Raw genomic sequence first — 52,945 nt, 5'->3', positions numbered from 1 at the left:
GTGGACAGGTCAATGCTCTCAAGGGTCTCACGGCGGAAGGCACGGTAGCCGGCGGTAATGTCGCGCACCGACAGACCAAGCATTGTGCGCGAGTACAAGCTACCGGCGCGTGAGAGCAGCTTGCGATGGAACGGCCAGTTGACAACTGAGCCGCCCGGAACCCATCGGGAGCCAATTACAAGATGAGCACCGGGGACTGCATCGAGCAACGAGGGAAGCTGCTCCGGCTGATGCGATCCGTCGGCATCCATCTCGACGAGAACGTCGTATTCACGGTCAAGCGCCCACCGGAAACCGGCGATGTAAGCGGCACCGAGACCCTCCTTGCCCTGCCGATGCAGGACATGAACGGCTGAATCGTTCGCTGCTATCGCGTCCGCCAGCTCCCCTGTGCCGTCAGGACTGTTGTCGTCCACCACGAGAACGTCGGAGTGCGGTACGGCTGCCCGGAGCCGGTCAAGAGTCAGGGGAAGTGATTGGCGCTCGTTGTAGGTGGGAATGATCGTAACAACGCGCACTCAAGAACCTTTCGATGGGGCAGGTGCGCAGGCGCGCAGCAGCTCGGTGAACCGGGACGGGCTTCCCAGTATAGGCAGATGCCAACTGCACGCCTCATCCGCCGACTTCCCGCGCGGCTCCAGGGCCGCGAAGCTTGAAGGCACTGCCCAGGATGGGAAGGGCCAGCGACTTGGATGGGAAGGGCCAACGATGGGCTCGCGGGTAGGCTTGCACGCCTTCGGGCCAGCAGTGATCAATTGATCGGCGCTGTTTTCTACTGACGTGCAAACCTACCCGTTTGTGAGTACCAAGCCTTCCACCGCGCGAAAGAGCCTAACATCCACGTCTTTCGTCCCCTTTGGCGTCGCAGTATGCGGTGGCTCGGTCAGGTCTATCCGGAATGCCAGAGTACGACCCGTAGATCTAACAGCTTACGGGCTGTGGAGGAGGTGTCAACAGCGTCCTGACGTGCGGTTTTAGGTATTCGTGCAGGTCAGCGGAGCGCCCGGTGGGCCGCCGGGGTTGATCAGATCGGGACCGAGGTTACCGATGGGTAAGGCTGTCGTCAGCGAAGAGCTGGACCCCCTTGTGCATGGTCTGCAGGCATCGTGGCTCGTTCGCGGAATCGAGAGCGGGAAGCAACGGGGTTCCGGCGCGCGGATCCGTGCTCCAGGACTGGACCCGACTGTCCGGCGTCTGGACCATCAACTCATCGACCTCCCACACCGCATAGGACGCGGGCGCTCCTGGAACGAGCTGACCGAGGAGCGGATTCTCCGCGCCTACTGCACGCCAGCCTGCTCGCGTATGCGCAAGAAATGCCGCCCGGGCGGAAATCCGCTCCTCGGGGCTGGCATGCGCGATGCACGCACGGACGGACTGCCAGGGAGACATGCGGGTGACGGGAGAGTCAGAACCAAGGCACACCGGCACCCCCTGGCTCAGTAGGCTGCCCACCCTGTTCATCGGCGTGTACCTGTCCGGGCCCAGGCGCTGTTCGTACAGCCCGCCAGGTGCACCCCACAGCGCGTCGAATCCCGGCTGGGCGCTCACAATTGTTCCGAAATGGGCCAGTTTCTGAATAGCATTATCATCGGCCATTTCGACGTGCTCCAGCCGGTGCCGCGAAGCCCGGACCTTTTCGACCCCGTGGATGACTGCGGTCTTCTCCAGTCCGGCGATCACAGTGTCCAGTCCTTCGTCGCCGATAACGTGGAAGCCCGCCTGCAATCCTGCCGAGGTTGCTGCTGAGAGGTGGGCGGCGACGTCGTCCTCGTGCATGAAAGTGCTTCCGCAGCTGTGCGGCGCATCAGCGTACGGAACCCTCATGCGGGCAGTGTGCGAGCCGATGGAGCCGTCGACGTTGAGGTCGCCGCCGAGGCCCAGGATGCGACCGTCGAAGCCCTGGAGGATGCCGAGCAGCTCCTCCTCGGAGGTGGCCCTTTGCCCCCAGTAGGCGAGAACTTCCGGGTATGCACCGTCGCGTTCGAGCAACGCCAGGACGTCCTCGCGCGGGGCGATATGCGGAGCAGCCATCTCGACGACTGCAACGATCCCGTGCGCGGCCGCGTGATCGAGTGCCGCGCGCTGAAGCTTGTCCCTTTCACCGATGCTCAGATTCCGCACCGCAGACCGGACTGCGAAGTGGGCGTCCCGTACAACGAAACCGTCGTCCCACCCATCGTGGTCCTGCAGGGAGAGCCGCCCGGCCAAAGACGCGGAGACGACAGCGGAGTGCACATCAGCGCGGACGAGGTAGACATCCCGGCCGCCGGACGCATTCTCGAGCTCTGCCGCCGTGGGCGGCCGGCGCTCAGACCACCGCGACTCGTCCCACCCGTTGCCTAGAATCGTTCCGGTAGTATCAGCGGCTGCGCCGGCTACCAGCTCCAATAGTTCGGCAAGACTATTCACCGCGGTAAGGTCGAGCGAGGTGAGCGCCAATCCCGTCTCGGTGGTGTGCACATGGGAGTCGACAAAGCCGGGGGCAATGAGCGCGCCCTGTAGGTCGATCACGTCCATGCTGCTGTCAGCCAGCGCGGCCGCCGCGTGCTCGGATCCGACCCACGCCACCGTGTCGCCCGTAACCAGCATGGCGGTGGCGAAGGGATCGGCGGCGCTGTAGACGGAGCCGTTGCGGTACAGGACGGGCTTGGGATCTTGTGCTGGCACAGGTACGACTTTCGGGTTGGGAGTGTTCATTCCGTCACGGCAGAGTATGCGACTACGCCGCGCCGGATGAGGTCGATCGAGTTGATGCAGAGGCGGCGGAAGCCGGGAGGCAGGTCGGGCACCTTTGCGAGCTGGTCGATGAGATCGATAATCTGCTTCGCCCAGCGCACGAAATCGCCGGCCGCGAGATCGGTTCCCTGCAACGCGCTCTGCAGCCCTTTTCCGCGAGCCCATTTATAGATCGGCCACATCAGGCCGAAGTCCGGTTCACTCGTAACAGTGAGGCGGTACTGCTCCTCAAGGTCGGTCAAGCGGGACCATTGCCGGATCACGACATCAACGGACGTCTCCAGCGAGACGGACGGCATGCGTGGACGCAGACCGCGCTCCTCCCGCTTGGCCTGGTACACGAGCGCCGACGCAAGGGCGGCAAGCTCGGCGGCATCAAGGTCATTGAAGGCACCGTTCTCGAGGGACAGTGCGATCAGGAGATCCTTTTCACCGTAGATCCGACGAAGCTTCTGGCCGGCTGGAGTAATCGCGAGGCCCTGCTCTTCGTGTTCCTGCAGATAGCCGTAGCTGAGCAGAACCTCGGATACCCGGTCGAACGTCTTCGCGATGGTGTTTGTGCGGCCCTGGATCTGCTGGGCTATCCGGTCCGTCTCCCGCCGCAGCTTCCACCACCGTTCAGCCCAGCGGGCATGGTTTTCGCGGTCGCTGCAACCATGACAGGGGTGGGCGCGGAGTCGACGGCGCAGGTCGGCAATGGCCTTCTCCTGCCGCTCGCTTCCGACGGTCTGAAATTCGACCGGTGTCCTTGAGGTGGGTGGACGCCGATCGTTGAGCGAGTTCCGAAGGGACGCGGCGAGATCGCGGCGGTCCTTCGGCTTGCGGGCATCGAACTGCTTGGGTACCCGCAGACGCGACAGGACCTCGACCGGACCATCGAGATCCTGCACCGACAGCCGCCGGACGTGCTTCTCGAGGGTCAGAACGGTCGGACGCGGATCGCGCGCCGTGTCCCCCGCGAGAACGACCGCGTAGCCGGCTACCCGCCCCGCGGGAATATCGACGACATCGCCGGGCCGAAGCGCTTCCAATGACGCCGCGGCCGCGCTGCGCCGGTTCCTGGCGCCGGCCTTCGAGGCCGCAGCCTCGAGGTCGGACAGCTCTCGCCGGATCGCCGAGTACTCCGGGAAATCGCCCAGGTGGCAAGTCATCGCGTCTGCATACCCCTTGAGGGATTCTTCACGCGTGCGCACCTGACGCGCGAGCCCCACGACGGAGCGATCTGCCTGGAATTGGGCGAACGAGGTTTCCAGAATCTCGCGGGTCCGGTGCTGCCCGAACTGCGAGATGAGGTTGATGCTCATGTTGTAGGTGGGACGGAAGCTGGAATTGAGCGGGTACGTACGGCGGGAAGCCAGACCGGCGACCGCGCCCGGGTCCGTGCCGGGCTGCCACAGAACGACGGCGTGACCCTCCACATCGATTCCGCGTCGCCCTGCCCGTCCGGTGAGCTGTGTGTACTCCCCCGCCGTGATGTTCACGTGGGCTTCCCCGTTGAACTTGTCGAGCTTCTCGAGGACCACCGACCGGGCGGGCATATTGACGCCGAGCGCCAGCGTCTCTGTTGCGAAGACTGCCTTGACGAGGCCCTCCTCGAAGAGTTTCTCCACCACTTCCTTGAAGGTGGGAAGCATTCCGGCGTGGTGCGCCGCGAACCCCCGGATGAGACCCTCCCGCCAGGACCAGAAGCCGAGAACTTCAAGGTCTTCCTCGGGAATATCGAGGGTTGCTTCCTCGATACGGTCACTGATGATGCCGCGCTCGTATTCCGTCGTCAGCCATAATCCGGCGTCCAGACACTGGGTGACTGCACCCTCACAGCCGTTGCGAGAGAAGATGAAGGTGATCGCCGGCAGGAGGCCTTCCCGATCCAATGCGGCGATTACCTGCGGGCGGCTCGCTCTCCGCACGGCAGTCTGCGGTTGCTGGTACCGGCTTTGGCCATTGCGTCCTCGCTTGGGGCCGGAGCCCCAACGAGCCCTCTGGTTAAGCCGCGTTTCGGTGGTCGCGAGATCAAGCAGTTCCGGGTTGACAGCGAACTTTTCTTCGGCGCCGCTTGACGAACCTTCAGCTGCTGCTTCATCGAAGGCCACTTCACCGGCGAACAGGTCAAGCAGTTGCTGGCCAACCATCACGTGCTGCCAGAGCGGAACGGGCCGGTGCTCTGAGACCACAACATCGGTGTCCCCCCGCACGGTATGGAGCCACGCACCGAACTCCTCGGCGTTGGAGACCGTCGCGCTCAGGGAAACCACCTTGACCTCGGTGGGCAGATGAATAATCACTTCTTCCCATACGGCACCCCTGAACCGGTCAGCTAGATAGTGCACCTCGTCCATGACGACGTAGCCCAGACCCGCGAGTGTGTCGGAGTCCGCGTACAGCATGTTGCGGAGAACTTCCGTGGTCATGACGACGACGGGGGCTTCGGGATTGATGCTGGTATCTCCGGTCAACAGACCGACCTGGTCAGCGCCGTGGACAGCGGCCAGCTCAGCGTACTTCTGATTGCTGAGTGCCTTGATGGGTGTGGTGTAGAAGGCCTTCAGATGATCGCTGAGCGCCATGAAGATGGCGAATTCACCGACGACGGTCTTCCCTGCACCGGTGGGCGCCGCGACCAGCACTCCCCTGCCGGCCTCAAGGGATGTGCAGGCTTCCCGCTGGAACTCGTCGAGGTCGAAACCGAGGGTTTGCTCGAACTGGTGGAGTCGGGTTCTCGCGTATCGATTGCGTGCCTGCGCTGCCTGATACCGCTCGGCTGGGGAGGTCATGGATCAAGCCTAGACTCTCGGAAGGTCAGGCTACTGCAACCGCGCAGGGCTTAGAGGTCGTCGATGCTCGATGCCCTGTCGGCATTCGCCTCTATGTCAGCCTCGCGGGCTGCGTTTCGCTTGTCGCGGCGCTTGTCATTCATGAGGCAGAGTGCGATTGCCACAAAGAAAAGCAACAGCAGCGGCACGGCCAGATAGAACATGCTCATGGCATCGCCGCCCGGCGCAGCCATTGCTGCGAAGAGGCAGATGAGGAAGACAGTGATGCGCCAGGACTTCAGAACCTGCTTGCCCTTGATGATGCCGACGAGATTGAGTCCGAAGAGCACCACCGGGAGGAGGAAGGCTATGCCGAACGCGAGCATGAGCCGCAGAAGGAAGGTTATGTACACCGGAACGGTGATGAGGTTTGCAAAGCCTTCAGGGGTGAAATCGGTCAACACCCGTACTGCGCTTGGAAGTATCAACCAAGCCAGCCCCAGACCGGCAATGAACAGCGGAACGGCGACGGCGATGAAACCGAGGGCTATGCGGCGCTCTTTCACCTTCAGCCCGGGCGTGATGAAAGCCCATAACTGATACAGCCAGACGGGACTGGCAATGACGAGGCCGAGAAACACCGAGATCTGGATCATCAGATCGAATGGCGACCCAACGCCGTCGAAATTCAGCGCCGCATTGCGGCCCTCGATCTCGTTGATGTCACGAACCGGCTTGGACATTGCCTCAAGCACCGGGTTGTAGATGAAGAACCCGACGACGGTGCCCACCACCACGGCAATCGCGGACTTGAACAGCCTATTGCGCGCCTCGATGAGGTGTTCCTTGAGCGCCATGCGCCCTTCAGGATTGGCTTTGCGCCCTTTCACCCGCGCCATAGCGCTCAGTTGGAGGACGGAGTGTTACCCGGGCCCGAGGAACGGGTGGTCCCATGGTGAGGATCGCGGGAGTGCGAGGTGTCGTCGTGGCGCGGCTGGTTCACCACGCGTCCCTCGACCGGAGATCCGTCTGGATCGTCCGACCCGTTCTCTTCCTTCATCTGCCGGACTTCCGACTTGAAGATCCTCAGCGACTGTCCGACGCTGCGAGCCAGACCCGGCAGTTTGGGGGCACCAAACAGGAGGATCGCGATGACGATGATGATAAGTATGTGCCAACCCTGAATCTGCATGGCGATTGTCCTCTCGGTGATTCTGGTTCAAGTCTAGGTCATAGGTGCGGTAAATCACGCAGGCGCTGGGGCTGGCCTCGAAGGGACCGCCGTCGTACTCTGCGCTCAAGCCGCTGCCACTGCCGGAGCCGTGCTGCACGGGAGTTTTCAGCACGCACAGCGGCGGGAGTTTCGAAGATGGCGAGGGGTATAGGGCGGGAGCCGGATTCCAGGTGCGTAACGGAGTCAGGCGAAAGCAGCTCGGACGCCCGCCCCAGCTCGTCCATCACACCGGTGAAGCCGCGGAAGATCCGCCATGCGAGGAAACCCAGAAAGATCAGTGCCAGCGCGGCAAGGGCCAGCCACAAGAGAATCCACGTCCACCATTCCATGTTCCAAGTCTAGTTGGAGCCGTGCTGCCCGTAGACGTTCAGGGCAGCATCCACGAAGCTGAGCGCATTCTTCCGAGCATCCCCGGGCATCACCACCGTGCATTCACCCCCGAGGCTGGCTACCAGGCTGGGAAGCCGTCCGGTTGTATTGAGGCGGATCTCCGCGGCAAGCCTGCCGTCATTGGTCTCGGCGGTCCGTACAGCGGAATATGACTGGGCAATCCACCGGGCACCGGCGCCAAGTACTAGAACCACCGTTTGATCAGCAGTGGACGGGTCAAAGATGACAGGGGGTGACTCGGCCTCGGCTGTGGCGGGCAGGTCGGTCACATCGACCTGCTGCATGCGGTCCAACCGGAAGTTTCGCCGTCCGCGGGCACGGTGACACCAGGCGTCCAGATACCAGATGTCGTCATGCAGGAAGGCCCTGAGGGGCTCCACATTCCTTTCGGTCACCTCGTCGCGGGCAGGCACGACGTACCGCAGGTGAAGTTGTTTGCGTTGCTCGATTCCGGCACGCACCGTCGCGAGGACGGGAGCTACTTCATCCTCTGTAACTCGGGCGGCGATGGACTCATTCATTCGTGCGGCGTCTCCTGCCCCGCTGCGCAGCTTCTCGCTCGCGGACCGGACCGCGGAGTCATCGGGAAGCCCCGGCAGGTTGATGAGTGTGTCGAGGCCCACCAGGAGGGCGCACACCTCGTCCAGTCCGAAACGGATAGGGTCACCGAGCGACTGTGGATCAGTGATGTGAATCCGGTCGTCGTCGAGGTGGATGTCGATCAGGCCGTCCGGATAGAAACGTGGACCGCTCACAAAGAGCAGTTCGACGTCCCGGATGAGCTGGGACGGTGAGACACCGAAGGCACGGGCAGCCTCGGCCACTTCCACTCCCGGATGATTGAGGAGATATGGAACGAGGTCGAGCAGTCGTAGTAGCCGGTCCTCCGTTGATACGGCATGGCTCACCGCGGACCGGGGCGGTGCGTCTTCACTGAAGGAGAACGTCGGCGGCGCTTCCCTGAGCGCCCGGGCAGCACTCTCCAGCCGGCGCAGGACTTCCGCCACGAGTGGCTGCGGGGACAGAGCCTGCGCGTTCTGTCCGAACGACGCAATCTCCCCAGCTGCCGTTGCTTGATCTGTATAGGTGTATTCGAGTGTGTCCCACCCGTCACCCCGCTCAGTTGTCGTAGCGCCCGGACGAGCCCGGAGAATATGACAGGTTCCCGTCCTGACTGCGACCGTGGCGTGCAGGCCTGTCTGTCCTGCGGCGAGGGTGGCGAGGGAAGCGGACATGGAGAATTCCGGAGGTACCGTGTAGCTCCCAGGCTGCACGGCGGGCGGCGTCGTCATGCGCGTTAGGCGGAACCAGCGCTCTGCCTGACGATCAACGTCGAATCCGACGAGGTACCAGTGCCCGAACCTACTTCCCATGCCCCATGGCTGTACTGTGCGTTCCCGCTCCTCGCCTGTGCTTGCCGCACGATATCCAAACCGGATCACCCGACGTCCGCTCGTAGCCTGCCAGAGCTCATCCCAGAACGGTTCATTCGTGCGGATCCGTGCATCGATAGGGGAAGCGGGCACAGGCTCCGCATCCACTCCCCTGCCCTGCAGCTTCCGTAGCGCGCGGGAGGCGGCTGATCCGAGTGAGGCCTCTTCCCACATTCCTGCAGCAATAGTCAGTGCTGCTGATTCTGCAGCCGTGAAGCTCATGCCCGGGAGACGGTAGTCTTCGGCATCTATCCGGTAACGGGTTGACGTGTTGTCATTTTCGAACAGTGAGTCTTCAGTGAACGACTCAAGCGGGATGCCCTGTTCACGGAGCGTCGCCTTGTCCCGGTCGAACAGCTTCTCACGCGCTGCCGGCGTGGAAGCCTGTTCGTACTGCTCAATCTCGCGAAACAACTCCTCCTTCGTCCAGCCCCGCCGGGTAGACAGGAGCAGCATCACCAGGGTGAGCAGACGCTCTGTTCGTTTCGCTGACACGGTGGCAAGAATACCCTTCTCGACGGGACCCAACGACGACGAAGGGCGGGCAAGCATCCCGAATGAGAGTTGCTGCCCGCCCCTGGCCTTTGATGGTGTTAGCGAACGCCCATCAGGTCCACGACGAAGATGAGGGATTCGCCCGGCGCGATCGCCGAGCCGGCACCGCGGTCACCGTAGGCAAGGTGCGGCGGAATCTCGAGGCGGCGCCGACCGCCGACCTTCATACCGGGAATTCCCTGGTCCCAACCCTGGATGACCTGCCCGACGCCGATGCGGAAATCCAGCGGCGTACCGCGGTTCCAGGAGGAGTCAAACTCCTCCCCGGTTGAGAAGGCTACCCCGACGTAGTGGGCGGAGACAGTGTCCCCGGCCTGGGCCTCCCGGCCGGTGCCCTCAATGAGGTCCCTGATGACAAGGTCCTCGGGCAGGTCGTCTCCGGGGAAGTCAACCTCAGGTTTGGTGCGGTCGTATTCGCGCTGTCCGAACGACATGGCGGCTCCTTTACTACTGTGCGGCTACTTTTTCAACGATCTCTACATAGAAGGCCAGCGGTCCGGCCGGTCCCTGCTGGGGCTGGTCACCGTAAGCCATCTCGGACGGAATCACCAACAGAACCTTCGAACCGGCCTTCAACCCCGACAGTCCCTGGGTCCAGCCGGGGATGACACCGCTGAGCGGGAACTCCGAGGGCTCGCCGCGTTCGAAACTCGAATCGAACTGCTCACCCTGCCATGACCACCCGGTGTAATTGGCGGCGATGGTGTCAGCTTCCGTGATCTCTTCGCCGGTACCCTCTTCGATGACCTTGACCACGAGGTCAGCCGGAGCCTCATTCTCCGGGAACTCGATCGATGGCACGCCTTCGCCGTCGAGTGTCACAGTGGGAAGCTGACCAGCTTCCTCGAGCTCGGCGACTTCCTCGGAAGAGAGCTTCTTCGGCGGGTTCTCTGCACTGATCACCTGCAGAACGAGAAGAACTTTCTGCGACTGGGGCTGTTCCTCAACCGCGGGGATGGCGAAGGCAATCTGGGAACCCACCGTGGATCCAAGCATTACTTCATAGAGGGACGGGTACACCTCTTGGAGCTCTTCATCGAGCGGCAACGTTTGCGGGGCGCCTGCCTCGTACGAATCCTGAATTCGGCTGCCGTCCTCAGGATTCAGGGAGAGGACGTGAACTTTCACGTTCTGGCCGACCTCGATGACGGCGCCGTCACCTTCGGTCACGGTACGGGCCCCCTGCTCTGTGATGTCGAGCGGAGCGTCGAACTCAACCTCTGGAGCGGCGTCGGGCCCGGCATCTGTGACCTCGATGGATTCGAGTGTCTCGGCAGCGCCTGCCGTCTTGCCGGCGTCTTCAAAGTCCGCCGGGGTACTTGCGCCGCCGCAGCCGGTCAGGAACAGCATCGCGGGCAGCAGGAATGCTAATACTTTTCTCACAGTATTTCTTTCAAGTGGGATGGAGAACGCGGTTCCGCGGTCCCGCCGGTCGTCCTTTCGGCACCGGACTTACCTACCCTAACGGGTTGGGCAGCAAACTTTCTCCCGTGCCGGTTGACGCAGGGATGCTTACAAATGCTCGAGAAGCGCTGTCACGCGCTCGTCCTCGGACGCGAATGGATCCTTGCAGAGGATCGTCTGCTGTGCCCGATCGTTGAGCTTCAGGTGCACCCAGTCGACGGTGAAATCCCGGTTTGCTTCCTTCGCGCGGCGAACAAACTCGCCCCGCAAACGGGCACGGGTGGACTGAGGTGGAACGTCAACTGCGGCCTTGATCTCGACGTCATCGACCACGCGCTCCGTCTCTCCGCGGGCCTGCAGCATGAAGAACAGACCGCGTGTCCGGGAGATGTCGTGGTACGTAAGGTCCAGTTGGGCAACCCTCGCAGAATCCAGGTCCAAATTATTGCGTTCCATGTAGCGGTCAATCAGCTTCTTTTTGATTGCCCAGTCAATCTCCCGATCGATCAGGGCGTGGTTGTCCGTCTCCACTGCGCGCAAGGCTCGCTCCCAGAGTTCAAGTACGCGTGGAAGGTGGGGCGTGTGCGCGCCTTCAGCCTGCACGAACGCCCGGGCGCGGCTGAGGTACTCATGCTGGATATCGAGGGCAGATACTCGTCGGCCGTTAGCCAGTTTCAGCGGCTGGCGGCCGGTGAGGTCGTGCGAGATTTCCCGGATGCTCCGGATGGGATTCTCGAGACGGAAGTCCCGCATGATGACGCCGGCCTCGATCATGCGGAGAATGAGGTCAACTGACGCTACCTTCAGCAAAGTCGTTGTCTCGGACATGTTCGAGTCCCCGGCGATGACGTGGAGCCGCCGGTAGAACTCCGCATCAGCGTGCGGTTCATCGCGGGTGTTGATGATGGGCCGGGACCGGGTTGTAGCTGACGAAACCCCTTCCCAAATGTGGTCTGCCCGCTGGGAAAAGGCGTAAAGGGAACCGGACTGGGTCTTCAGCACCTTCCCCGCCCCGACCAGCAACTGCCGGGTGACGAGGAACGGAATCAGAATGTCGGACAGGCGGGAGAATTCCAGCTTGCGCGGGATGAGGTAGTTCTCATGGGAGCCGTAGGAGTTACCTGCGGAATCCGTGTTGTTCTTGAAGAGATAGACCCGGCCGTCATATCCCTCCTGACCGAGCTTGCGCTGGGCTTCGGCGATCAGGTCCTCGAGGATGAGTTCGCCCGCACGATCATGCGCTATCAGCTGCGCAACGTCGTCGCACTCGGCCGTGGCGTACTCCGGATGAGAACCGACATCCAGGTAGAGACGGGAACCATTGGTGAGGAAGACATTCGATGACCTCCCCCAGCTCACCACCTTTCGAAAAAGGTAACGGGCAACTTCCTCGGGCGAGAGCGGCCGAGAATTGGGACCGGAGTAGGCGATCCCGAATTCCGTCTCGATCCCATAGATCCGGCGGTCCATTACAGGGACACTCGTTCATTGCTCAGCATGTCGTCCACATCCTGGGCCGGTATGCGACGGAAGGCCCGGACGGTACCGCGAGCGGTGAGCGGGTCTCGGTCCAGCACCGCCACCTCGAGAGTCCTCGAACTCAGCTGTGCCCGCGGCTCCGCGGAGGTTCCGCCGTCGTGCCGGAGGGAGTCAACAGCAGCACGGATAGTTTCGGCGAAGTCCTGCTCGGCGCTCCAGCGGCCCTTCAGCGCATCAACCACCGCATCCGCCTGGCCGCCCATCACGATGAATCCTGACTCATCGGCGATGGAGCCGTCGAAGGTCAACCGATAGATGTGATCCTGGCCGATGGTGTGTCCGACCTCAGCGACCGCAAGTTCCACCTCAAACGGTTTACTCTCAGCAGTGAAGACCGCTCCGAGGCTCTGCGCATAGACACTGGCCAGTCCACGAGCCGTGACGTCTTCGCGGTCGTAGGAGTAACCCCTGACGTCCGCATACCGCACCCCGGCCTGTCGGAGGCTCTCGAACTCGTTGTACTTCCCCACGGCGGCGAAGGCGATGCGGTCGTAGATTTCGCCCAACTTGTGCAATGAAGGTGAGGGATTCTCGGCAACCAATGCAATGCCATCCCTGCAGGTCAAAACGATGACGGAGCGTCCGCGTGCGATACCCTTTCGCGCAAAATCGGCGCGGTCCTTCATCAGTTGTTCGGGCGAAACATAGAACTGTTGGGTCATGGCTAGGCCTCCCGCCCTGATACCGACCGTGACGCGATAATCTCCTCCGCCGCCTCTGCGAGGCTCCGCTCGGGGATGCGCCGGGCACCCGCACTGTTCACGGTGTAGACCACCGGCCAGAGCTGGCGCACGACGTCGGGGCCCCCCGTCGCCGAATCGTCGTCGGCCGCGTCATACAGCGACTCCACCGCCACTTTCACGGCAGCATCCTCTCCAAGGTTCGGCTTCCAGAGCTTCTTGAGCGCGCCGCGCGCGAAAACCGAACCGGAACCGACCGAATGATGTTCCTGCTCCTCGTAACGTCCGCCGGTGACGTCATAGGAGAAAAGCCGACCGACCCGGCGAGTGGTGTCGAACCCCGCGAAGAGAGGAACAACCGCCAGGCCCTGAAGGGCAAGCGGAAGGTTCGCCCGGATCATGGCAGCGAGCCGGTTGGCTTTCCCATCAAGGCTCATCCGCATGCCCTCGATTTTCTCGTAGTGTTCCAGCTCAACCTGGAACAGACGCGTAATGTCCAAAGCAATGCCGGCGCTGCCCGCAATCCCAAGCACCGAGAACGTGTCCGCGGGGAAAACCTTCTCTATATGGCGGCTGGCGATGATGTTTCCCATTGTCGCCCGCCTGTCACCGGCCATGAGCACACCACCGGCATAGGTCAGTGAAACGATTGTGGTGGCATGGGGAGCCAGGTCCACGCCAGCTCCGGCATGATTCGCTGCATTGCGGGCAGAGGGTAGTGCGGCGGGATTCTGTGCGGCGATGTAGTCGGAGAAAGAGGTGGATGCGGCCCGGCCTATGGCTGAGGCCGCGTCTTCCGGCAGCATGCGTTACTGTCCGCCCTTCTGCACGAATCCACGGACGAATTCCTCCGCATTCGACTCAAGCACACCGTCGATTTCATCGAGCAGATCATCGACACCTTCGGTCTGGCTGTTGTCCTGCGACTGGTCCGCTGCCGGTGCCGGTGCTCGGTCGGGCGTGACCTCGTCCTGCTCCTCGGGGCGCGATCCGGTGTTCCGCTGGTCCTGTGTTGCCATGATGAGAGCCCTTCTCTTCGACCGTTTATCGGCTACTTCTATGGTGCCATGCTGGGTTCAGGACCGCCCTGAAGGCGGGATACAAATTCCTCAGCCGTCCGCGAACCGGCGAACAGCGATTCGGTCAGTTCCGCTGTTCCGCGGAGGGGTTCCCTGGTCTGGATGCGCTGCAGCCTGCGCTGCGAAGGCAGTTCGAAGATGATGGAGTCCCAACTCGCACCGACGACCTCATTGGGGAAGGAGGAGATACACCGTCCACGGAAGTAGGCACGCGTATCCCGCGGAGGATCGGAGACGGCCGCGACGACGTCGTCGTTGCTCACCAACTTCTCCATCGCGCCTCTGGCGGCCAGCCTGTAATAGATGCCCTTGTCCGGTCGAAGGTCCGCGTACTGCAAGTCGATAAGGGCCAGTCGCGGATCATTCCACTGGAGGGAATCCCGGTCCCGGTACGCCTGCAGCACTTTGAGTTTCGCGATCCAGTCGACCTGGCGCGCAGCCTCCATCGGCTCCCTGCGGAGCGTGGCGATCAGGGACTCCCAACGGCTGAGAACGTCCATGGTTTGCTTATCCCCGCCGCCCTGCGCACGCACTGCACCTGCGCCCGCTTCGAGGTACATCTCCTGAATGTCCACGGCCGTCACCCTACGGCCGTCGGCCAGCGTGACAAGATGCCGCAACGAGGGATCGTGGCTGACTGCCTGGAGCTCGCGGACGGGATCGGCGATCTCCGGGACGGGCACGAGGTCATTCTCTATCAGACCGAGGATCAGCGAGGTGGTACCCAGCTTCAGATAGTTGGACACCTCGCTCAGGTTCGCATCCCCGATGATTACGTGCAGGCGGCGATACTTCTCGGCTACCGCGTGGGGCTCGTCCCGGGTGTTGATGATTGGCCGCCGCACTGTTGTCTCGAGGCCGACTTCATTCTCAAAGAAGTCAGCCCGTTGGCTCAGCTGGAAGCCGGGCTGCTGGTTTACAGCGCCGATACCGATCCGACCCGCGCCGCAGATCACTTGCCGCGTGACGAAAAACGGGATCAGGGCGGCCGCGATCCTGCCGAATGGAACGTGTCGCGGCACGAGGTAGTTCTCGTGTGACCCGTAGGAGACGCTCTTGCTGTCGGTGTTGTTTTTGTACAGGATCACCGGCGAGAAGCCGGGCGTTGCCGCAATACGTGCCATTGCCCGCTGGACAACTACGTCCCCTGCGCGGTCCCATCGCACGGCGTCCAGCGGGCTCGTCACTTCGGGGCTCGAGTATTCCGGGTGCGCATGGTCAACGTAGAGCCTTGCCCCGTTCCCAAGGACAAGGTTCATCAGCACCGCGGCGTCCTCGGACGGTTCGCCGGATCCCTGATCAACAAGCGCTATCTGCTCCGCCGTCAGGACCGGCGGCTCATCCGTGAGCTGTGACGGGTCCGCGGCCGCGCGTCCCATCTGCCAACCCCGGGCATCGGACAGTGGGGCCTCGTCCGTGTAGTCCCAGCGGGTCCCGGCGAGGTTGCCCAGTCCTTCCCGCAGGGTCGCCGCATAGGCATTGACCACCTGCGTCGACAGGACGGTCGCGTTTGCGTCGGAGATACCCGGGGCAATGATTCCGTATTCGGTTTCCGTGCCCATGACCCGGTGAACAGTCAGTGGCGGCACATCGGTTGTTGGTGCAGGTTCGGGACGCTTTCCTGTCACAGATACTGCCCTGTGTTGGCTGCTGTCTCAATGGTCTTCCCGGGCTCCTGGCCGGCCTTGCCCTGCACGATCGTGCGGATGTAGGTGATCCGTTCGCCCTTCTTGCCGGAAATCCGAGCCCAATCGTCCGGATTGGTGGTGTTGGGCATGTCCTCGTGCTCACGAAACTCGTCGACAACTGCCTGAAGGAGGTGTTCGATACGCAGGCCCTTCTGGCCGTTCAGCAGGAGGTCTTTGATTGCACTCTTCTTGGCACGGTCCACAACGTTCTGGATCACTGCGCCGGAATTGAAGTCCTTGAAGTAGAGCATCTCAGTATCGCCATTGGCATACGTGACCTCAAGGTACTCATTGGACTTCTCGGTCGAGTACATCTTCTCCACCGTCAGCCGGATCATCGCCTGGATAGTCGCTGGGACGCTTCCGCCGTATTCAGCGAGGTCGTCCCGGTGGAGTGGCAGATCATCGGTGATGTATTTGGCGAAAATCTCCGCTGCGCCTTCCGCGTCGGGGCGGTGGATCTTGATTTTCACGTCAAGGCGCCCCGGCCGGAGAATGGCTGGATCGATCATGTCCTCACGGTTGGACGCACCGATCACGATGACGTTCTCGAGCTTTTCGACGCCGTCGATTTCACTGAGCAGCTGGGGCACGATGGTGGTCTCGACATCGGAGGAGACTCCGGTGCCGCGCGTCCGGAAAAGCGAGTCCATCTCGTCAAAGAAGACGACGACGGGCGATCCATCCGAGGCCTTTTCCCGGGCACGCGCAAAGATCAGCCGGATGTGCCGTTCCGTCTCACCGACATACTTGTCGAGCAGCTCTGGACCCTTGATGTTGAGGAAGTAACTCCGGGTTTCCTCTGAACCCGTGCGTTCAATGGCCCTGGCCGCCAGCGAGTTCGCTACAGCTTTGGCAATCAGGGTCTTACCGCACCCGGGTGGACCATAGAGAAGGATCCCCTTCGGCGCCTTCAGCCCGTGCTCGCGGTAGAGGTCGGGATGAAGGAACGGTAGCTCGACAGCATCGCGGATCTGCTCGATTTGCGGTCCGAGCCCTCCAATGTCCTCATAAGCGATGTCCGGCACTTCCTCGAGGACGAGGTTTTCGACTTCACTGCGCGCAATCTTCTCCAACGCGTAGCCGGTCCTGTTATCAACGGACAACGCGTCGCCGACGCGGATTTTCTGTTGCTGAAGCGGACCGCTCAGACGGACCACGCGCTCTTCATCGGCGCGGCCGATCACGAGGACCCTGTCCTTGCCGAGCAGCTCCTTGATCGTCACCAGTTCGCCGGCGCGTTCGAAGGCAAGTGCTGCGACGATCGTCAGGGATTCGTTGAGCAGCACCTCCTGCCCCGGCATGACCTGCTCCACGTTGACCAGTGGACTGATGGCGACCCTGAGTTTTCGTCCGGACTGGAAGATGTCTGCGCTGTCCTGCAGAGCCGCTTGTGCTCCGTTGCCGCCGACAGTCGAGCTGCGGGGGTTCACCTCGATGACCGTTGCGAAACTGAACGGCGCGGCGCCTTCCTTCTCGAGCGCTGTCTTCAGGCGAACGATCTCAGTGCGTGCGGTTTCGAGGGCCGAGACGAGCTTCGAGTTGTTCTGTGTGGCGGCTGCCAACTGCCGGTCGATGTGCCTGAGCTTGTCGCGCAGGACATTGATCTGGCGCTGGGCCATAGCAAGCTGCCCATCAGTGGGCGTGCGGGGCGATTCCGGGGCTGACTTGGGTGTTCCGGAGTCGTTGTGTGATGTATCCAACGCGATCGCCACCTTCACCGTTGTCTGTTGCGTTCCCTTTTGACCATAGCGCAGTGCAGAACGGATTAGGTCGAAAGTGATAACTTCGTCACTTTCGGCCGAGCCGGATTACTCGCCCTGGTCGGCCGACTCGGACTCGCGTCGAGCCTGGGCTTCCTCGGGTGGAAGTGACCCACGCTGGATAGTTGAACTGGCGTCGCGCGCCACGCGTCGAAGCCGCTTGTCCGACACTGCACGCTCACCCACGGCCTGGGGGGTCCACGCGTTCAGGTCTTCCTCGCTGAACCCTGTCTTCGATGGTCGACGCTTGGTGCTGATACCGGTCACGCCGTGCGCGAGGCGCCGGGTCGTGAGCAGGAACCCGGTGTGCGCCACCATCCGATGGTCAGGGCGGACCGCGAGGCCTTCAAGGTGCCAGCCGCGCACCATCGATTCCCACGCGTCCGGCTCGGTGAACCGTCCGTCGGCGCGAATCGCCTCGGCGGTACGCGACAGCTGTGTCACCGTAGCGACGTAGCTGATCCACACACCGCCGGGTGCCAGCACTGTGGCAACGGCGTCGAGGCATTCCCATGGCGCCAACATGTCGAGGACAACGCGGTCAACGGTTCCCGGCTTTTCGGCCTCAATGACCTGCTCCTGGAAGTCTCCGAGCGTGATCTGCCAGGCGGGGTGCGGGCCGCCGAAGATCGTCTCGACGTTCCCTTTCGCGATGTCCGCGAACTCTTCCCGACGCTCGAACGAGTGAAGGTAGCCGTTGTCACCGACGGCGCGCAGCAATGAGATGGAGAGCGCTCCGGAACCGACCCCAGCCTCGACGACGCGCGCACCTGGGAAGATGTCAGCCATCGTCACGATCTGGCCGGCGTCTTTGGGGTACACGACGGCCGCGCCGCGCGGCATCGACAGCACGAAGTCGGAGAGCAGCGGGCGAAGCGCCTGGTACTGCGCGCCGTTGGTGTTGGTAACGATGGTGCCTTCCGATGCTCCGATCAGCTGATCGTGGCTGAGGAACCCTTTGTGCGTGTGAAAGGCTCCGCCCGGGGTCAGGGTGATGGTATTCATCCGACCCTTTTCGTCCGTCAGCTGCACCCGTTCGCCGGGACGGAGCGGACCGCGGCGAGCTGCCGCTCCATGGGGCTGCTGCTCAGTCTCGATGTCGGTCGCCGTGCCGAACTGGCTGGTGTTCATGAGGTCCTCCGGTGGTTCTGCTGAGGCAGCCCGGAGGCGCCCGCGTGCTTGGGGTGTCAGTTAAAACCTGGGTGGGAGCGGCCGGTGATTGCCGCGATGACAACGGACTGGTGCAGCAACCCGGTCACTGTGCCCTGTCTGTCCGTGACGGCGTATTCACTGCCGGCGAGCCGGGCGAGATACTGCACCAGCTCCTGCCCTTCGGCGAATTCCGGGACATATGCTCCGGGGGCGAGGGCCCGGGCAACAGCGTTGGCAGGAGTGGTCTCTGCCTGGGAGTCGGGAACGGCCGTCAGCGCATCGCGATCAACTACCGCTTCCGGCAGCCCGTTCGGGCTGGTGAGAACGACGTCGACTCCCGGCCTGTCGGCGAGGAGACGCTTTACCTGTTGCACGGAGGTCCCGGCGAGTACGCCGACGGCAGGCTGCTTGAGCCTTCCCGCGCTGACTTCCGGTAGTCGCAGCCGCATCTTGGCATTGGCTATCGCGGAGCTGGCTCCCAGCCACAGAAAACCTCCCATGACGACGGCTACGATCACCGTGACGGGACTGGGCTGGCTACCAGTCAGAAGCGGAACCAGCACGACGACGGCGATCAGTCCGACGGCGATCAACCGCCCCGTCCAGCCGGCAGCCACGGTGCCCTTTTCCTGGCTTCCGGTAGCGCGCCAGACGGCTGATTCCACGATCCGCCCGCCGTCGAGCGGCAGTCCCGGCAGCACATTGAACGCTGCGACGAGGAAATTTGCCCAGACGAGGATATTGGCGAGCAGATTGGTCACGCCCGTTGGCTGCAGAAGGAGAATCGCTCCCCAGCCGGCCAGAGCGAGGACGAAGTTAGCGGCCGGTCCCGCAAGCGCCACAACGAGAGATCTGCCCGGGCTGGCAGCGAAGTTCTCGAACTGGGTGTGTCCACCCCAGAGGTTCAGGACGATCCGGGTTGTCGGCCATCCGAAGCGGCGGGCAGAAAGTGCGTGGGCGAGCTCATGGATCAGCACCGATACCGCCAGGAGCACCGCGTAGGCAAGAGCAACGCCATAGGCACCGATTCCCAGGCCGGGGTATAGATCTGCTACCTGAGGGCCGAAGACAATCACCACGAAAGCGGCAATGATGAACCAGGACCAGGCCAGCACCACAGGGATACCGACAATCCTTCCCAGCGGTATGCCGTCCTGCCGTGTTGCCTCAGCGCGTCGTGACCGGTTCACGTGATCCGCCTGTCGCCGGAGGCGCTCTCAGTCTGGGAGGGCAGAAGGCTTTCGAGATCCTCGACCTGGCGCCCTTCGAGGGATGGCCAAAGATGGTCGGCGGAGTCGGGGGGCAACGCAACGAAATGCGGCACACCGAGAGTCACCACTCCGGAGGCCTTGGCGGCGGTGACGCCGGGAAGGGAATCCTCAATCGCGACGACGGCCCCTTTACGCAACGGGCCTACGCGTGCAGTAAGTTCATCGAACGCCGTCTGGTAGGCCTCCGGATCGGGCTTCCCCCTGGTGACGCGGTCTCCGGTGACCAGCAGCTCGAAGGTGTCTCCCGGGAGATGCCGGGCCACTTCCACGGCCAGTTGCTGCTCCGACATAGTGACCAGGGCGCATGGGATGTCCCTTCCGCGAAGGGCCAGAAGGAGTTCGCGCGCACCGGGCCTCCACGGCACCGATTCGCGCACCTTAGCCGTCACCTGTTCGGTGAGCGTATCGATGATCTCCCGCACGCTGAGCTTCACACCGGCCGCCTGCAGCACCCCGGCGGAGAAAGTTAGAGCTTGCCCTACCAGACCCTCGGCCTGTTCAGCTGACCAGGAGCCACCGTGAGCCGCTACCAGCTGGTGCTCCGCTTCTATCCAGTACGGCTCGGTGTCGACAATGGTGCCGTCCATGTCCCAGAGGACCGCTTGAAGCTCGACCGTTCCGGACGCTTCATGCCCGGGCGGCGCGGTGATGTTCGAGGGCACAGCCGTATCGCTGGAAGGGGTGACCATGTCCCAAGTCTACGTGGCTGCGTTGCGCTGAACCGCGGTGCGCTCTGCGCGAAGCGCCGGTGGCGTGCCTGACAGGGCAGCAGCAGGAGGTCTAGGGTGAAACGGTGAGTACGTTCGAAGACAACCAGAGCCAAGGCGTTCCCGCGGGCCTTCCGGGGCTCTTCCCTGAGAGCAACGGGAAGCGCCGGGTCACCGTGATGCTGGCCGCTTTCGAAGGCTGGAACGACGCCGGCGAAGCCGCCAGCGATTCCCTGAAGTTTGTGGGCAAGCAGTGGGGCGGCGAGAAGATCTCCACCATTGACGCCGACGAGTTCTACGACTTCCAGTTCACCAGGCCCGTCATCAAACGCAACAGCTCCGGGCAGCGGCGCATCAAGTGGCCAACCACCCGCATCAGCCGCGCTTCGGTGCCGGAGAGCAACCTCGATGTGATCCTTGTGCACGGAGTGGAGCCGTCCTACAAGTGGCGCGCCTACACGGCCGAACTCATCGGAATGGCGAAGGAGCTCGAGGTCGACTGCCTCGTCCTGGTGGGTGCCCTTCTCGCGGACGTGCCCCATACCCGCCCCATACCGGTCACGGTTTCTTCAGACGATGACCTCATTCGCGAGTCGCTCAACGTCGAGTCCTCAACCTACGAGGGGCCCATTGGAATAGTAGGGGTGCTCGCTGAAGTCGGTCAGCTCGCGGATATACCGACGCTGTCCATGTGGGCTGCTGTTCCCCACTATGTTGGACAGTCACCGTCGCCTAAAGCGCAGCTTGCCCTGCTGAACCGTCTGGAAGAGCTGCTTCACGTAGGTCTGGACACCCACGCGCTCGCCGAGGAAGCGGAGGCCTGGGAGCGGGGCGTTGACGAGCTGTCGACTGAGGACCCGGAGGTTGCAGCGTATGTCCGGCAGCTTGAGGAAGCCAAAGATACCGCCGACTTGCCCGAGGCAAGCGGCGAATCCATCGCACGGGAGTTCGAGCGTTACCTGAAAAAGCGGCGGAAGGACTAGTCCTTCAACCGGATGCCCAAGAGTGCGTCCAGCGCGTCCGCCGCAAGCTCCGCGCCTTCGTCTGTACCCGTGAGATGTGCGCCCGCCGCGCACCAGCTGTCCACTGCCTCCAAGGCGGCCGGAGCATCAAGGTCATGAGCCAGTGCCGCGCGCATCGACGCAAGGAGTTCGTGCACCGACTCCACGGTGGCGGTGGCAAGCGCCGCTCGCCACATATCAAGACGGGAGCGTGCAGCGTCGAGGGCTCCCGTGGTCCACGACCAGTCGGAGCGGTAGTGATTCGCGAGGATGGCAAGACGAATGGCCACTGGATCCGTGCCGGCCTCCCGTAGAGCTGACACCAGCACAAGATTCCCCTTGGACTTGCTCATTTTTTCGCCGTCGAGCCCAACCATGCCCGCATGCGCGTAGTGGCGGGCGAGAGGGAGACCCGAGATGGCCTGGGCATGTCCGGCGCTCATCTCGTGGTGCGGGAACATCAGATCCGATCCCCCGCCCTGAACCGCGAAGGGCGCATCGAGGTGCTGAAGTGCAATCACGGAGCACTCAATATGCCACCCCGGCCTGCCCGGGCCCAGGGAGGCTCCGTCCCAGGAGGGCTCCCCTGGTCGCGCCACGCGCCACAGGAGCGGATCCAGGGGGTTGTGCTTGCCGGCTCGGGCAGGGTCTCCGCCCCGCTCGGCGAAGGTGGTGATCATTTCCTGCCCACTCAGGTGCGAGATGAAACCCGGATTCCACGTGGTTCCGTTGCCGGTATCCGTTCCCTGGCTGGCTCGTTCGACAGAGAAGTAGACATCCCCATCGGGTTCCCTCTCCGATCCAGGGACGCAGTAGGCAAGGTTGCGCTGGAGCAGGTCCTCGATGACCGGAACGATGGCCGGCACCGACTCCACCGCGCCCACGTAATGGTCAGGCGCCAGTACGTTCAGTGCCTCCATATCGGTGCGGAAGAGGTCCGTTTGGGAACGGGCGAGATCCATCCAATCGACTTTTGTGGCGGTCGCCCGCTCCAGCAGCGGGTCATCGACGTCGGTGACATTCTGCACGTAGTCGACGTCATGACCGGCGTCCCGCCAGAGCCGGTTCAACAGGTCAAAGGCCACGTAGGTTGCCGCGTGGCCCATGTGGGTTGCGTCGTACGGGGTTATCCCGCATACATACAGTCCTTGGCGGGCTTCCTGCGGGAGTTCGGCGAGTGTCCCCAACGCACTATCCCAAAGGCGGATGGGTGGGGGGCCGCCGGGCAGGTCCGGAACAGTGCGGGAATTCCAGGAGATCACGGTTCTACCTTAGAGGGTCGGTGTTGGAGGACAGATGGCGCGGCGCCCGTTATGCGGAGATGACACCGAAACCAAGGAGCAAGAAAATAACCAGGCCCAGCGCTATGCGGTACCAGACGAAGATTCCGTAGCTGCGTGTGGAAACGAACTTCAGGAACCATCCGATGATTACGTAGCCCACGCCGAAGGCTATAAGTGTTGCGAGCAGCGTCTCCCCGGGTCCGTAGGGTCCCGGCGTGCCTGCGCTCTTGTAGAGCTGGTAGAAGCCACTGCCGAAGACTGCGGGGATGGCCAGAAGGAAGGAATACCGTGCGGCGGCCTCGCGGGTGTAGCCCATCAGGAGTCCCGCGGTGATGGTTCCGCCCGAGCGGGAGACGCCGGGAATGAGCGCCAGCGCCTGGGCGAAGCCGTACAGGATGCCGTGCTTATAGGTGAGACGGTCGAGGGTGAGTCTTTGGCGTCCAACAGCGTCTGCGACGGCCAGAATGACGCCGAAGACCACCAGCATGGTGGCGACAAGCCACATGCTGCGGAACGTGCTTTCAATCTGGTCCTGGAAGAGCAGACCCAGGATGACGATGGGAATACTGCCGAGAATGACCAGCCAACCCATCCGTGCATCCGGATCGTTTCGTGGGACCTTCCGGGTGAGCGAACCGAACCATGCCCGGATGATCCGGAGGATGTCGCGCCAGAAGTAGACGATGACGGCGGTTTCAGTTCCAAGTTGGGTGATGGCGGTGAAGGCCGCTCCGGGGTCCTGCGCCCTGGGCAGCAATTCCCCGACGATCCGCAGGTGTGCACTTGATGAGATTGGCAGGAATTCGGTAAGGCCCTGAACGAGGCCCAGGACGGCCGCTTCGATCCAATTCACAGATAAGACCCTACGTCACCGTTCGGAGCACAGGCTTTAGGCTTGGCGTATGCAGTGGCGAAATGTGGGCGGTAGCGGACAGCTGGTATCTGTGCTCGGTCTAGGGACGATGACCTGGGGAATGGACGTTGATGAAGAGGCAGCGCGGGAGCAACTTCGCCTGTTTGTAGAGGCCGGTGGAACGCTTGTGAGCACTGCTGCTCGATTCTCCGACGGGCAGGCGGAAGCGCTCCTCGGTTCCCTGTTGGGAGACGTCGTCGCCCGCTCTGAGGTTGTACTTGCAGTACTGGGCGGCATTCCGAGGCACTGGTCCGAGGGCCGCGTGGACGCCTCGCGTAAGGGACTGCTGGATTCTCTGGACGCTTCGCTTTCACGGCTGGGCACCGACAGCGTCGACTTTTGGATGGCGCCGGCGTCGGAATCGCCCGTCCCCGTCGAGGAGACCCTGGCCGCACTGGAATACGCTTATCGTTCAGGGCGCGCCCGCTATGTGGGTGTGACCAATTACACAGGGTGGGAACTTGCCCGGCTGTGTTCCACGGCAGGATTCCCGGTGTCTGTCCACGAAACGGAGTATTCCCTGTTGAGCCGACGGGTGGAGGACGAGGTGCTGCCTGCATCGGAAGCTTTCGGTGTCGGAACCATCGCCTGGGCACCGCTTGGCCGTGGGGCGCTCACGGGGAAGTATCGCTCCCAACTGCCGTCTGATTCTCGTGCTGCCAGCGACGACTGGGCCGGCTATCTCGAACCATATCTGGCCGGCAAGGCCGCGCGGATCACGGATGCGGTGTCTACTGCTGCGCGCGGACTGGAACTCTCAGCTGCGGAGGTCGCCCTGCGCTGGCTGCTCCAGCGACCGACCGTGGCTTCGGCTGTCCTCGGCGCACGCACGGGGGCGCAACTCAAGGAGCTTCTTGCGTGTTCCCAGGCTCCCCTGCCCGCGCAGATAGCTGAGGTTCTCGATGAGGTTTCGGCTCCCCGATAGCCGCCGGATCGGTCGGCTTACGAACCGGTGACCGACTCCACTTCTTCCTCTTCGTCTTCGTCGTCCTCGTAAATGACGAGCGGAGTCACTTCTCCATACGCCTCATACAACGATTCTTCGTATGCCTCAAAGGAATCCGCGATCGAAAGATAAGCAGATTCCACCGCCGGATCATCGTCTCCCCTGCGCGATGCTGCAGCGGCGAGGTGCTCTTCAAGTGCGGAAACCAGCGATTGCAATGCGACACGCGGATCGATGCTCATGGTCTAGACGTTATCGGTAAAGTGAAGCAAATTGGAGGGAAATGCGCGAACAATTTCTGAACTCAACCGTCATCCGGAAACGGGACTACGGCCGTCAGTATGAGTACCTTGTGGTCACCGTCAGCGCTGGTGAGCCCCTGTCCGCTGCCCGCCAGCTCCTGACCGAACATGCCGAATACGGCAAGTGGGAACTCGAACGCAGCTGCATCTACATTGGCGGGCATCGAAGGTTCTGGCTTCGGCGCAAGGTCCTGCGGGTGGAGCGCACGGCCTAGATCTGCTGCTCAGGTCCAAGCCAGGCGTTCGCCACCGTGCGACGAGCGGATTCCACGGTGGAGGGATGGAAGGTACCTGCGGTCACGTCGCGCGAAAGGCGGCTGATCTCGCTTTCCGTGAAGTAGCCCCTGCCGCCGGAGAGCGACACAGCTGCATCCACCAGTTCGCGGGCGGCGCCCGTCGCGTGGGTCTTGAGGGACACCAGCTTTGCGAACCATTGGTCCTCATGGTCGACGCCGTCATCCAGGTCGGCAGCGAGCAGCCGAAGGTGCGCGTCAAGAGCTTCCCACTTCATGGCCGCTTCAGCTACGGTCATCCGTATGGCGGGCCGGGACGCAACCGGAACGCCGTCCATACCGGGCGTCCGCGCAAGCGGCGCCTGCACAGCGAGTTCGAGGGCGCGGTCCGCGATGCCCGCGTAAACGGCGCTGATGAGGGTCTCGAATGCGGCGAAGACGGCGAAGACGAAGGGGTCGCGATTGGGGCCGACCGGGAGATGCCGGAAGATGCGCTCGGACGGTATGACGACGCCGTTGAGGCGAGTCGTGTGCGATTGCGTCGCCCGCATCCCTACCGTGTTCCAATCCGCGAGGATTTCCACACCTGTTGACCCCCGGGTGATGAATCCGTGAACGAGTTGCGGTTCCCCGCCACCCTCGCTTTTGCCGAAGACGCCGAGCCTGGTCCATACCGGGGAAAGACTGGTGAAGATTTTGGTACCGGTGAACTTGTAGGCACCGCCCACTTCCCGCTCCGCAATGGTTATCGAGTCGAACAGCACAGCATCGTTACCCGGTTCCGATAGTCCGAAGGCGAAGACCTCCCCCTCGGCAGCCTCTTTCAGGATGAAGCCCAGGGACGGGTCCCCCAGCTTCTCGTGAAGCCTTGCCACGGCGGTCCAGACGAGGTGCATGTTGACGGCGAGGGCGGTTGCGGGCGCGGCAGCAGCCAATCGTCGCTGGCAGGCAACCGCTTCCGCCATGCCAAGAGCCGCGCCGCCGTCGTCCTCCGCGCAGAAGAGCCGTAGATAACCGCGTGAGGCGAGATCATCGAAATCCTCGTGGCAGAACACATTGCGTGCGTCGTAATCAGGCGCGCGTGTTCGGAACCGGTTCAGGAGGTCGTCCGGGAGGATTTCTTCTGCGGGGGAACCCATCAGCTGTTGGTGAGCAACCGGTTGAGGACCCTCGCGCCGAAACGGAGGGATTCGGTGGGAACCCGCTCATCCACGCCGTGAAACATTCCGGTGAAGTCGAGATCATCCGGCAGCCGCAGCGGAGCGAATCCGTACCCGGTGATGCCCAACCGGCTGAGCGACTTGTTGTCTGTGCCACCGGACAGGGTGTACGGAAGGACCTTGGCTTCAGGGTCCTCGGCAAGCAAGGCATCGACCATGCGGTCGACCAGATTACCGGCAAACGGTACCTCGAGGGAAACGTCCTTGTGCGCATAGGAGACTTCCACGGACTCTCCAGCGAGGGACTTGATGGTCGCCAGGACTTCCTCTTCCTGCCCTGGAAGGGTACGGACGTCGATGAGCGCCTCCGCGCTGCCTGGGATGACATTGTGCTTGTATCCCCCCTTCAGCATGGTTGGGTTCGACGTGTTCTGAAGGGTTGCGCCGACAAAGCGCGCGACGGTGCCCAGTTCCTTGAGTAGTGTCTCCGGGTTGTCAGGGTCGAATTCGACGCCGGTCAATTCCGTCACGCCATCCAGGAACTGGCGCGTGGTAGGTGTCAGTTCAACCGGCCACTGATGCTCTCCGATACGGGCCACTGCCCGGGCGAGCTGTGTCACCGCGTTGTCGGTGTTGATTTGCGATCCATGCCCGGCCCGGCCGTGAGCCACGAGGCGGAGCCAGGAGATCCCCTTCTCCGCCGTCTGCAGCAGGTATGTGCGCTGCCCGCCGATCGTCGCCGAGAATCCACCCACCTCCGAGATCGCCTCGGTTGCGCCCTCGAAAAGCTCCGGTTTGTTGTCGACCAACCAGGAGGCGCCGTAGTTTCCGCCGGCTTCCTCATCGGCGAAAAAGGCAAAGATGAGGTCACGCTTCGGATGGACACCCTCCCGCTGCATCGACCGGAGGACAGACAGGATCATCGCATCCATGTCTTTCATGTCGACGGCCCCGCGTCCCCAGATCAGACCGTCCCGTTCCTCCGCGCCGAACGGGTCTACGCTCCAATCCTCCTTCTGCGCCGGCACGACATCGAGGTGGCCATGAACCACCAGCGCAGGGAGGCTTGAGTCGCTTCCGCTGACACGGGTGACAACCGACGCCCGGCCCGGGGCCGACTCGAAGAGCTGGGCCTCAAGACCCACTTCCTCAATCAGCCCCGCCGTATATTCAGCGGCCTTCCGCTCTCCCGGCCCCTCGTTGTCTCCGAAGTTGGAGGTGTCGATCTGTATGAGCTCCCGGCAGATCCGGACTACTTCATCTTCGGGGGCGACTCCCATGACAGACCTCCATCGTTCGGTGGGTGAATGACTCCAGCCTACCGATGAGTACCGGGGCCGGGACCCGAATCGTGTGATTTGCAGCACGTTCCGCTGTGAATTGCGTCTTGTTGCCTCAGGCTACGGCTAGTCTGTTGGGCGTCGGCGCCGCTCTGGCGCACAAATTACCTTCCCTGGGGAGAACATGAAGACCATCAAGATTGCGGCTACCGCCGTCGTCGCCCTCGCTGTGCTCACCGCCTGCGGCGAGTCCTCCGAATCTGCCGCCACACCAGCAGAGGCAGCGCCCACCCCTGCAAGCTCAAGCGCTCCTGCAGCGAACATCGTGCAGCCTGCCACCAATGAGCTCATGGGCGAGTCAACCGCCGATGGGGCCAAGGCATTTCTGCATCATGTATTCGAACTGAAGTCCTACGCCCTGCAGACAGGCGACATCGAAGCACTGCTCGCGTCCCTCGACGGCGCTGACGCGGCGGTTGCCGATGCTGAATCGATCAAGGCCATCTACGACGACGGCGGTTGGATCCTTGGCGGGCAGCCCAAGGTGAAGCAGATCCTCATCACTACCCCCGCCGACGAGGTCGCTGAGGGCGTGGAAGTTGAGGCTGTGATCCCCGTCAATCCGAGTGCCTACACTGAGTTCGACGAGTCGGGCGAGGCGCAGGAGACACGTCCGTTCGACGCGGCCGGCTCGATCTACTCGGCCACCGTGGTCTACACGGAGGGCGAATGGAAAGCGACGTACCTCGAGGAGACTCCGGACGCCGAACTGCCTGCTGCGGAGTAGTCCTGCTCCTCGACACGAAAAAGCACCCACCCCCTGCCGACCGCAGGGGGTGGGTGCTTTTTCGTTGGACCGATTCGCAAGGTTGGTGGCTTCACACACTCATCGATCAGGAAGCGCGTGCCTCGTCCTCATGTTCCTCCCACAACGTGACCGTCCTATGGCCAGGGTTCAGGTACGTGTGATTTTGTGCGATGACAGACTCAGCCTTGCTCGTTGTGACCGTCCACGTGCTCGGACAGGTCTTGCACTTGATTGTTCCCATATCCGCCCCAATTAGTCCCGCTCTGCTACAGGACTTTCAGGATCCTCTGCTGAAGCTTCAGGCGTCAAGCAATCTTCTACAGACGTGAGAATTGCTTGAGGGCTTCTTGAGAGTACCTTTCAGTAACCCGAAGAAATGTCCCACACCCGGCTGTGAGGGGAGCCGGACGGGTCCGATGCAGGAGGCGCGTACGTCGAACCCGCCCGGCGAGAACTCTCGCCAGGTCATGGCGGCTGCTCCCGGCTCAATGATGCTTTGGAAGGCTTGGTGATTCCTTGGGACGGGTTGGCGAAGGAGTCAGGAGCGAAACAAGCCGCTGTAGGCGTTGAGAGCGAGTTGGCCGCCGAGGTGGGCATACAGGACGTTGCTGCCGGCCGGGATATCTCTGCTCTTGACCAAATCAATCAGGCCTGCCAGCGACTTCCCCTCGTAGACGGGGTCAGTGATCATCGCTTCCAGCGAGGCGCCCAACCTGATGGCTTCCAGCGTTGACTCGACCGGTATTCCGTACAGATCGCCGGCCCATCCTTCCATTACAGTGATCTCGTCATCCCGGAGTTCGCGGCCCAGTCCTATCAGCTCTGCCGTGTTCCGTGCTATTCGTTCGACCTGCTCGCGCGTTTTCCGCAGGGTGGCAGACGCATCAATCCCGATGACGCGACGCGGCCTCTGCTGTCCCGCGAACCCCGCGATCATTCCCGCGTGAGTAGAGCCGGTAACTGTGCACACAACGATGGTGTCGAAGAACACGCCAAGCTCACGTTCCTGCTGTTCTACTTCATACGCCCAATTCGCGAAGCCCAGCCCGCCGAGTTTATGGTCCGAGCCGCCTGCCGGAATCGCGTAAGGAGTGCCCCCGGCGGCCCTCACCTCTTCGATGGCACTTTTCCAGCTGTCCCTGATTCCGATGTCGAAACCGGCGCTGTCCAACCGCACGTCGGCGCCCATTATCCGGGAGAGCAGGATGTTTCCCACCCGGTCCGAGAGCGGATCGGGCCATTCCACCCAGTTTTCCTGGACCAGACGTGCCTTCATGCCCAGCTTCGCTGCGACTGCAGCGACCTGGCGTGTGTGGTTGGACTGGTACCCGCCGATAGATACCAGGGTGTCTGCACCCTGAGCGATCGCATCGGGGATGAAGTACTCAAGCTTGCGGGTCTTATTCCCCCCGAACGCCAACCCGCTGTTCACGTCTTCCCGTTTTGCCCAGATCTGCGCTCCGCCCAGGTGCGCCGTCAGGCGAGGCAAATGATGTACCGGACTAGGGCCGAAGGTGAGGGGGTAGCGGTCAAAATCCGAGATAGCCATGGATAGGTCCCTTCGCTAGGAGACGGGAGCACAAGCGAAACGAAGACTGAGCGCCCGTCGATCAGAAACTCGCCTACGGCAGGTGATTCACACCCAGCCCGGCGGACGGTCCCATCACCGTACCAATGGTTCGCTCGGGGGTACCCGGGTTTTCCATCACGCCTTTGGCAAAAGTCGGCTCCAATAGATACAGCGCCGACCCAAACTGAAGCGGCGTCCAGCGGTCGAGGCGGGAGACACGTGGTCGAGAACGCACTTCGCGTGGTTGAGGGCACAAAAAAACCCCGGTTTCCCGGGGTTTTTGTTGTGCGCGGAGGGGGACTTGAACCCCCACCCTCAATAAGAGGACTAGCACCTCAAGCTAGCGCGTCTGCCATTCCGCCACCCGCGCAGGTGATGTTTTCGAGGAGTGAATCGCTCGAAGCAGCGAGAAAAACTCTAACACGATCAGGCCCGAAGTCTTTAATCGAGACCTCTCGACCGGAGTCTGTCCGCAATTGATCCGATACCAACGAGAGTCTCCTCGAAGGACGTCGACAGGGGTGAGAACCCGAGACGCAGGCCATGAGGATTACGGAAGTCGGGAATGATTCCGTCGCGCCAGAGCTCCGAGATCATCCCGCTGAAGGCAGGATGGTCAATCGTGATGTGGCTGCCGCGCTCCTCCGGAGCGCGGGGTGAGGCAATCTGCACCCCGTCGGCCCCCATGAGGTCCTCGACGATGGTGACGGCGAAGGAAGTCAGCTTCAAGGACTTCGCACGGACAGCCTCTATGCCGACTTCCTCCAGAAGGTCCAGCATGTCCTGCAGCGCCTGCATACCCAGGATCGGCGGTGTACCCGAGACCATGCGGCGAATCCCGTCTGCGGGCTGGTAGCCCGTCCCCATCCCAAAGGGATCCGCACTTCCCAACCACCCGGGGATTGGCTGGCTGAGATCCGCCAGATGTCGCGCTGCGACGTATGCCCAAGCAGGCGCTCCTGGCCCACCGTTCAGGTACTTATAGCTGCATCCGACCGCAAAATCGGCTTCGCACTCGTCCAACCGCACCGGAACCGACCCCACCGAGTGGCTTAGGTCCCAGACGATGAGCGCTCCGGCGTCGTGTGTCAGGCGGGTTATGGCTTCCATGTCCGCTATGTGCGCGGATCGGTACGCCACATGACTCAGCACGACGACGGCGGTGTCTGGGCCGAGCGCCTTGCTCACCCCCTCCAGCGTCGGACCGGCATCAGGCGCTACCTCCACCCAGCGAACCGTTAGCCCGCGGTCGGCGGCGATGGCCTCAACGATGAATCGGTCGGTCGGGAAGTTGTCCCGCTCAATCACAATTTCGGTACGGTCGGGGCGGGCGGCACAGGCCGCGCGAATGACCTTGTAGAGGAGAACGCTGGTCGAATCGGCCACCACGCACTGACCCGGAGCGGCACCGAGTGCAATCCGGCCGATCCTGTCCCCCACCCTCTGCGGAAGTTGCAGCCAATCCTCGTCCCAGGCACGGATGAGCCGCCCGCCCCACTGATCGCGTACGAATTCCGTGAGGCGGGCGCTGGTCGCCTTGAGCGGCCGTCCCAGCGAGTTGCCGTCAAGGTACGCCGCGACAGCGTCGTCGTCGTGACCTTCAAACAGGGAGCGGCGTGACGCGAGCGGGTCTTCGGCGTCGAGACTGCGGGCGAGCGCCAGCCGGGAGTCGGGAGTCATGAGATCAGTGTAAGTGCGGGCGGTGTAGGGCAGATCACACCATCGAAAGGCCGGTTTCCCCGCGGCGGGGAAGCCGGCCCTTCGATGGTGGCAAGTGCGTGTTAGCGGTTCGACGCCGTGGAGTACGCGGTCTGGATTGAGCTGCCGAAGTACGGGCCATACATCACGTTCTTCTGGATGTTGTAGCCGAAGCTGTTCACGGAGTTCTGGGTGCCGCCCGAGCCGGATCCGATGAACCACGGGCCGCCGGACGATCCGCCGGTCATGTCACACGGGATGCCCTGTGACTGGGTGCCGCCGATCCGATCCCTCGATGCGGTCCCGTAACAGCTCTTCAGGGTCTCACCGTTGAACGGTGAGGCTGCCGGGTAACCATAGGCGGTGTAGGTGAGGCCCCGGGCGAGATTGAACCCGATTTTCGACGCTCCTACCGCGGCGGTCAGGGTCCGGCCGTTCAACGGAGCTACGACGGCGAAGGCGCCGTCGTAGCTGATGTCGTTCCGGGACACCCACTCGGTGGTGGAGTGCAGCGAAGTGGCCGACCACATGCCGTAGGGTGCGGAGCCGTTGTTGTAGGCCGGGACGAACACAAACTTGCTGGCCCAGCCTGCGTTGATGTCGTAGGTGCAGTGTCCAGCGGTGGCGACAGTACTCTGGTTGGTGCTCTGCACGGAGTTCGCTGAGCAGACGTAGTTCTGGCCGCCGAGCGTGAAGAACACCTTCCCGATATGTGAGACCGGAGCCGGGCTGCCTGCCCTCGTGCTTGGTGCTGCCTTCTGCTGGGGCGCGGCCTGCGCCTCAGTGCCGGCCTTGGGCATGATCGAGCGGCCCTGCTCGCCCCAGCCCTGGGAGTTGATGGTGTTGCCCGGCTTCGCGCTCTTCATCCGTTCCGGCGTCCAGTACGCCTCGAGTGCTTCCTGCGAGTCGACCTGGGTGTGCGAGATGGATGCTGCCGGCGCCTTCATTGGCACCTGCGGAGCGGCCTGGGCGGCCCCGCCGGACAGAAGTGCCGAAGCCATCAGCGTCGATGCTGCGAAAACGGCTGCCTTCAAACCTCGTGAGTTCACGAAATTCCTCGTTTCGATCAGTGGTGAGCAGTCAGCGGTAGCTGACATCTGGAGTCTCCACTGTTCGGAACCGCCTTCACAGGTCCGGGAGCCAACTGACCTGAAAGTGGTGGTGATTCAACCGCTCCCTCTGGACGTGGAAGAGCCGGTGTGCAACTATTCCGCGCCGGCTTGCCGGTGCAATCGTTCCAGCCGCCCTGAGAAGTGAGTACGACGGCGTTTCGGATCCCACGCGGTCACCTCGGCACCCAGCCAGTCCGAAGTGGACGATCTCTCCACCTGTGCCGAGAGCAGCACCCTGGACGGCAACGTGACGGGCGCCCGGAAGTCGATCGTCCACTGGAACGGCGATGACTCGTCCGGTCCGATCTCGGCGACCATGCGCGACGCAAGATACATCCCGTGCGCGATAGGTCGCTTCATCCCGAGCATCCGCGAGGACGCAACGCTGAGGTGAATCGGGTTGTAATCTCCCGACACAGCCGCATAACTGCGCCCAATGCCGCCGTCCAATGTCCAAACACGTGTCGGATAATCGGGGACATCCTCCGCTGTGCGATCGGTCACGGCAGGGTCACTGCTGTCTGTTCCTGGCGCAGCGGCTTGAACGCCTTTCGCCAGATAGGTGGACCGTCCGCTCCACACAAGTTGGGAGGCAGCTTCCACATCGACCACGACGTCAGCCATCGTCCCGCTGCGGTGGGGCAACAGCTTCTCCACCCGTGCCGTCACGCTGAGACGTTCATCGATGGCAATCGGATGAAGATGGCGGACCTCGTTGCGAAGATGGATCATGCCGAGTAACGGAAGAGGAAAGTCGCGGCGGGCCAGCACGCTGACCGCGACTGGGAAAGCGAGCGTGTGAACGTATCCCGATGGCAGGAATTGAGATTGGAACCGGCCCATTAGCCCTTGAAAGGCGGCTACCTTCTCCGGCGTCGCAGTGACGTTCTCCACCCGGTGACGGACATCGGGAAGTGCGGTTGACGGCTTCCGTAACCGCAGGGCGGTCTGCGCAGGACGTATCAGCGCCTTCGCGTAGAGGGCGGGGAGGGGCGGCGGTTCCTGAAGCAAGCGATCCATCACGCACCGACCAGGTTTTGACCGCAAACGCGCAATACCTGGCCGCTGATTCCCGAGGCACCCGGAGACGCGAGGAAGGACACGGCTTCGGCTACGTCCAGAGGGAGCCCACCCTGCTGGAGGCTGCTCAGACGACGCGCCACTTCACGCGTGGCGAAGGGGATCTTCGCGGTCATGTCGGTTTCGATGAACCCCGGTGCGACGGCGTTGATAGTGCGCCCGGATCCGGCCAGTGAGTTGGCCGTGGACCTGACCATCCCCATCACGCCGGCCTTCGACGCGGCATAGTTTGTCTGGCCGCGGTTGCCTGCAATCCCGCTGGTGGACGCGAGGCAGACGATGCTGCCGTCGGCGCTGAACCCGTCAGCGGCGAGGAGCTTCTCGTTGATGCGCAGTTGCGATTCAAGATTCACCGCCATGACGGAGTTCCACCGTGCCGGGTCCATATTCGCCAGCAGGCGATCGCGGGTGATCCCTGCGTTGTGCACCATGATGTCCAGCCTGCCGTAACGGGTGGCGGCGTGATTGAGGATCCGCTCTGCAGCATCGGGTGCCGTGACATCGACCTGCAGGGCCGTGCCTCCCACCTCGTTCGCAACCAGGGCAAGGTGTTCGCCCGCGGCCGGCACGTCCACGGCGATGATCTGGGCTCCGTCGCGGCGAAGAACTTTGGCGATCTCAGCGCCGATTCCCCGCGCGGCGCCCGTGACGACGGCGGTTCTCCCAGCGAGCGGAGCATCGGAGCGTTGATGGTGCGCAGCGCCGTCGGACGTTTCCACGGTGACGAACTGTCCGTCGACGTAGGCACTTTTGCCGGAAAGGAGGAACTCGAGTGTCGCACCGACGCTGGGCGCTTCCACGTCCACGTCAGCGTCGAGCAGGACCCCGTTAGCGGTGGCACCGGCGCGCAGCTCCTTCGCAAGACTGCGCAATGCACCCTCGACGGCGTTACGTGCGGAGGCAACCCGAGGTTCGGTGCTGCCTGCTGCGGGCCGGGAGATCGTCACGATGCGCCCGCCGGGCAGGAGTTGGCGAACGACGGAGCCGACTTCCAGGAAGAGACCTGCCAACTGGGCGGGATCCGCGACATCGTCGAGCACTACGACCACCGCCCCCAGTTTCTCCTTGGGGCGTAGGTGCCGACGGACATCCAGATCCCAGCCGAGCAGTGTGGTGGCTACGGTCTGGGTGCCCGGCGACCTACCGAGTACGAGAACCGGACCGGGAACCAGCGGCGCACCGGGAGCGTGACGCCGGAGCGGCACGGGTCGTGGCAGGCCTGCCGTTTTCGCAAACTGGCTGAATGGCTTGGCATTGACGAGCTTGAGGTACGTGTCCGTCATGATCAGCGCGCCTCGAGGATCGCGACGACGCCCTGACCGCCGGCGGCACAGACAGAGATAAGACCGCGGCCCGACCCCTTTTCAGCCAGCGTCTTGGCCAGGGAAGCAACGATACGGGCGCCGGTCGCGGCGAAGGGATGTCCGGCAGCGAGGGATGATCCGTTGACGTTGAGCTTGGTACGGTCGACGCTCCCGAGGGCGCCGGGCAACCCCAGCTGTGTACGGCAAAAGTCTTCATCTTCCCAGGCCGCAAGACTGGTGAGGACGGTGCTGGCGAATGCCTCGTGGATTTCGAAAAAGTCGAAGTCGGCCAGGCTCATGTTGTTCCGCTGGAGCAAGCGTGGCAGGGCGTAGACCGGCGCCATCAGCAGGCCTTCCTTCCCGTCTACGAAGTCAACAGCTGCCGCCTCCGCATCAACGACATTGGCGAGCATCGGCAGATTGTTCTGGCGGGCGTAATCCTCGGAACCCAGTAGAACGACCGCCGCGCCGTCGGTCAGCGGGGTTGAGTTGCCGGCGGTCATGGTCGCATCTGCGGAGAGAGTGCGCCCGAACACCGGCTTGAGGGAGCCAAGCTTCTCGAGAGACGTATCAGCGCGGAGGTTGGCGTCCCTGGACACCCCGCGGAACGGCGTGACGAGGTCATCGAAAAATCCACGGTCATAGGCCGCCGCCATGTTCCTGTGGCTGGCCAGCGACAGCTCATCCTGAGCCTCCCGGCTGATGTTCCAGCGGGCTGTGGTGATTGCCTGGTGCTCGCCCATCGAGAGTCCGGTACGGGGTTCCGATGTTGTCGGAGCATTCGGCAACAGGTCCGCGGGGCGAAGTCCGCGCAACGCTGCAAGCTTCTGGATAGTGCTCTTAGCCCTCGAGAGGTCGAGCAATACGCGCCGCAGCCCCTCGCTCACCGCCACCGGTGCGTCCGATGCCGAGTCAACGCCCCCGGCGATGCCCGATTCGAGCTGCCCGAGCTTGATCTTATTGGAAAGGCCGACCACGGTTTCGAGACCGGTGGCGCAGGCCTGCTGCACATCGTATGCGGGCGTATTCGCGGCGAGCGCTGATCCCAGGACCGCTTCGCGCGTGAGGTTGAAGTCACGGGAGTGCTTCAGGACGGCACCCGCCGCCACCTCGCCGATGCGCTCGCCCTGTAGCCCGAAGCGCGCCACGAGGCCGTCCAACGCCGCCGTCAGCATCTCTTGATTGGAGGCATAGGCGTACTGTCCGCCAGACCGAGCGAACGGGATGCGGTTCCCTCCGATCACGACGGCGGCCCGCGGCTGCGCTGGGACACTGCGGTCGCTCTCGGGCGTGGAGTCCTGTTGGGTGGGAAGGGAGTTCATGCTGCTCCTTGGCTGGCGCTTTTGCGTGGAAAAGAGGTCCTGCCCGACTGACTCTCATGCGGCAGACCCGGTAAGTTATCGATACCCAGCGTACCTGATACGCTGAGTATCGTGAATCAGCTCACTGCCCATGTGCGCCCGCTTGCGGACGGACGCTCCAGCCGATGGTCCAAGCATCGTGAAGCCCGCCGCGCGGCACTCATCAGGACCGCACGCAAAGCAGTACACAGAATCGGCCCGGGCGCCTCCATGGAGGAGATTGCTTCGGCAGCAGAGACGTCCAAGTCCGTCTTTTACCGGTACTTCGGGGACAAGGCAGGGCTGCAGCGTGCAATGGGCGAGGTTGTCGTCGGTCGGATGCAGGAGCAACTGATTGAGGCGGCCCGGCAGGCCAGTACGCCCAGGGACGGTCTGCGTGCGATGGTCTCCGCGTACCTGCAGATGGCCGAGTCCTCACCGAACGTCTACATGTTCGTGACGCAGCCGGCGCAGGACGCAGGTTCCGCACTTGAGAGCTCCCCCACGCTCAGCACATTCTTCGACGCGATCTCCACGATGCTCGCAAGTCCCATGGAGCGATATCTGGCGGACGACCCTGCCGGGCCCGCCGTTCCGCAGCCACTTACATTCTGGCCCCGTGCGGCAATCGGCATGGTCCGCGCAGCAGGAGAGCAGTGGCTGTCGGTACCCCCGGGGCCTGACCGTCCCAGTGAATCCGACCTCGCTGATTCCCTCACCGCCTGGCTCTTCGACGGTATCGCCACCGCAGTGCCGCAGGCTTCTCTCGCACCTACCTCTCTTCGCAGCCCCCTTTCAAAGGATGGATCATGACCCAAACAGCCACACGTCCTGAGATCTCGGTACCAGCCACCCTCCCAATCCATGACGACGACGCCGCCGTCGTCAACGTGGCAGCCCTGGGCGAACAGTTGCTGGGACGCTGGGCAGGCTCGCGCCGGACGGCGCGTGCGCTCGCAGGGGATCCCGCCCTGCACAAGGTTGAGGGCGCCACCAGCGCTGAGCATCGAGCACGCTGTCTTGAACAGCTCCACGTGCTTGTTCAGAACAAGGCCGTCCACCGGGCTTTCCCCACGGAGCTGGGTGGATCCGATGACCACGGCGGCAACATCGCCGGCTTCGAGGAGCTGGTGGTCGCCGACCCGTCGCTCCAGATCAAGGCGGGTGTGCAGTGGGGCCTGTTCGGAGCGGCAGTCCTGCACCTCGGAACCGATGAACATCACCGTCGGTGGCTCCCGGGCATCATGAACATGGAAATCCCGGGCTGCTTCGCGATGACCGAAACCGGACACGGCTCGGATGTCTCGAGCATCGGCACCACCGCCACCTTCGACTCCGAGAACGGCGATTTCGATCTTCATACGCCGTTTCGCGCGGCCTGGAAAGACTACATAGGTAACGCGGCCAACGACGGAAGGGCCGCCGTCGTCTTTGCACAACTCATCACCCGCGGGGTTAATCACGGCGTGCATGCGCTGTATGTGCCACTGCGCGACGAGGAGGGGAATTTCCTGGAAGGAATCGGGGGTGAAGACGACGGACTCAAGGGCGGACTGAACGGGATCGACAACGGCCGGTTGCACTTCACGCATGTCCGGGTCCCACGTGCCAACCTCCTCAACCGGTATGGGAACGTCAGCGAGGACGGAACGTACACCTCCCCGATCGAGTCGCCCGGCAGGCGCTTCTTCACCATGTTGGGCACTCTGGTCCAGGGCCGGGTTTCCCTCGACGGTGCTGCGGTGGCTGCCAGCAAGCTGGCGCTGAAAACGGCCATCCAGTACTCGGTGGAGCGCCGCCAGTTCACGACGTCTTCGGAACTGTCCGAGGAAGTCCTTCTCGATTATCAGCTCCACCAGCGCAGGCTCCTCCCCCGGCTGGCGACTACGTATGCCGCGTCTTTCGCACATGAAGAGTTGCTTGAGAAGTTCGACGGCGTGTTCTCCGGTAAGCATGCAACCGATGAGGACCGCCAGGATCTGGAGACGCTGGCGGCGGCGCTGAAGCCGCTATCCACGTGGCACGCGCTCGACACGCTGCAGGAGTGCCGGGAAGCCAGCGGCGGTGCGGGATTCCTTACCGAGAACAGGTACACCTCGCTGCGCGCGGACCTCGACGTGTATGCAACGTTCGAGGGGGACAACAACGTCCTGCTGCAGCTCGTTGCCAAGCGCCTGCTTGCGGACTACGCCAAGGAGTTCCAGGGAGTCGATTTCGGCGTGTTGGCCCGCTTCGTTGCTACTCAGGCCGCTGACCGCACGCTGCACAGGACCGGTCTGCGCCGGGTTCTCCAAACCGTGGTCGACACCGGCTCCGAACGGAAATCAGCGATCGCACTTCGGGACGAGGACACCCAGCACGAACTGCTCTGCGGCAGGGTCGACACCATGGTCGGGGAATTGGCCGGGGCGCTGCGGGGAGCACGCCGGCTTCCTCCCGCCCAAGCGGCGGAGGTCTTCAATCAGCACCAGCACGAACTCATCGAGGCTGCCCGCGCCCACGCGGAGCTGCTGCAGTGGGAGGCGTTTACCGCGGCCCTTGCCCGCACCGAGGACGCCGGTACACGCCAGGTCCTCACCTGGCTCCGTGACCTCTTCGGACTGTGCCTCATCGAGGACAACCTCGGGTGGTACCTGATGAACGGTCGGCTCTCGGCGCAGCGCGCCAGAACGCTCGGTCCGTACATCAACCGGCTGCTGCTGAAGCTTCGCCCACACGCCGTGGATCTGGTTGACGCGTTCGGTTACGGTCCCGAGCACCTGCGCGCGGCCATCGCAACCGGCGCAGAACGGGAGCGCCAGGAGGAGTCCCGGAATTACGCCCGCATCCTGCGGGCGAGCCCAGACGCCCCGCTCGACGAGAAGATCCTCATCGAGCGGAGGGCCGAGACCCGCTAGAGCACCGAGCGGTAGACGTTGAGGGTGGACTCAGCGATGGAGTCCCACGAGAAATGCTCTTCCGCCCGGACGCGTCCGCGCTCACCCATGGCGCGGGCGCGTGCGGGATCCGCGACGAGGACATTTAGAGCCTCCGCGAAATCATTCACGAACCCGTCCGGGTCAAGCGGAGTTCCGGTTCCATCCTGAACCTGTTCGAGCGGAACGAGCGTACCGGTGATGCCGTCCTCGATGACCTCCGGGATGCCTCCCGTGGCGCTTGCCACCACTGCGGCGCCGCACGCCATGGCCTCGAGGTTCACGATCCCCAGCGGCTCATAAATTGAGGGGCAGGCGAAGACAGTGGCATGGCTGAGCACCTGGATGAGTTCAGGTCGCGGGAGCATCCGCTCGATCAGGATGACCGAGCCGCGCTGCGCCTGCAGCTCATCGATTAGCCGGGCGGTCTCGGCGGCCAGTTCCGGCGTGTCCGCGGCGCCAAGGCACAGCACAAGCTGCACATCGGCGGGTAACTTCGCCGCCGCGCGCAACAGATAGGGAACGCCTTTCTGCCGCGTGTTCCGTCCCACGAAGACCACGCTTGGCTTGCCGGGATCGATGCCCAGCGACCGGACGGCGTCGTCATTGTGGTCCGCCGACCACGCTGCGGTGTCAATGCCGTTGTGGACCACCTGAACCTTTGCCGGATCAACGTCCGGGTAACAGCGCAGGATGTCCTGGCGCATACCGTCCGAAACAGCGATGACAGCCGCCGCGGCCTCGTAGGCCGTCTTCTCCACCCAGGATGAGAGGGCATATCCGCCGCCGAGCTGCTCCGCTTTCCAGGGACGCAGCGGTTCCAGGCTGTGCGCGCTCAGGACGTGCGGAATCCCATGAAGAAGCGACGCGAGGTGACCCGCCATATTTGCGTACCAGGTGTGCGAGTGAACCAGATCAGCGCCCGCGATGCCCTGAAGGATGGACAGGTCTGTGCCAAGAGTCTGGACCGCAGCGTTCGCAGCTGCAAGTCCATCCGGCACTCCGTAGGTGCTCACGCGAGCACCGTGGTAGTCCTCGGGGCGGGCGGAGCCGAAGCAGTGCACAGCCAGATCGACACGCCCGGCCAGCACACGAGCCAGTTCCGCGACGTGAACACCTGCTCCACCGTAGATTTCCGGCGGGAACTCTTTTGTCACAATGTCTATTCGCACGTTTCCAACGTAGTGCAGGGCGGGCCAGTCCTCTAGTGTGAGTCGAACGAGGTCATACTCAAGGACGAGCGGAAGGGGTTTGAACCGTGGCAGTCAAAAAAGTGCTGGCGGTAGTACTGGCAGGCGGCGAAGGAAAACGGTTGATGCCCCTGACTGCGGACCGCGCAAAGCCTGCGGTGCCATTCGCGGGACCGTACCGCCTGATTGATTTTGCGCTATCCAACGTGGTCAATTCCGGTTATCTGCAGATCGTGGTGCTTACCCAGTACAAGTCGCACAGCCTCGACCGGCACATCTCCGAGACCTGGCGGATGTCCACACAGCTGCAGCAGTACATCGCGTCGGTACCGGCACAGCAGCGACGGGGCAAGAGCTGGTTCCTTGGAAGCGCGAACGCCATCTACCAGTCCCTGAACCTCATTCACGATGCCCGGCCGGACATCGTCGTCGTGATCGGTGCCGACCACGTTTACCGCATGGACTTCGAGCAGATGGTGCAGGCGCATATCAAGAGCGGAGCATCGGTCAGCGTCGCGGCGGTTCGGCAGCCGCTGCACCTCGCGAACCAGTTCGGAGTAATCGAGCTGGACTCCAGCGATCCCGACCGGATCTCGGCCTTCGTCGAGAAGCCTGAATCCACACCCGGCCTGCCGGATGACCCGGACAGCTTCCTGGCATCCATGGGCAACTACGTTTTCAATACCGACGCGCTCATCGAAGCTCTGGAAATCGACGCTGCGCGCCTGAACACCAAGCACGATATGGGCGGCGACATCATCCCCCACTTCGTGGAGCGTGGAGACGCCGCCGTCTATGACTTCACCAGGAACGAGATCCCAGGATCGACGGACCGGGACTGCCAGTACTGGCGCGACGTCGGCACTCTCGACTCCTATTACGAAGCGAACATGGATCTCATCACTCCACTGCCGCTGTTCAACCTCTACAACCTCGAGTGGCCGATCTACACCCGCCAGAGCATTTCCCCGCCTGCCAAGTTCGTTCGCAGCGCCACGGGCGTCTCCGGCGTGGCACACGATTCGATCGTGTCGAACGGCGTCGTGATCTCGGGTGGTTCGGTCCAGGGCTCGGTGCTGGCGACGGATGTGTTCGTCGACGAGGGCGCGGACGTCGCAGGCTCGGTCCTGCTCGACCACGTGACGATCGGAGCGGGAGCTGTAGTTCACAAGGCAATCATCGACAAGAACGTTCACGTACCGCCCGGGGCCAAGATCGGCGTCGACAGGGAGCTCGACCTCAGCCGTGGATTCACGGTGACGGATTCAGGCCTCACCATCCTCAGCAAGGGCCAGATGGTGGAGTAGCCGCCCCTGAGGTAGTTCGAATCCGGGATATTCCCAAGCAGGGCAGCCGCCACCAGGGCGGCTGCCCTGCTTAGGCTACGCGCTTGATCTCGACCGTCACGTTGAGCGTGGACCCGCCGCCGCCCGAGAGGATGCCTTTGAGCGGCGAGACGTCCCGGTAGTCGCGGCCGCGCGCCACGGATACGTGGAAGTCACTGACCGGACCGCTGTTGGTCGGATCCCAGCCGCGCCATTCGCCGTCCCACCATTCGACCCAGGCATGTGACTGGCCGGCTACTGCTTCCCCGACGGCCGCCGTCCTGCGCGGATGGAGATAACCCGAAATGTATCGGGCCGGAATGCCAAGGCTGCGGAGCGCGCCTATCGCGACATGCGCGAGATCCTGGCACACGCCCTGACGTTCAGCCCACGCATCACGCGCGTTGGATTGAACACCCGTGACTCCCTGCACGTACTGCATCTCGCCCTTCAGCCAGTCGAAGACGGAGTGAGCCGCGGTGTGCGGATCCTGGCCATCGGTTACCTCGCTTGCCAAAGCGCGAATCTCGTCATTCGGCTTGGTCAGATGGGTGTGCGGCAACCAGTCCGCGTAGTCGTTTACGACGTCGTCGGACCGCAAATCCTCCCAGCTCACCACTTCCTCCGGTGAGGGAATTCGTTCAGTGCGGCTCACCTCGACGAGCGTCCGGGCGGATACTTCGAGTCGATCGTGCGGAACCTGCACATCGAATGAGGTCACCCGCGTGCCCCAGTAGTCCCGGTAGGTCGCCATGGCCGCGCTGGTGGGGTTCAGGCTGATGGTGGACTCCAGGACCACCTGCTGGGAATCCGTGAGCGGAGTCATGCGGGCTTCGTTGTACGACAGTGAGACGCGGCGCAGGTAGTCGTACCCCGTGCGGTGTTCGATCAGCAAACGGGTCATGAGACCTCCCCCACCCAGGACAGCTCCGCTGCCTGCGAGAAATACGTGCGTGCGACGGCGTCGGACGCACGTGCGCACGCTTTCTGAACTCTTTCCATGTGCTCCGGCAGTTCCGACATCAGATCGTCCGTCTGATGGAACTCAAGGAACGTGCGCGCCTGGCCGACAATCCGGCTTGCATCGTTGATGAAGCCAACCCGCTGATACTCGGGGTTCAGTTTCGCCAGGCACTTCTCAGCGTCGCTCAGCGCGTACATGATTGACCGCGGGAAGAGGCGGTCCAGCAGCAGGAACTGCGCCGCGTGCTGCTCACCGAAGGAAGCCCTGCGGGTGCGGAGGAACGACTCGTAGGCTCCGGCGCAGCGCAGCATATTCACCCAGGACAGACCCGAGGCGTGGACGTCCCTCGTGGAGAGCATCCGCGCGGTCATGTCGGCCCGTTCGAGGCTTCTTCCCAGCACGAGGAACTGCCAGCTTTCGTCATGACTCATGGTGGTGTCTGAAAGGCCACGGACCATGGCCGTGCGTTCAAGAACCCAGTGGCAGAAGCGGTAGGTTCCGACAACGTCCTTCCGGTGCTGGGTGAGCCCGTACCAAGTGGTGTTCAATCCCTCCCAGACGCTGCCCGAAACAGTTTCCCTTGCCCGGCGTGCGTTCTCACGGGCGGCCCCAAGTGCACCGGCGATCGAGGTCGCGCTGCTCCGGTCGAAAGCCAACGCTTCGAGAAGCTCGGGCAGGCCGAAGTCCTCGGTCTGCGGCCGGCTGCCCATAACGCCGAGCAATTGGCGCGACACGTCACTTTGGACGGGGCGCGGCATCTGGTTGAGCCGCTCAAGGTGAACATCGAGGATTCGTGCTGTCCCGTCGGCGCGCTCGACGTACCGGCCAATCCAGAACAGGGACTCTGCGATCCGGCTAAGCATCGCCCGACACCTCCTCCTCGCGATCGCGTTGCTGCTGTTGCTGTTGCTGCTGCTGTTGCTCAGGCTGGCGGTCGCGCCATCCCGTCTCAACCGGCCAGACACTGACACGCTCCCTCAGGGGAATCAACTCCGGCGCAGCGGCGGGGCTGTCGGCCTGTCCGTCGACCACCCAGGTGTCCTTCGAACCCCCTCCCTGGCTTGAATTCACGATGAGCGAGCCTTCCTTCATGGCCACCCGCGTCAAACCACCGGGCAGGACCCACACGTTTTCGCCGTCATTGACTGCGAAGGGCCGCAGATCCACGTGACGGGGACTGAATTGACCGCCGGACATGGTGGGTACGGTGGACAACTGCAGGACAGGTTGCGCGATCCATCCGCGGGGATCGGCGAGGATACGCCCGCGAAGCGCATTCAGTTCGTCGGCAGTCGCGTCGGGACCGATGACCAGCCCCTTGCCGCCGGAACCGTCCACGGGTTTGACGACGAGTTCATCGAGCCGGTCGAGCACCTCTTCCCGTGCCGCCGGCTCCTCCAGCCGGAAGGTATCGACGTTGGCAATGATCGGTTCCTCGCTGAGGTAGTAACGGATCAGGTCCGGAACGTATGTATAAACCAGCTTGTCATCGGCGACGCCGTTGCCTACTGCATTTGCGATCGTCACCATCCCGGCCCGCGCCGCGTTGACGATGCCGGGGCAGCCGAGCACGGAGTCTGCCCGGAATTGAAGGGGGTCAAGGAACTCATCATCAATTCGCTTGTAGATCACATCGACACGCTGTTCACCGGCGGTGGTACGCATGTACACCCTGTTGCCCCTGCAGATGAGGTCCCGTCCCTCAACCAGTTCGACCCCCATGAGGCCGGCGAGCAAGGTGTGCTCGAAGTAGGCCGAATTGAAGACGCCGGGTGTCAGGACGACGACGGTAGGATCCTCCACGCCGGGAGGCGCGGTTTTGCGCAGCGCGGCCAACAGGCGCCGCGGGTACTCCTCGACCGGCCGGATGTGCTGCTGGCCGAACGCTTCGGGAAGGCCCTTCGCCATCGCGCGCCGGTTCTCCAAGACGTAACTGACTCCGCTGGGGACCCGCACATTGTCTTCAAGGACGCGGAAGGTGCCCTCGTCGTCGCGCACCACATCGATACCGGAGATGTGTACCCGCACCCCGCCTGCGGGGTCGAACCCGGCAACTTCACGGTGAAAGTGGGCCGAGGAGGTGATCAGGCGACGGGGAATGACGCCGTCGCTGACAACGGCCATCTTGTCGTAGACATCGTTCAGGAAGGCCTCCAACGCACGGACCCGCTGGGCGACTCCCCGCTCGAGATGGTCCCAGTCCGACCCGGCGATGACGCGCGGCACGATATCCAGTGGGAACGGGCGCTCCTCCCCCGCGAAATCGAAGGTTACTCCGCGATCGAGGAACGTCCGGGCCATCGAATCTGCCCGGGCCGTCACATCGGCGAGGTTGAGCTCCCCAAGGGCGGCCGCGACCGGTCGGTATTCCGTGCGTGGAAGGTTCGCGCCATCGAACATTTCGTCGTAGGCGACCGTACGGCGGGCCGCTGTTGCATAGTCTTCAAAGAGCTCGGACATGGCACCACATTGCCATGCATCGGCCTTGTTTACCTACCGGCGCGACGCTCCGGGTCTTCGGCAACCGCCCGTTCCGTCTCCACGGTAGGTCCTGGGCGGGCCGTGGTTGAATAGGCCGGTGCACAACGAAAATCTGCGCCGCGATGAGGCGGCCGGCCGCTCAGCAATCATCAGCGTCACCAGCTACGATGTAGCGCTCGACCTGCGCACGGCCGAAGACCGTCAGAACCCCGGTTTCTCCTCCCGTACGGAAATCACCTTCGACTGCTCGACCCCCGGCGCGGGCACCTTCCTCGATTTCATCCACTCCGGCATCGCGGCCGTCATCCTCAATGGCGAGGTCCTCGATCCAGTGCAGGCAGTCGACGGCGCACGCATTCTTCTTCCGAATCTTGCAGCGCGGAACACCGTCATCGTGGAGGGGACTGCCCTCTACAGCCGAAGCGGTGAGGGCATGCACCGCTTCCAGGACCCAGCCGACGATGCAACCTACCTCTACACCCAGTACGAACCGGCGGACGCACGGCGCGTGTTCGCCTGCTTCGAACAGCCCGACCTCAAGGCATCCTTCAGCTTTCACGTCCGCGCGCCCGAATCCTGGACGGTCGCCTCCAACGGTTCCGAGAACAGCCGGGACCAGCACGACGACGGTTCGGCCACCTGGCACTTCAAGCCCACCGAGCGCATCTCCACCTACATCACGACCGTGCTTGCGGGTCCGTACGCATCAGTGACGGATAGCTGGACCGGGATCGTCGGTGACGGCGAGGTACTGACGATCCCTCTGTCGCTCTTCTGCCGCCGTTCGCTCGCTGAACACCTGGACGCAGAGCGCATCTTCGACACGACCCGGCGCGGTTTGACGTACTTTCATGACCTGTTTCGCTACCCCTATCCCTTTGGGAAGTACGATCAGGCTTTTGTGCCTGAGTACAACCTTGGCGCCATGGAGAATCCGGGGCTGGTGACCTTCACGGAGTCCTACGTCTTCACTTCCCGGGCTACCCATGCCCAATACGAGGCGCGCGACAACACGATCATGCACGAGATGGCCCATATGTGGTTCGGCGACCTTGTGACAATGACCTGGTGGGACGACCTGTGGCTGAAGGAGTCCTTCGCCGACTTCTCGGGAGCACTTGCGGTTGCGGAAGCACTGGGATCCGCTACGTCCTGGGTCACGTTCGCCACGCGCCGGAAGTCCTGGGCCTACCTCCAGGACCAGCTCCCGTCAACTCACCCGATCGTCGCCGATATTGTCGATCTGGAGGCTGCGAAGCTCAACTTCGACGGCATCACCTACGCCAAGGGCGCATCGGTACTCAAGCAGCTGGTCGCATATGCAGGGTTCGACGCATTCACCAGGGCCGCACGATCCTATTTCCGGGAGCATGCCTTCTCGAATACGGCACTGGTCGATCTGCTGAGTGCGCTCAGCGCCGCCTCCGGCAGGGACATGTCAGAGTGGGCCCGCTGCTGGCTGCAGACCTCCGGCGTGCCGCAACTGGAGGCCGAAGTGCGCACCGACGGCGACGGCGCGTACACGTCCGTTGCGATCCTCCAGCGAGCCGACGACCCCGTGACCGGGACATCGGCCCCCCGCCCGCACCGTATCCGGTTGGGTCTTTTCTCACTGGACGTAAACGGCAGGCTGCTCCGCACCGCCTACCACAGCGTGATGGTGGACGGCGCCCGAACCGAAGTTCCGGAACTGGTCGGCTGCCGGCAGCCCGACCTCCTCCTGATCAACGACGACGACCTCACCTACGCAAAGCTTGTTTTCGATGAGCGCTCCCTGACAACTCTCCTTGCCGCCGGCGATCGTCTCGAGGAGCCATTGGCGCGGGCCGTCTGTCTGGCCGCTCTCTGGTCCTCGACGCGGGACGCATTGTTAACCGCAAACGACTATGTGAACGCTGTCGAGCGCACTGCTCCAGCCGAGGAAGGCGTGGGGGTCCTTCAGCAGCTGCTCCAGAACGCCCGGCACGCCATTGAACACTATGCTCCCGCGGCGGACCGTCCGGCTCTGCGTGAGCGGTTCGCGGCCTTTCTGATGCGTGGGCTCCGCAGCGCTGAACCCGCCTCCGATCATCAGTTGGTGTGGGCTCGCGCGCTCGCAGCGATCTCTCGAAAGACCGCAGTCCACGCACCCTTGCTGCGCGGGCTCCTGGAGGGATCCGTGTCGATTGACGGACTGGTCATTGACGACGACCTGACATGGCAATTCTGGCAGGCGCTATCTGCACAGAATCTTGCGACAGTCGACGAGCTTGAAGCCGCATTGCAGCGCGACCACACCGCAGCGGGACGCTCCGGCTTCACAACCGCCTGCACAGCCTTCCCGGACGCGGGAGTCAAGGCGAAGGCCTGGAAGGAAGTGGTCTTCGGCGACAGGCTCTCCAACGAGTTGCTCAGCGCGACCATCCTGGGCTTTCAGGAGGGTCCCAAAGAGCTGCACGAGCCCTACGTCGCCGCTTATTTCCATGAGATCGACCGGGTATGGCGCGAATTGCCGATCGAAATGTCTGCCAGGATTGTGCGCGGATTGTTTCCTGCACATCAGGACCTCCAGTCCGGCGAGCTACCTGTCGACCACCCCGTGGTGCAGCTGACGGACGCATGGCTGGATGAGCATGCCGATGCCCCACAGTCGCTGCGCCGAATTGTGCTGGAGGAGCGTGATCATCTGATGCGCCGACTCCGCGCCCAGGCCGTGCAAACCAGCGGAGAAGGTGCCCGCGGTCGGCTGGAGGGGCAACCGGCTTCTGCGGGGTGAGGCCTACGGAACCCGGTAGAGCCATTCGTCGGTACCGAATTTTTCCTCGACCAGAGACTGCGCTGCCGACATCTCCGCCGGACTGAGCGAACCCTCCGTGGCCTGATACCGCTTCCGGAAGGTGTCGCTCAGTATCTGGATGATCTCCTCGCGGGCCAGTCCCGTCTGCCGGCGGAGAGGATCCACCCGTTTCTTTGCGCTCTTGATTCCCTTATCCGAGAGTTTCTCCCGGCCGATCCTCAGGACCTCGAGCATCTTGTCGGCATCGATGTCATAGGACATCGTCACGTGGTGGAGCATGCCGCCGTTGCTCAGTCGTTTCTGGGCCGCGCCGCCAATCTTGCCGAGGTCAGTGGCGATGTCGTTGAGCGGCTGGTACCACGCCGAGATGCCGAGTTGCCTCAATCCCTCCATGACCCAGTCGTCGAGGAAGGGGTAGGAATCAGCGAAACTCAACCCGTCCACCAGCGACTGCGGGATGTAGAGGGAGTACGTGATGGCGTTTCCATGCTCCATGAACATCGCTCCCCCACCGCTGATCCGACGGACCACGTTCACACCGTGACGGCGGACGGCTTCCTCATCCACCTCGTTGCGCACGGACTGGAAGCTGCCGATGACCACGGACGGGCTTTCCCATTCCCAGAAGCGCAGGGTGGGATTCCTCCGGCCGGCTCCCACTTCGCGCGTCAGCACTTCGTCCATGGCTACGTGCATGGCCGTGGAGAGAGGCGTGGGAGGGATGATCTCCCACTGATGATCCGCCCACGATGAAGCCTTCCCGAGGGCTCGCCGGACGGCCGTGGCTACCGCCTCGGGCGAGAATCCGAACAGCTGCGCGTCTGCGCGTATCCTCCGGCGGATCGCCGATGCCAGGTCTCCGTGCAGGGTGTCGGCGGGCAGGCCCTCAAGGGCGGCATTGATGTCGTCGAGGGCCTCATCCGGTTCCAGGAAGAAGTCACCGTTGATGGATACGCCGCTGAGCTTGCCGCCGACGACATCGGTGTCCGCGACGACCAGCTTGCCCCCCGGCACCTTGAACTCCCCGTGATGCTGCCGCATTGATGCCTTTCCCATAATCCTCCTGCCGCCACTTTGTACTTCGGTTAAAGCGCTGGGCCCGAACCGGAAATTCCGGTTCGGGCCCAGCGGCGCAGACTAAACGAGGCTACTTCTTGCCGAAGCCCTTGAAGCGCTGGTTGAAGCGCTCAACGCGACCGGCAGAGTCCATGATGCGCTGCTTGCCGGTGTAGAACGGGTGCGACTCCGAGGAGATTTCCACCTCTACCAGCGGGTAGGTGTTGCCGTCTTCCCACTCGACGGTCTTGTCAGAGGTGACCGTTGAACGGGTGAGGAAAGACTTCTCGGAAGCGAGGTCGCGGAAGACCACCGCTGTGTACTTGGGGTGGATATCAGACTTCATAGGAGTACCTTCTGTAGTTGCCTGGATTTTGCCAGACACCGGTGATGTGAAAGTTGGCGGCCCGCAGGCCAGCAACCAACTCTACCGCACCTGCTCCCGATCCGTAAAAGCGCCCGCCGGTCAGCCGGTACGACGGCGGCACTCCCAGAAGGCGACGGCCCCCGCTGCTGCAACGTTGAGCGAGTCGACGGCATTGCTCATGGGAATACGGACGATGAGATCCGAGCTTTCGATGGTCTGTGGAGAGAGCCCCTCACCTTCAGTACCGAGGACTAGAGCAAGGCGTTCAGGGTTTCGCTGTGACAGCTCCTGCAATTCGATCGACCCTGGCTCAAGGGCCAGCGCTGCGACCAGGAAACCGAGGTCGCGCAGGGTGCTGATGCTGTCCGGCCAGGATTCAAGCCTGACCCAGGGGACCTGGAATACGGTTCCCATGCTGACGCGGATTGCCCTGCGGTACAGAGGATCCGCGCATCGCGGAGTAACCAGGACCGCGTCGATGCCGAGCGCCGCAGCGGAGCGGAACACGGCGCCAAGATTGGTGTGATCCACCATGTCCTCAAGCACGACGACGCGGTGCGCTTCGCGCAGAACGTCTTCCACGCCGCGCGGGGCGGGCCGGTTCATGGCCGCCAGCGCTCCGCGGTGCAGATGGAAACCGGTGATCTCCTCGAGTACGGCCTCAGAGCCAACGTAGGCGGGCACGTCCGGAAACCGGCCAAGGACGTCCTCGAGATCCGGCAGCCACTTGTCCGTCAGGAAGAAGGAACGAGGAGTATGACCGGCGTCGATCGCCCTGCGGAGCACCTTCGTGCTTTCGGCGATATAGAGGCCCTCCGCCGGTTCCCGCCGCCGACGCAGCTGGGTGTCGGTGAGGCCGGTGTAATCGGTGACGCGGGGATCTGACGCGTCAGTGAGTATTTCCAGCGGCAACCTAGCTCACCAGCCGCGCGATCATCGCGTAGAGGGCAACCAGGCCAAGGATGACGATCACGCTGCGTAGCACCACGGGGGAAAGCCGACGGCCGACCTTTGAACCGATGATGCCGCCGATCAGGGAGCCGATGCCAATGAGCAGAACAACCCACCACTCGATCCGGTCGAAGGCGAAGATCATGTAGGAAACGGCCGCAATAAGGTTCACGCCCAGCACCAGCACGTTTTTCATCGCGTTGGCCGATTGCATGGTGCCGTGCAGAAAGACACCAAGGATGCCGACGAGCAGGATGCCCTGCGCTGCGACGAAGTAGCCGCCGTACACGCCGGCCAGGAATACCAGCACCGTCAATGCGAGCGGGTGGGACCGGGTAGGCGGTTTCGATTCCGCACGACGGCGGACCCAGCGCTGCAGCTTCGGCTGGAAGATCACGAACCCCAGGGCAACGACGATCAGGAACGGCGCGACGATCTCGAAGACCGTCTCCGGAAGGTTCAGGAGCAGGGCGGCACCGGTGATGCCGCCGAGCAAGGAAGCGGGCAAGAGCTTTGCGAGGGTTCTTCTGTGGTCCTTCAGCTCCTCCCGGTACCCCCACGCGCCGGATACGTTACCGGCCACGAGCCCCATCGCGTTGCTGATGGTGGCCGTCACCGGTGCGTAGCCCAGAGCCACGAGGATGGGGAAGGTCACCAGGGTTCCGGAGCCGACGATCGTGTTGATGGTTCCGGCCCAAAGGCCACCGAGGAGGATCAGGCCGTCGCGCAGTAGGTCCACGAAGTTCGTACCGGTCCGCTAGGAGCGGGCTACGGCACTGTAGCGGCCGTCCCGATGCGTGACCTGGAGGGGCATGTCGAACGCCTCACTCAAGAGGTCTGCAACTAGAACCTCGCCGATGGGTCCAGCTGCCACCACGGCGCCTTCCCGCATCAGCATGGCGTGGGTGAAGCCCGGCGGCACCTCTTCAAGGTGGTGGGTTACCAGGACAATCGCGGGTGAATCCTCATCTGCGGCCAGTTCGCTCAGGCGCGCGACGAGGTCCTCCCGCCCGGACAGGTCCAGGCCGGCAGCGGGCTCGTCCAGCAGCAGGAGTTCGGGGTCGGCCATTAGGGCACGTGCTATCTGCACGCGCTTGCGCTCACCCTCACTCAGGGAAGCAAACGGGCGGTTCATCAGCGTGGACACACCCCAGGTGTCGAGCAGCTTGAAGGCTCGACGCTCGTCCAGCTTTTCGTACTGCTCACGCCAGCGCCCGGTCACTCCGTACGAGGCCGTGACCACAACGTTGAGAACGGTTTCGTGTTCAGGGATCTGCGAGGCCAGCGCAGCGGAGGCGAGGCCGATCCTCGGGCGCAGCTCAAAGACGTCGACGGCGCCCAACACTTCATCGAGTATTCCGGCGACCCCGCGGGTGGGATGAATCCGGGCACCAGCGATCTGCAGCAGGGTCGTCTTGCCGGCACCGTTCGGTCCCATGACCACCCAGCGCTCACCTTCGCGGACCTGCCAGTCGACGTCGTCCAGGAGCGCCTTCCCTCCACGGACAAGGCTTACCCCGGAGAGTTCCAGAACATCACTCATGACAGTAGACACTAGGCCAAGTGCGGCCTTGAACGTTAAATCAACCGTCAGGACGTGACGCACCCGTTAGACCCCGCCCTGCGCCGGTTTCACGGCCACTGCGCTGAGCATCATAATGACAGGTGAGAGTCGGACCGATGAAAGGCCATGCGCGCACGTGACGGAGATGTTCAGGGTGGTCAGCTACGGCACCCGACTGGAGGATTCGCATCAATCAAAGGTGCGCCGCGCCATGCAAACGACGGGCGCCGTCGTCGTCGGCGAAAGTACGGACAACGGCGGCAGGTATCAGGTTTCCAGCCTGACTGTCAGTTCGGACAACGACATCGATACGTTGCGGACCGCGCTCGCTCCGCTGATCTCCGACGACATTGGAATTGCCGTTGTACCTCCCGCGCTCCTCAGCGAGGGAACCAAGCTTCTCATCATGGATGTGGACTCAACGCTGATAAAACAGGAGGTCATCGAGCTCCTTGCTGCACACGCCGGCCGAGAGGCCGAGGTGGCGGCGGTGACAGAGTCAGCGATGCGCGGAGAACTCGATTTCGCCCAAAGCCTGCACGCACGGGTGTCTGTGCTCGCCGGGCTGGCCGAAGGCGTCATCGAGGACGTCGGCACCCGGATTGAACTGAGTGAGGGAGCCGAACATCTCGTGGAGGCGTTCCTTGACGCGGGCCATCTCGTGGCGGTCGTCTCGGGTGGGTTCAGCCAGATTCTGGAGCCGCTCGCTGCGCGGCTGAAGCTCACCCATGCCAAGGCCAACGAACTCGGTGTGGATGCCGGGACCCTGACGGGTTCGGTCATCGGCCCGGTCGTGGACCGTGCGGAGAAGGAGCGTTGCCTGCGCGCCTGGGCCGAGGCAGCCGGCATTCCGCTCGAACGCACGGTCGCCGTGGGCGACGGAGCCAACGACCTCGACATGCTGGCGGCGGCCGGGCTTGGCGTTGCCTTCAACGCCAA

47 protein-coding genes and 1 tRNA gene are annotated in these 52,945 nt (G+C 63.1%); 9 read left to right on the top strand and 39 right to left on the bottom strand.

All coding sequences use genetic code 11. The annotated features are described in order from the left end of the window. From RIF85_RS03010 to RIF85_RS02925, 18 genes are all read right to left on the bottom strand, one after another. Positions 1–518, bottom strand: a 518-nt coding sequence (locus tag RIF85_RS03010; RefSeq protein ID WP_309070431.1) for a polyprenol monophosphomannose synthase, incomplete at its 3' end; no start/stop codon positions are given. Between the two features lie 523 nt (positions 519–1,041). Next, positions 1,042–2,700, bottom strand: coding sequence for an amidohydrolase (locus tag RIF85_RS03005; RefSeq protein ID WP_309070430.1), 1,659 nt, complete (start codon positions 2,698–2,700; stop codon positions 1,042–1,044). Continuing rightward, positions 2,697–5,513, bottom strand: coding sequence for a DEAD/DEAH box helicase (locus tag RIF85_RS03000; RefSeq protein ID WP_309070429.1), 2,817 nt, complete (start codon positions 5,511–5,513; stop codon positions 2,697–2,699). Before RIF85_RS03000 ends, RIF85_RS03005 begins: the two co-directional genes overlap by 4 nt. 50 nt (positions 5,514–5,563) lie before the next feature. Next, positions 5,564–6,391: a twin-arginine translocase subunit TatC gene (gene tatC / locus RIF85_RS02995; RefSeq protein ID WP_309070428.1), complete on the bottom strand. Its 828-nt coding sequence runs from the start codon at positions 6,389–6,391 to the stop codon at positions 5,564–5,566. A gap of 5 nt (positions 6,392–6,396) precedes the next feature. After that, positions 6,397–6,684 carry a Sec-independent protein translocase subunit TatA gene (gene tatA / locus RIF85_RS02990; RefSeq protein WP_309070427.1) on the bottom strand — a complete coding sequence of 96 codons (288 nt, stop codon included), beginning with the start codon at positions 6,682–6,684 and terminating at the stop codon, positions 6,397–6,399. A gap of 38 nt (positions 6,685–6,722) precedes the next feature. Next, positions 6,723–7,055, bottom strand: coding sequence for a hypothetical protein (locus RIF85_RS02985; RefSeq protein WP_309070426.1), 333 nt, complete (start codon positions 7,053–7,055; stop codon positions 6,723–6,725). A gap of 9 nt (positions 7,056–7,064) precedes the next feature. Next, positions 7,065–9,101 (bottom strand): WYL domain-containing protein, encoded by a 2,037-nt coding sequence (locus RIF85_RS02980; RefSeq protein WP_309070425.1) that lies wholly within the window; start codon positions 9,099–9,101, stop codon positions 7,065–7,067. A 41-nt stretch (positions 9,102–9,142) separates the two neighbouring features. Further along, positions 9,143–9,538, bottom strand: a complete 396-nt coding sequence (locus RIF85_RS02975) for an FKBP-type peptidyl-prolyl cis-trans isomerase (protein ID WP_309070424.1) — start codon at positions 9,536–9,538, stop codon at positions 9,143–9,145. Between the two features lie 13 nt (positions 9,539–9,551). Next, on the bottom strand, positions 9,552–10,487 hold the full coding sequence (locus tag RIF85_RS02970; protein WP_309070423.1) for an FKBP-type peptidyl-prolyl cis-trans isomerase: 936 nt from the start codon (positions 10,485–10,487) through the stop codon (positions 9,552–9,554). A gap of 129 nt (positions 10,488–10,616) precedes the next feature. Then, a complete protein-coding gene (pafA, locus tag RIF85_RS02965; RefSeq protein ID WP_309070422.1) occupies positions 10,617–11,978 on the bottom strand; it encodes a Pup--protein ligase in 1,362 nt (453 codons plus the stop codon). Beyond that, entirely contained in the window at positions 11,978–12,709 is a 732-nt protein-coding gene (gene prcA, locus RIF85_RS02960) for a proteasome subunit alpha (RefSeq protein ID WP_309070421.1), read from the bottom strand. Before prcA ends, pafA begins: the two co-directional genes overlap by 1 nt. 2 nt (positions 12,710–12,711) lie before the next feature. Next, the gene (prcB, locus tag RIF85_RS02955; protein WP_309070420.1) at positions 12,712–13,533 is read right to left on the bottom strand and encodes a proteasome subunit beta; all 822 of its coding nucleotides are present in this window, start codon (positions 13,531–13,533) and stop codon (positions 12,712–12,714) included. 3 nt (positions 13,534–13,536) lie between these two features. Beyond that, positions 13,537–13,746, bottom strand: coding sequence for a ubiquitin-like protein Pup (locus RIF85_RS02950; protein ID WP_309070419.1), 210 nt, complete (start codon positions 13,744–13,746; stop codon positions 13,537–13,539). A 38-nt stretch (positions 13,747–13,784) separates the two neighbouring features. After that, complete coding sequence (dop, locus tag RIF85_RS02945) at positions 13,785–15,368, bottom strand: depupylase/deamidase Dop (protein ID WP_309070432.1); 1,584 nt, start codon at positions 15,366–15,368, stop codon at positions 13,785–13,787. Between the two features lie 62 nt (positions 15,369–15,430). Continuing rightward, positions 15,431–17,197 (bottom strand): proteasome ATPase, encoded by a 1,767-nt coding sequence (arc, locus tag RIF85_RS02940; RefSeq protein ID WP_309070418.1) that lies wholly within the window; start codon positions 17,195–17,197, stop codon positions 15,431–15,433. Positions 17,198–17,305: 108 nt separating this feature from the next. After that, positions 17,306–18,388 (bottom strand): tRNA (adenine-N1)-methyltransferase, encoded by a 1,083-nt coding sequence (locus tag RIF85_RS02935; protein ID WP_309070417.1) that lies wholly within the window; start codon positions 18,386–18,388, stop codon positions 17,306–17,308. Between the two features lie 56 nt (positions 18,389–18,444). Then, on the bottom strand, positions 18,445–19,599 hold the full coding sequence (locus RIF85_RS02930) for a site-2 protease family protein (protein WP_309070416.1): 1,155 nt from the start codon (positions 19,597–19,599) through the stop codon (positions 18,445–18,447). Continuing rightward, a complete protein-coding gene (locus tag RIF85_RS02925) occupies positions 19,596–20,369 on the bottom strand; it encodes an HAD family phosphatase (RefSeq protein ID WP_309070415.1) in 774 nt (257 codons plus the stop codon). Before RIF85_RS02925 ends, RIF85_RS02930 begins: the two co-directional genes overlap by 4 nt. A gap of 104 nt (positions 20,370–20,473) precedes the next feature. Between RIF85_RS02925 and RIF85_RS02920 the strand changes: the two genes are divergently transcribed. Then, entirely contained in the window at positions 20,474–21,370 is an 897-nt protein-coding gene (locus RIF85_RS02920; protein ID WP_309070414.1) for a PAC2 family protein, read from the top strand. Here the strand turns inward: RIF85_RS02920 and mshC are convergent. Continuing rightward, on the bottom strand, positions 21,367–22,650 hold the full coding sequence (mshC, locus tag RIF85_RS02915; RefSeq protein ID WP_309070413.1) for a cysteine--1-D-myo-inosityl 2-amino-2-deoxy-alpha-D-glucopyranoside ligase: 1,284 nt from the start codon (positions 22,648–22,650) through the stop codon (positions 21,367–21,369). The two genes, RIF85_RS02920 and mshC, sit on opposite strands and share 4 nt — an antisense overlap. 49 nt (positions 22,651–22,699) lie before the next feature. Then, a complete protein-coding gene (locus RIF85_RS02910; protein ID WP_309070412.1) occupies positions 22,700–23,524 on the bottom strand; it encodes an undecaprenyl-diphosphate phosphatase in 825 nt (274 codons plus the stop codon). A gap of 49 nt (positions 23,525–23,573) precedes the next feature. Between RIF85_RS02910 and RIF85_RS02905 the strand changes: the two genes are divergently transcribed. Further along, on the top strand, positions 23,574–24,509 hold the full coding sequence (locus tag RIF85_RS02905) for an aldo/keto reductase (RefSeq protein WP_309070411.1): 936 nt from the start codon (positions 23,574–23,576) through the stop codon (positions 24,507–24,509). A gap of 17 nt (positions 24,510–24,526) precedes the next feature. Here the strand turns inward: RIF85_RS02905 and RIF85_RS02900 are convergent, their stop codons facing one another. Continuing rightward, positions 24,527–24,772: a hypothetical protein gene (locus tag RIF85_RS02900; RefSeq protein WP_309070410.1), complete on the bottom strand. Its 246-nt coding sequence runs from the start codon at positions 24,770–24,772 to the stop codon at positions 24,527–24,529. A 41-nt stretch (positions 24,773–24,813) separates the two neighbouring features. Between RIF85_RS02900 and RIF85_RS02895 the strand changes: the two genes are divergently transcribed. Continuing rightward, positions 24,814–25,047, top strand: a complete 234-nt coding sequence (locus RIF85_RS02895) for a DUF5703 family protein (protein WP_309070409.1) — start codon at positions 24,814–24,816, stop codon at positions 25,045–25,047. Here RIF85_RS02895 and RIF85_RS02890 read toward each other — a convergent pair. Together RIF85_RS02890 and RIF85_RS02885 are read right to left on the bottom strand one after the other, a co-directional pair. After that, positions 25,044–26,204 (bottom strand): acyl-CoA dehydrogenase family protein, encoded by a 1,161-nt coding sequence (locus tag RIF85_RS02890; protein ID WP_309070408.1) that lies wholly within the window; start codon positions 26,202–26,204, stop codon positions 25,044–25,046. The genes RIF85_RS02895 and RIF85_RS02890 overlap by 4 nt on opposite strands. Further along, positions 26,204–27,505 (bottom strand): M20/M25/M40 family metallo-hydrolase, encoded by a 1,302-nt coding sequence (locus tag RIF85_RS02885; RefSeq protein WP_309070407.1) that lies wholly within the window; start codon positions 27,503–27,505, stop codon positions 26,204–26,206. The genes RIF85_RS02890 and RIF85_RS02885 overlap by 1 nt, the downstream gene beginning before the upstream one ends. Before the next feature lie 184 nt (positions 27,506–27,689). Between RIF85_RS02885 and RIF85_RS02880 the strand changes: the two genes are divergently transcribed. Then, entirely contained in the window at positions 27,690–28,292 is a 603-nt protein-coding gene (locus RIF85_RS02880; RefSeq protein ID WP_309070406.1) for a DUF6318 family protein, read from the top strand. 559 nt (positions 28,293–28,851) lie between these two features. Here RIF85_RS02880 and RIF85_RS02875 read toward each other — a convergent pair. From RIF85_RS02875 to RIF85_RS02845, 7 genes are all read right to left on the bottom strand, one after another. After that, positions 28,852–29,862 (bottom strand): 1-aminocyclopropane-1-carboxylate deaminase, encoded by a 1,011-nt coding sequence (locus RIF85_RS02875; protein ID WP_309070405.1) that lies wholly within the window; start codon positions 29,860–29,862, stop codon positions 28,852–28,854. Between the two features lie 307 nt (positions 29,863–30,169). Next, a tRNA-Leu gene (locus RIF85_RS02870) sits at positions 30,170–30,253 on the bottom strand. A 71-nt stretch (positions 30,254–30,324) separates the two neighbouring features. Further along, positions 30,325–31,563, bottom strand: coding sequence for an aminotransferase class V-fold PLP-dependent enzyme (locus RIF85_RS02865; protein WP_309070404.1), 1,239 nt, complete (start codon positions 31,561–31,563; stop codon positions 30,325–30,327). 101 nt (positions 31,564–31,664) lie between these two features. Continuing rightward, the gene (locus RIF85_RS02860; RefSeq protein WP_309070403.1) at positions 31,665–32,630 is read right to left on the bottom strand and encodes a hypothetical protein; all 966 of its coding nucleotides are present in this window, start codon (positions 32,628–32,630) and stop codon (positions 31,665–31,667) included. 156 nt (positions 32,631–32,786) lie between these two features. After that, positions 32,787–33,713: a MaoC family dehydratase gene (locus RIF85_RS02855; RefSeq protein WP_309070402.1), complete on the bottom strand. Its 927-nt coding sequence runs from the start codon at positions 33,711–33,713 to the stop codon at positions 32,787–32,789. Continuing rightward, positions 33,713–35,056: a 3-oxoacyl-ACP reductase gene (locus tag RIF85_RS02850; protein WP_309070401.1), complete on the bottom strand. Its 1,344-nt coding sequence runs from the start codon at positions 35,054–35,056 to the stop codon at positions 33,713–33,715. Before RIF85_RS02850 ends, RIF85_RS02855 begins: the two co-directional genes overlap by 1 nt. A gap of 2 nt (positions 35,057–35,058) precedes the next feature. After that, positions 35,059–36,399 carry an acetyl-CoA C-acetyltransferase gene (locus tag RIF85_RS02845; RefSeq protein WP_309070400.1) on the bottom strand — a complete coding sequence of 447 codons (1,341 nt, stop codon included), beginning with the start codon at positions 36,397–36,399 and terminating at the stop codon, positions 35,059–35,061. 111 nt (positions 36,400–36,510) lie between these two features. Between RIF85_RS02845 and RIF85_RS02840 the strand changes: the two genes are divergently transcribed. Continuing rightward, positions 36,511–37,230 carry a TetR/AcrR family transcriptional regulator gene (locus RIF85_RS02840; protein WP_309070399.1) on the top strand — a complete coding sequence of 240 codons (720 nt, stop codon included), beginning with the start codon at positions 36,511–36,513 and terminating at the stop codon, positions 37,228–37,230. Next, positions 37,227–39,314 carry an acyl-CoA dehydrogenase gene (locus tag RIF85_RS02835; RefSeq protein ID WP_309070398.1) on the top strand — a complete coding sequence of 696 codons (2,088 nt, stop codon included), beginning with the start codon at positions 37,227–37,229 and terminating at the stop codon, positions 39,312–39,314. The genes RIF85_RS02840 and RIF85_RS02835 overlap by 4 nt, the downstream gene beginning before the upstream one ends. On the opposite strand, the gene glgA is transcribed toward RIF85_RS02835, so the two are convergent. Continuing rightward, entirely contained in the window at positions 39,311–40,504 is a 1,194-nt protein-coding gene (glgA, locus tag RIF85_RS02830; protein ID WP_309070397.1) for a glycogen synthase, read from the bottom strand. The two genes, RIF85_RS02835 and glgA, sit on opposite strands and share 4 nt — an antisense overlap. An 86-nt stretch (positions 40,505–40,590) precedes the next feature. On the opposite strand from glgA, the gene glgC reads away from it, so the two are divergent. Then, positions 40,591–41,829 carry a glucose-1-phosphate adenylyltransferase gene (gene glgC, locus RIF85_RS02825; protein WP_309070396.1) on the top strand — a complete coding sequence of 413 codons (1,239 nt, stop codon included), beginning with the start codon at positions 40,591–40,593 and terminating at the stop codon, positions 41,827–41,829. Positions 41,830–41,899: 70 nt separating this feature from the next. On the opposite strand, the gene RIF85_RS02820 is transcribed toward glgC, so the two are convergent. The 3 genes from RIF85_RS02820 to RIF85_RS02810 are packed head-to-tail and all read right to left on the bottom strand — an operon-like array spanning position 41,900 to position 45,271. Continuing rightward, a complete protein-coding gene (locus RIF85_RS02820) occupies positions 41,900–42,751 on the bottom strand; it encodes a transglutaminase family protein (RefSeq protein WP_309070395.1) in 852 nt (283 codons plus the stop codon). Then, a complete protein-coding gene (locus tag RIF85_RS02815) occupies positions 42,748–43,674 on the bottom strand; it encodes an alpha-E domain-containing protein (protein WP_309070394.1) in 927 nt (308 codons plus the stop codon). Before RIF85_RS02815 ends, RIF85_RS02820 begins: the two co-directional genes overlap by 4 nt. Then, entirely contained in the window at positions 43,667–45,271 is a 1,605-nt protein-coding gene (locus tag RIF85_RS02810) for a circularly permuted type 2 ATP-grasp protein (RefSeq protein WP_309070393.1), read from the bottom strand. Before RIF85_RS02810 ends, RIF85_RS02815 begins: the two co-directional genes overlap by 8 nt. Positions 45,272–45,389: 118 nt before the next feature. On the opposite strand from RIF85_RS02810, the gene pepN reads away from it, so the two are divergent. Beyond that, positions 45,390–48,047 (top strand): aminopeptidase N, encoded by a 2,658-nt coding sequence (pepN, locus tag RIF85_RS02805; RefSeq protein WP_309070392.1) that lies wholly within the window; start codon positions 45,390–45,392, stop codon positions 48,045–48,047. A gap of 3 nt (positions 48,048–48,050) precedes the next feature. Here pepN and RIF85_RS02800 read toward each other — a convergent pair whose 3' ends face one another. The 5 genes from RIF85_RS02800 to RIF85_RS02780 form a co-directional block, all read right to left on the bottom strand. Continuing rightward, the gene (locus RIF85_RS02800) at positions 48,051–49,124 is read right to left on the bottom strand and encodes a biotin/lipoate A/B protein ligase family protein (RefSeq protein ID WP_309070391.1); all 1,074 of its coding nucleotides are present in this window, start codon (positions 49,122–49,124) and stop codon (positions 48,051–48,053) included. Between the two features lie 91 nt (positions 49,125–49,215). Then, positions 49,216–49,470 (bottom strand): type B 50S ribosomal protein L31, encoded by a 255-nt coding sequence (locus tag RIF85_RS02795; protein ID WP_309070390.1) that lies wholly within the window; start codon positions 49,468–49,470, stop codon positions 49,216–49,218. A 120-nt stretch (positions 49,471–49,590) separates the two neighbouring features. After that, on the bottom strand, positions 49,591–50,403 hold the full coding sequence (locus RIF85_RS02790) for an RNA methyltransferase (RefSeq protein ID WP_309070389.1): 813 nt from the start codon (positions 50,401–50,403) through the stop codon (positions 49,591–49,593). A 1-nt stretch (position 50,404) separates the two neighbouring features. Next, a complete protein-coding gene (locus RIF85_RS02785) occupies positions 50,405–51,181 on the bottom strand; it encodes a sulfite exporter TauE/SafE family protein (protein WP_309070388.1) in 777 nt (258 codons plus the stop codon). 18 nt (positions 51,182–51,199) lie between these two features. Beyond that, complete coding sequence (locus RIF85_RS02780) at positions 51,200–51,985, bottom strand: ABC transporter ATP-binding protein (RefSeq protein WP_309070387.1); 786 nt, start codon at positions 51,983–51,985, stop codon at positions 51,200–51,202. Between the two features lie 166 nt (positions 51,986–52,151). Here RIF85_RS02780 and serB point away from each other — a divergent pair. Continuing rightward, positions 52,152–52,945: phosphoserine phosphatase SerB (gene serB / locus RIF85_RS02775; RefSeq protein ID WP_375164819.1), on the top strand; the 794-nt coding region annotated here is incomplete at its 3' end.

Source organism: Arthrobacter sp. (genome assembly GCF_031179385.1).
GTDB lineage: Bacteria > Actinomycetota > Actinomycetes > Actinomycetales > Micrococcaceae > Arthrobacter_D.
The sequence above is the reverse complement of the archived record's forward strand: the minus strand, read 5'-3'. Positions and strand labels throughout refer to the sequence as shown.

What these genes read in the sequence shown, in the direction of transcription:
- prcA (WP_309070421.1), bottom strand. Translation starts at nt 12,709, where the DNA reads ATGACCCAACAGTTCTATGTTTCGCCCGAACAACTGATGAAGGACCGC.
- RIF85_RS02980 (WP_309070425.1), bottom strand. Translation starts at nt 9,101, where the DNA reads ATGCTTGCCCGCCCTTCGTCGTCGTTGGGTCCCGTCGAGAAGGGTATT.
- RIF85_RS02905 (WP_309070411.1), top strand. Translation starts at nt 23,574, where the DNA reads ATGCAGTGGCGAAATGTGGGCGGTAGCGGACAGCTGGTATCTGTGCTC.
- RIF85_RS02800 (WP_309070391.1), bottom strand. Translation starts at nt 49,124, where the DNA reads ATGGGAAAGGCATCAATGCGGCAGCATCACGGGGAGTTCAAGGTGCCG.
- RIF85_RS02925 (WP_309070415.1), bottom strand. Translation starts at nt 20,369, where the DNA reads ATGGTCACCCCTTCCAGCGATACGGCTGTGCCCTCGAACATCACCGCG.
- RIF85_RS02855 (WP_309070402.1), bottom strand. Translation starts at nt 33,713, where the DNA reads ATGGATCGCTTGCTTCAGGAACCGCCGCCCCTCCCCGCCCTCTACGCG.
- RIF85_RS02950 (WP_309070419.1), bottom strand. Translation starts at nt 13,746, where the DNA reads ATGGCAACACAGGACCAGCGGAACACCGGATCGCGCCCCGAGGAGCAG.
- RIF85_RS02850 (WP_309070401.1), bottom strand. Translation starts at nt 35,056, where the DNA reads ATGACGGACACGTACCTCAAGCTCGTCAATGCCAAGCCATTCAGCCAG.
- RIF85_RS02865 (WP_309070404.1), bottom strand. Translation starts at nt 31,563, where the DNA reads ATGACTCCCGACTCCCGGCTGGCGCTCGCCCGCAGTCTCGACGCCGAA.
- RIF85_RS03005 (WP_309070430.1), bottom strand. Translation starts at nt 2,700, where the DNA reads ATGAACACTCCCAACCCGAAAGTCGTACCTGTGCCAGCACAAGATCCC.
- RIF85_RS02890 (WP_309070408.1), bottom strand. Translation starts at nt 26,204, where the DNA reads ATGGGTTCCCCCGCAGAAGAAATCCTCCCGGACGACCTCCTGAACCGG.
- RIF85_RS02935 (WP_309070417.1), bottom strand. Translation starts at nt 18,388, where the DNA reads ATGAACACCAGCCAGTTCGGCACGGCGACCGACATCGAGACTGAGCAG.
- RIF85_RS02875 (WP_309070405.1), bottom strand. Translation starts at nt 29,862, where the DNA reads ATGGCTATCTCGGATTTTGACCGCTACCCCCTCACCTTCGGCCCTAGT.
- RIF85_RS02900 (WP_309070410.1), bottom strand. Translation starts at nt 24,772, where the DNA reads ATGAGCATCGATCCGCGTGTCGCATTGCAATCGCTGGTTTCCGCACTT.
- RIF85_RS02885 (WP_309070407.1), bottom strand. Translation starts at nt 27,505, where the DNA reads ATGGGAGTCGCCCCCGAAGATGAAGTAGTCCGGATCTGCCGGGAGCTC.
- RIF85_RS02835 (WP_309070398.1), top strand. Translation starts at nt 37,227, where the DNA reads ATGACCCAAACAGCCACACGTCCTGAGATCTCGGTACCAGCCACCCTC.
- RIF85_RS02985 (WP_309070426.1), bottom strand. Translation starts at nt 7,055, where the DNA reads ATGGAATGGTGGACGTGGATTCTCTTGTGGCTGGCCCTTGCCGCGCTG.
- pafA (WP_309070422.1), bottom strand. Translation starts at nt 11,978, where the DNA reads ATGGACCGCCGGATCTATGGGATCGAGACGGAATTCGGGATCGCCTAC.
- RIF85_RS02795 (WP_309070390.1), bottom strand. Translation starts at nt 49,470, where the DNA reads ATGAAGTCTGATATCCACCCCAAGTACACAGCGGTGGTCTTCCGCGAC.
- RIF85_RS02780 (WP_309070387.1), bottom strand. Translation starts at nt 51,985, where the DNA reads ATGAGTGATGTTCTGGAACTCTCCGGGGTAAGCCTTGTCCGTGGAGGG.
- RIF85_RS02975 (WP_309070424.1), bottom strand. Translation starts at nt 9,538, where the DNA reads ATGTCGTTCGGACAGCGCGAATACGACCGCACCAAACCTGAGGTTGAC.
- RIF85_RS02845 (WP_309070400.1), bottom strand. Translation starts at nt 36,399, where the DNA reads ATGAACTCCCTTCCCACCCAACAGGACTCCACGCCCGAGAGCGACCGC.
- dop (WP_309070432.1), bottom strand. Translation starts at nt 15,368, where the DNA reads ATGGGCACGGAAACCGAATACGGAATCATTGCCCCGGGTATCTCCGAC.
- RIF85_RS02815 (WP_309070394.1), bottom strand. Translation starts at nt 43,674, where the DNA reads ATGCTTAGCCGGATCGCAGAGTCCCTGTTCTGGATTGGCCGGTACGTC.
- RIF85_RS02880 (WP_309070406.1), top strand. Translation starts at nt 27,690, where the DNA reads ATGAAGACCATCAAGATTGCGGCTACCGCCGTCGTCGCCCTCGCTGTG.
- RIF85_RS02810 (WP_309070393.1), bottom strand. Translation starts at nt 45,271, where the DNA reads ATGTCCGAGCTCTTTGAAGACTATGCAACAGCGGCCCGCCGTACGGTC.
- RIF85_RS02820 (WP_309070395.1), bottom strand. Translation starts at nt 42,751, where the DNA reads ATGACCCGTTTGCTGATCGAACACCGCACGGGGTACGACTACCTGCGC.
- RIF85_RS03000 (WP_309070429.1), bottom strand. Translation starts at nt 5,513, where the DNA reads ATGACCTCCCCAGCCGAGCGGTATCAGGCAGCGCAGGCACGCAATCGA.
- RIF85_RS02895 (WP_309070409.1), top strand. Translation starts at nt 24,814, where the DNA reads ATGCGCGAACAATTTCTGAACTCAACCGTCATCCGGAAACGGGACTAC.
- tatA (WP_309070427.1), bottom strand. Translation starts at nt 6,684, where the DNA reads ATGCAGATTCAGGGTTGGCACATACTTATCATCATCGTCATCGCGATC.
- tatC (WP_309070428.1), bottom strand. Translation starts at nt 6,391, where the DNA reads ATGGCGCGGGTGAAAGGGCGCAAAGCCAATCCTGAAGGGCGCATGGCG.
- prcB (WP_309070420.1), bottom strand. Translation starts at nt 13,533, where the DNA reads ATGCTGCCGGAAGACGCGGCCTCAGCCATAGGCCGGGCCGCATCCACC.